This window comes from Kitasatospora sp. NPDC048540 (assembly GCF_040651175.1).
GTDB lineage: Bacteria > Actinomycetota > Actinomycetes > Streptomycetales > Streptomycetaceae > Kitasatospora.
The window spans coordinates 1-57671 of the sequence record NZ_JBEZIR010000018.1; the positions used below are offsets into that span (position 1 = coordinate 1).

The 57671-nt window shown below is 74.4% G+C and carries 45 protein-coding genes and 1 pseudogene (1 of these 46 running past the window's edge); 25 read left to right on the plus strand and 21 right to left on the minus strand.

The window, feature by feature from the left end; genetic code table 11:
• From AB0D08_RS10115 to AB0D08_RS10125, 3 genes and pseudogenes are all read left to right on the plus strand, one after another.
• Positions 1-399 (plus strand): annotated as a pseudogene (locus tag AB0D08_RS10115) (2-aminobenzoate-CoA ligase); the annotation flags it as partial.
• Between the two features lie 18 nt (positions 400-417).
• Positions 418-864: a thioesterase family protein gene (locus AB0D08_RS10120; RefSeq protein ID WP_051813248.1), complete on the plus strand. Its 447-nt coding sequence runs from the start codon at positions 418-420 to the stop codon at positions 862-864.
• Between the two features lie 101 nt (positions 865-965).
• Positions 966-1799 (plus strand): PaaX family transcriptional regulator C-terminal domain-containing protein, encoded by an 834-nt coding sequence (locus tag AB0D08_RS10125; protein WP_033822430.1) that lies wholly within the window; start codon positions 966-968, stop codon positions 1797-1799.
• Between the two features lie 93 nt (positions 1800-1892).
• Here AB0D08_RS10125 and AB0D08_RS10130 read toward each other — a convergent pair whose 3' ends face one another.
• The 4 genes from AB0D08_RS10130 to AB0D08_RS10145 all read right to left on the minus strand — a co-directional run bounded on the left by AB0D08_RS10130 (position 1893) and on the right by AB0D08_RS10145 (position 8416).
• A complete protein-coding gene (locus AB0D08_RS10130; RefSeq protein WP_082526800.1) occupies positions 1893-3731 on the minus strand; it encodes a M1 family aminopeptidase in 1839 nt (612 codons plus the stop codon).
• Between the two features lie 242 nt (positions 3732-3973).
• The gene (locus AB0D08_RS10135) at positions 3974-4906 is read right to left on the minus strand and encodes an amidohydrolase family protein (RefSeq protein ID WP_033822432.1); all 933 of its coding nucleotides are present in this window, start codon (positions 4904-4906) and stop codon (positions 3974-3976) included.
• Between the two features lie 95 nt (positions 4907-5001).
• Positions 5002-5511: a DUF664 domain-containing protein gene (locus AB0D08_RS10140; RefSeq protein ID WP_033822433.1), complete on the minus strand. Its 510-nt coding sequence runs from the start codon at positions 5509-5511 to the stop codon at positions 5002-5004.
• 148 nt (positions 5512-5659) lie between these two features.
• Positions 5660-8416: a SpoIIE family protein phosphatase gene (locus tag AB0D08_RS10145; RefSeq protein WP_359887516.1), complete on the minus strand. Its 2757-nt coding sequence runs from the start codon at positions 8414-8416 to the stop codon at positions 5660-5662.
• Positions 8417-8778: 362 nt separating this feature from the next.
• Here AB0D08_RS10145 and AB0D08_RS10150 point away from each other — a divergent pair, with 362 nt between their 5' ends.
• Positions 8779-9099 carry a hypothetical protein gene (locus AB0D08_RS10150; RefSeq protein ID WP_359887519.1) on the plus strand — a complete coding sequence of 107 codons (321 nt, stop codon included), beginning with the start codon at positions 8779-8781 and terminating at the stop codon, positions 9097-9099.
• 223 nt (positions 9100-9322) lie between these two features.
• On the opposite strand, the gene AB0D08_RS10155 is transcribed toward AB0D08_RS10150, so the two are convergent.
• The 7 genes from AB0D08_RS10155 to AB0D08_RS10185 all read right to left on the minus strand — a co-directional run bounded on the left by AB0D08_RS10155 (position 9323) and on the right by AB0D08_RS10185 (position 19534).
• The gene (locus tag AB0D08_RS10155) at positions 9323-10912 is read right to left on the minus strand and encodes an NAD(P)/FAD-dependent oxidoreductase (protein ID WP_359887522.1); all 1590 of its coding nucleotides are present in this window, start codon (positions 10910-10912) and stop codon (positions 9323-9325) included.
• Complete coding sequence (locus tag AB0D08_RS10160) at positions 10909-12393, minus strand: radical SAM protein (protein ID WP_359887525.1); 1485 nt, start codon at positions 12391-12393, stop codon at positions 10909-10911. Before AB0D08_RS10160 ends, AB0D08_RS10155 begins: the two co-directional genes overlap by 4 nt.
• A 106-nt stretch (positions 12394-12499) precedes the next feature.
• Positions 12500-13381 (minus strand): hypothetical protein, encoded by an 882-nt coding sequence (locus AB0D08_RS10165; protein WP_359887528.1) that lies wholly within the window; start codon positions 13379-13381, stop codon positions 12500-12502.
• A 99-nt stretch (positions 13382-13480) separates the two neighbouring features.
• Positions 13481-14869 carry a hypothetical protein gene (locus tag AB0D08_RS10170; protein WP_359887530.1) on the minus strand — a complete coding sequence of 463 codons (1389 nt, stop codon included), beginning with the start codon at positions 14867-14869 and terminating at the stop codon, positions 13481-13483.
• A gap of 120 nt (positions 14870-14989) precedes the next feature.
• A complete protein-coding gene (locus tag AB0D08_RS10175; protein ID WP_359887533.1) occupies positions 14990-16630 on the minus strand; it encodes a ferritin-like protein in 1641 nt (546 codons plus the stop codon).
• A gap of 251 nt (positions 16631-16881) precedes the next feature.
• Positions 16882-19023 carry a SpoIIE family protein phosphatase gene (locus tag AB0D08_RS10180; RefSeq protein WP_033821532.1) on the minus strand — a complete coding sequence of 714 codons (2142 nt, stop codon included), beginning with the start codon at positions 19021-19023 and terminating at the stop codon, positions 16882-16884.
• Positions 19024-19351: 328 nt separating this feature from the next.
• Positions 19352-19534, minus strand: coding sequence for a hypothetical protein (locus tag AB0D08_RS10185; RefSeq protein WP_033821531.1), 183 nt, complete (start codon positions 19532-19534; stop codon positions 19352-19354).
• A 298-nt stretch (positions 19535-19832) separates the two neighbouring features.
• On the opposite strand from AB0D08_RS10185, the gene AB0D08_RS10190 reads away from it, so the two are divergent.
• From AB0D08_RS10190 to AB0D08_RS10225, 8 genes are all read left to right on the plus strand, one after another.
• Positions 19833-20486, plus strand: coding sequence for a DUF6629 family protein (locus tag AB0D08_RS10190; protein ID WP_359887536.1), 654 nt, complete (start codon positions 19833-19835; stop codon positions 20484-20486).
• A gap of 1589 nt (positions 20487-22075) precedes the next feature.
• Positions 22076-23602 carry an ATP-binding protein gene (locus AB0D08_RS10195; protein WP_033821529.1) on the plus strand — a complete coding sequence of 509 codons (1527 nt, stop codon included), beginning with the start codon at positions 22076-22078 and terminating at the stop codon, positions 23600-23602.
• A complete protein-coding gene (locus tag AB0D08_RS10200) occupies positions 23599-24006 on the plus strand; it encodes a roadblock/LC7 domain-containing protein (RefSeq protein WP_033821528.1) in 408 nt (135 codons plus the stop codon). The genes AB0D08_RS10195 and AB0D08_RS10200 overlap by 4 nt, the downstream gene beginning before the upstream one ends.
• Entirely contained in the window at positions 24003-24362 is a 360-nt protein-coding gene (locus tag AB0D08_RS10205; protein WP_033821527.1) for a DUF742 domain-containing protein, read from the plus strand. Before AB0D08_RS10200 ends, AB0D08_RS10205 begins: the two co-directional genes overlap by 4 nt.
• Positions 24343-24978 carry an ATP/GTP-binding protein gene (locus AB0D08_RS10210; RefSeq protein WP_359887540.1) on the plus strand — a complete coding sequence of 212 codons (636 nt, stop codon included), beginning with the start codon at positions 24343-24345 and terminating at the stop codon, positions 24976-24978. The genes AB0D08_RS10205 and AB0D08_RS10210 overlap by 20 nt, the downstream gene beginning before the upstream one ends.
• A complete protein-coding gene (locus tag AB0D08_RS10215) occupies positions 24975-26450 on the plus strand; it encodes a cytochrome P450 (RefSeq protein ID WP_051812853.1) in 1476 nt (491 codons plus the stop codon). Before AB0D08_RS10210 ends, AB0D08_RS10215 begins: the two co-directional genes overlap by 4 nt.
• Before the next feature lie 211 nt (positions 26451-26661).
• Positions 26662-27798 (plus strand): selina-4(15),7(11)-diene synthase, encoded by a 1137-nt coding sequence (locus AB0D08_RS10220; protein ID WP_359887625.1) that lies wholly within the window; start codon positions 26662-26664, stop codon positions 27796-27798.
• 73 nt (positions 27799-27871) lie between these two features.
• Complete coding sequence (locus AB0D08_RS10225; protein ID WP_359887543.1) at positions 27872-29221, plus strand: cytochrome P450; 1350 nt, start codon at positions 27872-27874, stop codon at positions 29219-29221.
• A 67-nt stretch (positions 29222-29288) separates the two neighbouring features.
• Here AB0D08_RS10225 and AB0D08_RS10230 read toward each other — a convergent pair whose 3' ends face one another.
• Positions 29289-30950, minus strand: a complete 1662-nt coding sequence (locus AB0D08_RS10230) for a sigma-70 family RNA polymerase sigma factor (RefSeq protein ID WP_359887546.1) — start codon at positions 30948-30950, stop codon at positions 29289-29291.
• Between the two features lie 209 nt (positions 30951-31159).
• Between AB0D08_RS10230 and AB0D08_RS10235 the strand changes: the two genes are divergently transcribed.
• Positions 31160-31792, plus strand: coding sequence for a lysine transporter LysE (locus AB0D08_RS10235; RefSeq protein ID WP_359887549.1), 633 nt, complete (start codon positions 31160-31162; stop codon positions 31790-31792).
• Between the two features lie 118 nt (positions 31793-31910).
• Positions 31911-32570 (plus strand): class I SAM-dependent methyltransferase, encoded by a 660-nt coding sequence (locus AB0D08_RS10240; protein WP_033821538.1) that lies wholly within the window; start codon positions 31911-31913, stop codon positions 32568-32570.
• Here AB0D08_RS10240 and AB0D08_RS10245 read toward each other — a convergent pair.
• The 6 genes from AB0D08_RS10245 to AB0D08_RS10270 all read right to left on the minus strand — a co-directional run bounded on the left by AB0D08_RS10245 (position 32561) and on the right by AB0D08_RS10270 (position 37867).
• Complete coding sequence (locus tag AB0D08_RS10245; protein ID WP_359887552.1) at positions 32561-33130, minus strand: alpha/beta fold hydrolase; 570 nt, start codon at positions 33128-33130, stop codon at positions 32561-32563. The two genes, AB0D08_RS10240 and AB0D08_RS10245, sit on opposite strands and share 10 nt — an antisense overlap.
• Positions 33131-33239: 109 nt before the next feature.
• Positions 33240-33524: a hypothetical protein gene (locus AB0D08_RS10250; protein WP_359887555.1), complete on the minus strand. Its 285-nt coding sequence runs from the start codon at positions 33522-33524 to the stop codon at positions 33240-33242.
• Positions 33525-33707: 183 nt separating this feature from the next.
• Positions 33708-34166 carry a (2Fe-2S)-binding protein gene (locus tag AB0D08_RS10255; protein ID WP_359887558.1) on the minus strand — a complete coding sequence of 153 codons (459 nt, stop codon included), beginning with the start codon at positions 34164-34166 and terminating at the stop codon, positions 33708-33710.
• A gap of 13 nt (positions 34167-34179) precedes the next feature.
• Positions 34180-36288: a molybdopterin cofactor-binding domain-containing protein gene (locus tag AB0D08_RS10260; protein WP_359887560.1), complete on the minus strand. Its 2109-nt coding sequence runs from the start codon at positions 36286-36288 to the stop codon at positions 34180-34182.
• A 158-nt stretch (positions 36289-36446) separates the two neighbouring features.
• On the minus strand, positions 36447-36830 hold the full coding sequence (locus AB0D08_RS10265; RefSeq protein ID WP_359887562.1) for a hypothetical protein: 384 nt from the start codon (positions 36828-36830) through the stop codon (positions 36447-36449).
• A gap of 86 nt (positions 36831-36916) precedes the next feature.
• Entirely contained in the window at positions 36917-37867 is a 951-nt protein-coding gene (locus tag AB0D08_RS10270) for a polysaccharide deacetylase family protein (RefSeq protein WP_359887564.1), read from the minus strand.
• Between the two features lie 237 nt (positions 37868-38104).
• Between AB0D08_RS10270 and AB0D08_RS10275 the strand changes: the two genes are divergently transcribed.
• The 3 genes from AB0D08_RS10275 to AB0D08_RS10285 all read left to right on the plus strand — a co-directional run bounded on the left by AB0D08_RS10275 (position 38105) and on the right by AB0D08_RS10285 (position 42973).
• On the plus strand, positions 38105-40573 hold the full coding sequence (locus AB0D08_RS10275) for a SpoIIE family protein phosphatase (protein ID WP_051812848.1): 2469 nt from the start codon (positions 38105-38107) through the stop codon (positions 40571-40573).
• Between the two features lie 84 nt (positions 40574-40657).
• Positions 40658-42292: a histidine kinase gene (locus AB0D08_RS10280; protein ID WP_051812846.1), complete on the plus strand. Its 1635-nt coding sequence runs from the start codon at positions 40658-40660 to the stop codon at positions 42290-42292.
• 33 nt (positions 42293-42325) lie between these two features.
• Positions 42326-42973 carry a response regulator transcription factor gene (locus AB0D08_RS10285; protein WP_359887567.1) on the plus strand — a complete coding sequence of 216 codons (648 nt, stop codon included), beginning with the start codon at positions 42326-42328 and terminating at the stop codon, positions 42971-42973.
• A 64-nt stretch (positions 42974-43037) separates the two neighbouring features.
• On the opposite strand, the gene AB0D08_RS10290 is transcribed toward AB0D08_RS10285, so the two are convergent.
• Positions 43038-43799, minus strand: a complete 762-nt coding sequence (locus AB0D08_RS10290; RefSeq protein ID WP_359887570.1) for a hypothetical protein — start codon at positions 43797-43799, stop codon at positions 43038-43040.
• Positions 43800-43993: 194 nt separating this feature from the next.
• Between AB0D08_RS10290 and AB0D08_RS10295 the strand changes: the two genes are divergently transcribed.
• Complete coding sequence (locus tag AB0D08_RS10295; protein WP_359887573.1) at positions 43994-45832, plus strand: FAD-dependent oxidoreductase; 1839 nt, start codon at positions 43994-43996, stop codon at positions 45830-45832.
• A gap of 7 nt (positions 45833-45839) precedes the next feature.
• Here AB0D08_RS10295 and AB0D08_RS10300 read toward each other — a convergent pair whose 3' ends face one another.
• Positions 45840-46403 (minus strand): AAA family ATPase, encoded by a 564-nt coding sequence (locus AB0D08_RS10300; protein WP_359887628.1) that lies wholly within the window; start codon positions 46401-46403, stop codon positions 45840-45842.
• A 444-nt stretch (positions 46404-46847) separates the two neighbouring features.
• On the opposite strand from AB0D08_RS10300, the gene AB0D08_RS10305 reads away from it, so the two are divergent.
• From AB0D08_RS10305 to AB0D08_RS10335, 7 genes are all read left to right on the plus strand, one after another.
• Positions 46848-47726 (plus strand): hypothetical protein, encoded by an 879-nt coding sequence (locus AB0D08_RS10305; RefSeq protein WP_359887575.1) that lies wholly within the window; start codon positions 46848-46850, stop codon positions 47724-47726.
• On the plus strand, positions 47723-48556 hold the full coding sequence (locus AB0D08_RS10310; protein WP_359887578.1) for an alpha-L-glutamate ligase: 834 nt from the start codon (positions 47723-47725) through the stop codon (positions 48554-48556). The genes AB0D08_RS10305 and AB0D08_RS10310 overlap by 4 nt, the downstream gene beginning before the upstream one ends.
• A 125-nt stretch (positions 48557-48681) precedes the next feature.
• Positions 48682-49728, plus strand: a complete 1047-nt coding sequence (locus AB0D08_RS10315) for a DUF2278 family protein (RefSeq protein ID WP_359887580.1) — start codon at positions 48682-48684, stop codon at positions 49726-49728.
• 158 nt (positions 49729-49886) lie between these two features.
• Positions 49887-51842 carry a cellulase family glycosylhydrolase gene (locus AB0D08_RS10320; protein WP_359887582.1) on the plus strand — a complete coding sequence of 652 codons (1956 nt, stop codon included), beginning with the start codon at positions 49887-49889 and terminating at the stop codon, positions 51840-51842.
• Positions 51843-52117: 275 nt separating this feature from the next.
• Positions 52118-53611, plus strand: coding sequence for a glutamate synthase subunit beta (locus AB0D08_RS10325; RefSeq protein WP_359887584.1), 1494 nt, complete (start codon positions 52118-52120; stop codon positions 53609-53611).
• Positions 53612-53833: 222 nt separating this feature from the next.
• Positions 53834-55762 carry an FUSC family protein gene (locus AB0D08_RS10330; RefSeq protein ID WP_359887586.1) on the plus strand — a complete coding sequence of 643 codons (1929 nt, stop codon included), beginning with the start codon at positions 53834-53836 and terminating at the stop codon, positions 55760-55762.
• 207 nt (positions 55763-55969) lie between these two features.
• Positions 55970-57160 (plus strand): MFS transporter, encoded by a 1191-nt coding sequence (locus AB0D08_RS10335; protein WP_359887588.1) that lies wholly within the window; start codon positions 55970-55972, stop codon positions 57158-57160.
• 89 nt (positions 57161-57249) lie between these two features.
• Here AB0D08_RS10335 and AB0D08_RS10340 read toward each other — a convergent pair whose 3' ends face one another.
• Positions 57250-57671, minus strand: the 3' portion of a protein-coding gene (locus AB0D08_RS10340) for a CBS domain-containing protein (protein ID WP_033820525.1). The gene runs 13 nt beyond the window's last position; only the last 422 of its 435 coding nucleotides appear in the window; its start codon lies off the right edge, out of view; it ends in the stop codon at positions 57250-57252.

Genomic DNA, 57671 nt, shown 5'->3' on the forward strand with positions numbered 1-57671 from the left:
GACGGCTGGAACATCACCGGCGACACCTACATCCGCGACACCGACGGCTACTTCTGGTTCCAGGCCCGCAGCGACGACATGATCGTCTCGGCCGGGTACAACATCGCCGGCCCCGAGGTCGAACAGGCCCTGGCCGCCCACCCCGACGTCGCCGACTGCGCCGTCGTCGCCGCGCCCGACCACCACCGCGGCACCATCGCCAAGGCCTACGTGGTGCTGCGCCCGGGCGCCGCCGCCGGCCCGGCCACCGCCGCCGCGCTGCAGGACTTCGTCAAGCGGACCATCGCCCCGTACAAGTACCCGCGCGCGGTCGAGTTCGTCACCGAACTGCCGCGCAACTCCAGCGGCAAGCTCCAGCGCGCCGAACTCCGCCGCCGGGCCCGCGGCGCCACCGGCTGACCGACGAAAGGCACCACCATGGACCACCCCACCGCCCCCGCGCCTGCCGCCGCCCTCCCGTCGGTCACCGTCGAGCGCCGGGTCGAATGGTCGGACACCGATGCGGCCGGGCACCACCACTTCTCGGCCGTGCTGCGCTGGGCCGAGGCGGCGGAGGCGGCCCTGCTGCGCGGGCTCGGCCTCGACGGGCTGTTCGGGAGCATCCCCCGGGTGCACTTCGAGGCGGACTACCTGACCCGGCTGTGGTTCGGCGACACCGTCCGGGTCGAGCTGCGGGTGGACCGGGTGGGTACCAGCTCGCTGCACTACGCCTTCGACGTGCACGGCCCGGAGGGCCGCGCCGCGGCGGGCCGGATGTCGGTGGTGCACTCGGCGGCGACCGCAAAGGGGGCCGCGCCCTGGCCGGAGGAGGCCAGGAGACTGCTCACCGGGACTGGGCCGCAGCATCCGCAGACGCTGCTGTGAGATGCGGTCCGGGCCCGGCGGCCGGACCCGGCCCCGGGCTGCCCGGAGCGTCGGTCCCCGCTCGGTATGATCACCTGACCATCAGCGGAGGAAGGGTGCCCATGTCGGAGTCGACGGCCCGGCCCAGTGCCCTGATCAGCACGGTCTACGGGGAGTTCGTCCGCCGGCTGGGCGGCTGGATCTCGATCGCCGACCTGATCGGCCTGATGGCCGAGCTGGACGTCGACGGCCCCTCCGTACGTTCCGCGATCTCCCGCCTGAAGAAGGCCGGCACCCTGGTCCAGGAGCGCCGGGACGGCACCGGCTACCGGCTCGGCCCCGAGATGGCACCGGTCTTCGACGAGGGCGACCGGCGGATCTTCGGCAGCCTGGAGCCGGCCCGGCTGGCGGACGGCTGGGTGCTCGCCGTCTTCTCGGTGCCCGAGTCCGAACGCGCCCACCGCCACCAGCTGCGCTCCCGGCTCACCTGGCTCGGCTTCGGCAACGCCTCGCCGGGCGTCTGGCTCGCCCCCGCCCGCCTGCTGCCGGACGCCCGGCGGATGCTGGAACGCCTCGGGCTGAGCGAGTACGTCCACCTCTTCACCTCCGACTACGCCGGGTTCGCGGAGCTGGAGCAGGCGGTCAGCTCCTGGTGGGACTTCCCCGCCATCGAGGCCCAGTACGCGGCCTTCACCGGCACCTACCGGCCGGTCGCCGAGGAGCTCGGGCAGTACCCGCGGATCGACGAGGTCGAGGCGTTCCGCGAGTACGTGCCGATGCTCAACGACTGGCGCCGCCTGCCCTACCTCGACCCCGGCCTGCCGACCGAGCTGCTGCCCGCCGACTGGAACGCCGTCGAGGCCCGCCGGGTCTTCACCGACCTGCACCGCAGGCTCGCCGAACCGAGCCTGCGGCACGTGGTCAAGGTGACCGGCCTGGAGCCGGCCGCCGGCTGACGCCCCGGCGGGTGCCGGGGCGTCAGCCGGTCGTACCGGTCGTACCGGTCGTACCGGTCGTACCGGTCGGGTCGCCGGACGCGGGTCCGCCGGTCAGCCGTCGATCCGGTGCTGGGTCCAGAAGGAGGTCAGGTCGGTCGTGGTGGCGGCCTGCGCCGCGGCCTTGAACTCGGCCGTGGTGGAGACGCCGTACCAGTGCGACTGGGCGTAGTCGTGGAGCAGCTTGGTCATCGCGGTGTCGCCGAGCACCCGGCGCAGGTCGTGCAGGGCGCACTTGCCGTAGTTGTAGACCACGGTGGAGTAGCGGGAGGAGTGCGCGTCCCAGTACGCCATCGAGTTGGTGATCTTCTCGGCGGAGGAGGCCCAGGAGGTGCTGCTCCAGCAGTTGGTCCCGGTCTTGCCGAGCGCCAGGTCGGTGGCGTAGTCGGTGAACGCCTCGTCCAGCCACGGGCTGTTGTACTCGTCGTCGCCGACGATGCCGTAGAAGTACTGGTGGCCCAGCTCGTGGGTGAGAGCGGTGGTGCTGACCAGGTCGAGGACGAAGCCGGGGTACTCCATGCCGCCGAACCAGAAGTTGTTGTCCAGCACCACGTCCGCCTCGCCGTACGGGTAGGCGCCGAACCGCTGGGCGTGCGCGTCGATCGCCGAGATCGAGGTGGACAGCATGGACTGCTCGTCGGCGGTGCTGATCCCGCTGACGCCGTAGACGTTGATCTTCACGCCGGCCGGCGAGGTGCCGGAGACCTTGGTGAACGCTCCGGCGCCCCAGGCGAAGTCACGGACCTTGCTCGCGGTCGCCTTGGTGACGGTCCGTCCGGAGGTCCCCGGGGTGTCCACCGAGGTGCCGGTGGCCGGGACGAGCAGACTCGTCGGGTGGTCGAGGGTGACGGTGAAGTCCGAGGCCAGCGAGTAGAAGGACTCGCCGTTGTTGGTGTACGGGTCGAGGTGCCAGCCGGAGCCGTCCCGGACCGCGAGGACCGGCAGGGCGTTGCCGATGAAGGCGAACGCGCCGTCCCGGCCGAACCGGTCGGCGCCGCTGGGCACCGCGATGCCGAGGTCGAAGCCGACCGAGCCGCTCTGGCCCTGGGCCAGCGGTGCGGGCAGGGTCACCTTGAGGGCGGTGCAGTTGACGGACAGTGCGGAGGCGGTGCCGCCGGTCACGTTGGTCACGGTGATCGGGGTGCTCGGGCAGCTGCCGTGGTAGTTGTCCCACAGCCGCAGGTAGACCTCGGTGAGCGCGGTGGGGGAGGCGTTGGTGAAGTTGACGCTCTCGTGGCCGGTCCAGGTGGCGCCGCTCGCGTCGCTGGTCAGGTTCACCGTGTACGCCGGGGCCGCCGGGGTGCGGGTCGGGTCGGTGGTGGGCGGGGTGGTGCCGCCGCCGGAGGCGTCGAGGGTCACGTCGTCCAGCACGAAGCTGGTCTGCAGGCTGCTGTCCTCGGTGCCGGTGAAGGCGAGGGCCACCGTCTGTCCCGCGAACGAGGACACGTCGATCGACTTCTGCACGTACCCGGCCTTGGCGTCCAGGTTGGAGTAGGTCGCCACGGTGGTGCTGCCGATCTTGGCGGTCAGCTTGTCGTAGGCGGTCGAGGTGGTGGTCTCGGCCGTGTCGATGTGCAGCCAGAAGCTCAGGGTCGCCTTGGTGCAGCCGGCCGGCAGGGTGACGGTCTGCGAGAGGTTCGAGGTGTGGGTCGAGCCGTAGCCGTTCAGCCAGGCGAAGGCGGTGCCGGTGTGGGCGCTCTGGCCGCTGCGGGAGGTGATCACGCCGCTCGACGAGGTCCAGGGCGAAGTGCCCGCCTCGAAACCGCTGTTGGCAACGGTCTGGGTAGCGGTGCAGTCGGCCGCGACGGCGGTTTGGGGCGCCGTCACCGTGGCCGCGCCGGCCGCCGCGACAAGCACGGAGCCGGCGATGAGGGATATCAGCCTGCTTCTCATCGGATCCTCTCGGGTGTGGGGGTCGCCCGTCGGACCGAAGGGATGATGGACCGTCACCTGTCGGCCGGACGGAACATCAGGAAGCGTGGCAGCAAACCCCGGCTATTGATAGGGGCATGCCAGACAATCCCGCCAGCCTTTGCCCGGCCTTGACCGTGGCCGTGATCGGCCGGTCCGGGGCGGGCCGGGCCGGGTCGGGCTGGGGGAGTGGGGGAGATTGCGCGAGCAGTGGCGGGAGACGGTCAGCGGAACAGCGTGGCCGCGCGCGACAGGGCCGCCTCGGCCTCCGCCGGAGGCAGCGCCGTCCGGACCGAGACCACGGCGCGGACCAGCTGGTCACCGCTCTGGTACGGGAAGTCGGTGCCGAGCAGCAGCCGGTCCGCGCCGAGGGCGCGCGCCGCCAGCCGGATCGCCGGGACGTTGCCGTGCGCGACGGTGTCGTAGAGCAGTCGCCGAGCGGACGAGGTGGGCGGCTCAGCGACCTCCGGGGCCTCCCAGCGCAGGTGCTCGTCGGCCCGTGGCAGCAGCATCGGGAGCGCTCCGCCCAGGTGCGACACCACGATCCGCAGCCGCGGGAAGCGTGCCGGGTAGCCGTTCAGCAGCAGGTCCATCGCCGCCACGGTGTCCTCCACCGGTGCGCCGACCATCCAGCGCATCCGGCCGTCCGCGATCAGCGGCGAGCCGGCCGCCTGCCCCGACGGATGCAGGTACAGCACGCTGCCGCGCCGGTCCAGCTCCTCGAAGAGCGGGACGAAACCGGGATCCGTCAGCGCCCGCCCCAGCACGTCGGTGGTGAGCGTGACACCCGCCATGTCCAGGCCGTCCAGTGCCCGGGTCAGCTCCTCCAGCGCGGCGTCCAGGTGGGGCATGGGCAGGGCGGCGAAGGCCGCGAAGCGGTCCGGGTGCTGCGAGGTCACCGTCGCGTACAGGTTGTTGGCGTGCCGGGCGGCGCTCACCGCGTGGTTGCGGTCGGCGAAATGCGGCACCTGCGGCGCGACGGACAGGATCTGGCACCCGATCCCCGCCGCGTCGTTGCGCGCGAACCGCTCCGCCAGCTCCCGCTCCCCGTCACCCGCCCCGAGCCCCCGCTGACCGCCGGTGTCGGTCCGGCCGTAGGTCTCCAGCCGATCCAGGTAGGCGTCGCTCCACAGATGAGCGTGCACATCCGTGTACATGCCGCCTCCACCCGCCGTTCCTCACCGCCACCGGTCGCCGCACGTCACCGCTGCCCGCGATCGCCGCCGGTCACCGCTTCCCTTCACGCCGCCGGTCACCGCCGTTCGACCACGCCGCGGACGAACGCGGCCTGCCCGGCGTGCTGGAGATCGTCCGAGACGACGCTCACCAGCCGGACACCCAGGGTCACCGGTGGGTCCCACCGCTCGTCCACCACCCGGTCGAGGTCCGCATCGGTGAGCTCCCGCAGGTAGCGGAGCGTGGATGCGGACACCGCGTCGTGGTAACCGGTCAGCAGGTCCGGGGAGTCGACCCGGACCGCGGCCACCTGGTCGCGGGAGTGCCCGTAACCGGTCGAGCCGACGGCGAGGGGGAGCGAGAACCGGTCCGCCCAGCCCCCGGCGACCCAGATCTGCTCGCTACCGGCCACCTCCGCGACATGGTCGTCCTGAATCCGGGTCAGGTGCCAGACCAGCCAGGCGATCGAGTTGGCGTCCGGGTCCAGCCGCCGGGCCAGCTCCGCGGTGCTCAGGCCGTCGACCGCGCCGTGCACGGTCTCCCGGATCCGGCCGAACGCGTCGGCCAGCACGTCCGTGCTCCTCATGGCGCCTCCTCGACCCCGACCGCAGGACCCGCCCTGGACGAGCCCGGCGGACCTCACCGTTCCAGTGTGCGCGCCGGGCGGGCGGACGGCATCGGAGGCCGCCGCGGGCCCGGCCGGGCCCGCGACGGGGCGGCCGGGGGCGGTTGGGTCAGGGCAGCTGCTGCTCGGCCCAGATCACCTTGCCCTCGGCGGTGTACCGGGTACCCCAGCGCTCGGCGAACTGGGCGACCAGGAACAGCCCGCGCCCGCCCTCGTCGGTGCTGGCCGCGTACTTCAGGTGCGGCGAGGTGCTGCTGCCGTCGGAGACCTCGCAGATCAGCGTGCGGTCGTGGATCAGCCGGACCCGGATCGGCGGCAGGCCGTAGCGGATCGCGTTGGTGATCAGCTCGCTGAGGATCAGCTCGGTGGTGAAGGCCAGGTCGTCCAGGTCCCAGTCGCTCAGCTTGCGCGCCACCACCGCGCGGATCTCGCGGACGGCGGCCGGGTCGGCGGGTACGTCCCACTCGGCCACCCGGTCCTCGGGCAGGGCGAGGGTCCGGGCCACCAGCAGGGCGATGTCGTCGGTGGGGTTGGCGGGGAGCAGCTGGGCGAGGACATCCGCACAGGTCTGCTCCGGGGTGCGGTCGGTGCCTGCCAGTGTGACCCGCAGCAGGTCGAGGCCGACGTCGATGTCCCGGTCGCGGTCCTCCACCAGGCCGTCGGTGTAGAGCACCAGCTTGCTGCCCTCCGCGAGTTCCAGCTCCGCCGTCTCGAACGGCAGCCCGACCAGCCCGAGCGGCGGCCCGGCCGGGACCTCGGGGAAGTCCACCGTGCCGTCCGGCCGGACCACGGCCGGCGAGAGGTGGCCGGCCCGGGCGACCGTGCAGCGCAGTGACACCGGGTCGTAGATCGCGTACAGACAGGTGGCGCCGGTGATCGGGGCCTCCTCGCCGGCGCCCTGCTCCTGGTCGATCCGGTTCACCAGGTCGTCCATCAGACCGAGCAGTTCGTCCGGCGGGAGGTCGAGCGAGGCGAAGTTGTGCACCGCGGTGCGCAGCCGGCCCATGGTGGCCGCCGCGTGCACACCGTGACCGACCACGTCGCCGACCACCAGCGCCACCCGGGCCCCGGGCAGCGGGATGACGTCGAACCAGTCGCCGCCGACCCCGGCCTGCGCGGGCAGGTACCGGTAGGCCACGTCCAGCGCGCTCTGCTCGGGCACGCCCCCCGGCAGCAGACTGTGCTGCAGGGTGACCGCCATGGTGTGCTCGCGGGTGAACCGGCGGGCGTTGTCGATGGAGACGGCCGCCCGGTTCACCAGCTCCTCGCCCAGCCAGACGTCGTCCTCGTGGAACGGCTCACGGCGCTGCGAACGCCAGAACGTGGCGATCCCCAGGACCACCCCGCGCGCCCGCAGCGGTACCGCGAGCAGCGCGTGCACGCCCTCGGTGCGCACCTTGCCGACCCGGTCCGCATCGTGCTCCAGCCAGGCGTTCAGGGCCTCGTCGAGGTTGTCCTCGGTGACCGGCTGGCCGCGCTCGAGGGCGAGTGCCCGCGGGGTCCCGGGCACCAGCGGGACGTCCTCGCCGACCGGGTAGAACGGCGCGTCCGGGAGGATGCTGCCCAGCCCGGCGCGGTACATCCGGGTCAGCGGCCCGGGTTCCTCGCCGCGCAGCACCGGTTCGGCGAGGTCGACCGTCACATGGTCGGCGAAGCCCGGAACGGTGGCGTCGGCCAGTTCCTGGGCGGTGCGGGCGACGTCCAGCGTGGTGCCGATCGTCATGCCCGCCTCGTACAGCAGCCGCAGCCGGCCCCGGGCCACGTCGGCCTTGCCGGAGAGCGCGCGCAGCTCGGTCGAGTCGCGCAGCGTCGCGACCAGGCCGGGCGGTCCGCCGTTGCGGTCGGTCGGCCGGACGTTCACGGCCAGCAACAGGTCGCCCGCGGCGATCACCTCGTCGGTGACGGGCCGGGCCGAGACCAGCAGCTCGGTCATCCGGCGCTCCAGACCGAGGTCGGTGACCTGCCGTCCCTCGGCGTCGGGCGGCAGCCCCAGCAGCCGGCCCGCCTCGTCGTTGGCGAGCAGCAGCCGGCCGTCCCCGTCGATGATCAACACGCCCTCGCGGACGGCGTGCAGGACCGCGTCGTGGTGCTCGTACATCCTGGTCATCGCGGACGGGCCGAGTCCGCGGGTCTGCCGTCTGAGCCGGCGGCTGACCAGCGCGGCACCGCCGGTGGCCAGGAGCAGAGCGGCGGCGGCGCTGCCGATCAGGATCGGCAGCTGACGTTCGGCGCTGTCGCTGACCCGGCTGGTCCTGATCCCGGCCGAGACCATCCCGACCACCGTGCCGTCGGTGTCGGTCACCGGCACCACCGCCTGCACCAGGTGCCCGATGGTGCCGTCGACCTCCTCGGTGATGGACTGGCCGGCGAGCGCGGGGGCGGTGTTCCCGACGAACTTCTTGCCGATCCGGTCCGGCATCGGGTGGGTGTACCGGATGCTGTCGGTGTTCAGCACCACGATGAAGTCCACGCCCGCCTTCATCCGGGCCTTCTCCGCGCTCGGCTGAAGGATGGCGGTCGGGTCCGGTGAACGCAGCGCCGCCACGATGCCCGGGGAACTGGCATAGGTCTCGGCCACCGCCAGCGAACGGTTGCGCGCCTCCGTCGCGGTGTCGTTGCGGGCCTGCAGGACCGTTTCGACACCCACCGCGAGCACCAGCAGCAGCACGATCACCACCTGCAGCACGAACACCTGACCGGCGACACTGCGGGTGCCCAGCGCGGACCACGGACGCCGTCTCGGCCGCGGCTGCCCGTGCCGGCCGTGTCGGCGTCCCGGTTCGGGACGCTCACGCCGGTCCTGCGGGCGTCGGCCGGTGGATTCGGGGGCGGACGGAACCCGGGACCGACCCGGAATTCGGGCCATATGCCCATGTGTACCCCTCCTGGTCCCTGGAGGCCAAGACTTCGCGCCGTGCGTCGGCCGCCTTACGGAGGGCTTACGGCGGGCTTTCGGGCCGCTTGCGGGGGACTTGAGGGGACGCGGGGGAGGCTCAGGGGGACTTGGGGGGACTTGGGGGGACTTGGGGGGAAGGAGGGAGGATCATGGGAGGGGCGTGCGGCGGACCTGCGGAGCCTGGCGCGGAACACGGTGGGGCGTGGGGCGTGGGGCGTGGGGGCGGCCGGGGCCGGGTGGGCGCGGGCGGTGGGGCGGCCGGATTGTCAGTGCCCCCAACTAAAATTAAGAACTGTCAGCGAGTGCTCCACCAACGCACCGGGAGGTCGCCGATGTCCGTCGCCGCGCTCACGCAGCAGGCCCCGAAGAACCGCGCGCCGAAGTCCACCACCCGCCCGTCCCGCCGCAGCCGATGCTCCGGCCCGCCGGCAGTCCGCCCGCTCCCGGCCGGCCTGCCCCGGGCCTGGTACATCGAGCACAACCGCCGCCTCAAGGCCATGCGCCTGGCGGTCGTCCTGCTCGACTCCGGTGTCTACGGCCCTCAGCAGGCCACCAACCGCCGGATCCGCTCGCTCGCCGTCCGGCTGGACATCCACCGGCCGTCCGCGGCCACCTGCCGGATGGTGAGGTCGTTCCTCCACCAGGACCACTGACGGCTGGCCCGGCCCGACGAGCGCACGGAGAACCGCACGGAGAACCGCACCGAGGATCCGGCGGAGCGACCGAGGGCCTGACCTGCGGCCGGGCAGCGACACTGACAGCTCGCCAGCGGGGTGCCGTGCCGAGCCACGGTATGCGGCGCGTAGGCCGAGCGGTCGCATAGCCAGTGGGACGGTCGGGTTCGTCGCAGGGACTTGAACGGGAGTCGACACAGCATCACCTCGGCCGGTGGGCCGGCAGTACGCCGGCCGAGGTGAGCTTGCTCGCCGTCGGGCGCCCGAGGGGCCGCGGGTCGGGGGGCCGGCCGTCCTGGGTGGGCTGGTCGTCGGGTGGGCGGTCGTCGGGTGGGTGGTCGATGGTGAGGGCGCCCTGGCGGTGAAGCCAATCGGCCAGCTCCGAGGCCCGCCTCGTAGGCAGTTCCTTGCCCCAGGACACGAGCAGGTCATCGAGCCGCCGCCCGCTGCCGATCGCGTCGAGTAGTGGGGCGAGTGCCACGCCGTCGACGAAGGCAACCGGGCGGGGCAGGCCGGGATGGCTCAGCGCCCGGCGGAGCTCCACCCGGTCACCGACGGCACACGGGGTGTCGACCAGAGCGGCCGTCGGCGCGAGCCGGACCCAGGGGTCGGGGACTGTGGGGCCGGGGGGCACCGGGTCCGGGGCCGACGCCCCGCCCTTCGACGCCCTGCCCTTCGCCGGCGTGGACTCCTGCCGCAGTGGGCCGCGGTGCAGCCAGAACGGCCGGTCGCGGTGGATCCGGTGCTCGGCATAGTGTCCGGCCGCCCACTGTGCGTGCTGCTCCACCGACCGGCGCTGGCTGTCCCGGTAGAAGTCCATCGCCGCCTGCCGGTCATGCCCGGCGGCGAGCAGCGTGTGAACGGTCACGCTCGCGGCCATCGCGGTCTGCATCGCCTTGTCCACACCCGAGGAGGAGAGCGGGTCGAGCGCGAAGGCCGCCTCCCCGATCTTGATGCTGTCCTCGCCGACCGGTTCCGGATCGGCGAACGCGGTCGCGTCGCAGACCGAGACCGGCCCGGCCTGTCTGGCGTCCGCCAAGCCGTCCAGCAGAGCGGAACCGTGCAGCAACCCGCGGTAGCAGCCATCGAGCCCCGCCCGGCCGACCCCGAACCGGCGCAGCATCCGCGGATCCATGAACACCATCGCCCGGAACGACCCGTCCGGCCGCAGGGTGCCCCAGAACCAGGCATCCCGTTCGGCCAGTACCCGCGTCGGGGGACCCGGCCGCCGGGCACCGTGCCAGAGGCCGTGCAGCGCGATAGTGCGGGGCGCGGTGGGTTCCTTCCGTCCACCGAGGGCGAAGCCGCGCCCGCTCGCGTCCACCAGGAAGCGGGCCCGCACCGTGGCGTCCCCGCCCGCCGAACGCAGCGGCACCTCCCAGCCAGCCGACGTACGGCGGGCGCGGCGGGCGGTGGCGGGCTGGAGCACCCGCGCTCCCGCTGACACCGCCGCGTCGAGCAGGATCCGGTCGAACCGGCCCCGGTCCACGGTGAGACCGGCCACCCCTGCTGGCAGCCGGACCACCTCCGCACGCTCGTCCCGCCACCGCACGAGGGATTCGGTGGCCGGACGGAACCCGGCCGCCTGCACGGCGGGGCGCACTCCGAGCACCTCGAGGAGCGGCCAGCAGGCCGGAGTCAGTGCCTCACCCACGTGCGGACGCGGGAAGCAGTAGCGCTCGACCACGAGGACCTGGTGCCCGAGCTCGGCGAGCCGCTTGGCACAGACCGCCCCGGCCGGACCCGCGCCGATCACGCAGACCTCCGTCTCGACCGTGGACCGCGGGCTCACGGCTGCGCCCGGGAGGTGAGGGAGGAAAGGGGCACGGTGGACCGTGGTGGGGTGCCGGTGTGGGGGTTGCCGGTGCGTGGCGGGTCGGTGCGTGGCGGGTCGGTGCGCGGCGGGTCGGTCGCGCCGAAGTAGTCGGGCCGCTGGGTGAGTAGTCGCTGGTAGGCGCCGAGGCAGTAGTGCAGCCACCCGCGGATGTAGTCGCAGGCGGGCCGGCCCCGCCTGATGACCTCGTGGTGGCATCCGCCGCCGCACAGATAGCGGGCCCAGCAGCTGCGGCAGGGCTCTTGCCGGTGCACATGGCGGTCCGTCAGCCATCGCAGACGACGTGCCGGGTCGATACCCCGGGTCAGATCGCCCATCGCACCCTCCGGGTCTCCGACGAAGCGGTGACAGGCCGCCAGCTCGCCTTCGGCCGACACCCCCAGGTACCCGGCGCCGGCACCGCACGGATACGGTCGGTGGGTGCCCCGGTGGATCTCCCGCAGCGCGTTGACCAGGTTGGCGAACGGGTAGCGGTGGCCGGCAGTCACCTGGCGCTCGAACTCGGCTCCGCAGGCCGTCAGCTCGTCGAGCATCACCTCCAGTTCGGTGTGGCCCATCTCGCCGCGGCCGGTCGGCGAGTTGAGCAGCGGCGAGAACCCGACGCTGTGGAAGCCCAGCGCGAGGAACGAGTCCAGGGTCCGCCGCAACTCGAGGTTGCCCGGCGTGACCGTCACCCGGGCGGAGACCTGCATCCGGCGCTGGGCGGCGAGCAATGGGGTCACCTTGGCCAGGACCGTGTCGAAGCTGCCACGGCCACCGCGGTACGGGCGCAGCAGGTCGTGTTCTCGCCGCCCGCCGTCCAGGCTGACCGTCACCGCGAAGCCGTGCTCCTCGAAGAACTCGCCGTCCTCGGGGACCAGCACGGTGCCGTTGGTGGTCAGCGAGAAAGTGACCCTGGCACCGCTCTCCTCGGCCAGCCGGGCAGCTCGCTCGGTTGCCGCTCTGACCACCGGGCGGTTCAGCAGCGGCTCGCCGCCGAGGAAGGCGAGGTTCACCCGGTCGCCGGGAACGGTGTCGCGCAGCAGGAGATCCACCGAGGAGAGCGCGGTGTCCAACGGCATGCTCGTGTCGGGACCGCCGAAGCTGCCCTGCTTGGCATAGCAGTAGGTGCAGCCGAGATTGCATTTCTGCGCGACCGACAGTGACAGGGCCCGTACCGGGGGAGGCGATGGCGGGGCATTCTCCACCAGCTCGGGCACGGTCAGGCCGAGCTGCGTGAGCAGCGCTGTGGCGTCGGCCGGGTCCGCGCCGCGCCGGGCTCGGTCGAGCGCACGGTAGGCGGCCTTGTCGAGGGAGTACACACGGCTGCCATTGACGGCCAGCAGCGCGTGGCCGCGTTCGGTACGGACCAGGTGGAGGTCCGGGTGGACCGGCGCGGACAGCTCGAACAACTCCCGGGCCCGGTCGGGCACGGTGCACCCGGTGAGCGGCTGGTTCATGGTGGGCCCCTTGCTCTTCGGCGGGGAACGGATGACGACGGGGGGTGGGGTGGCGGGGTGCGGGGTGGCGGGGTGCGGGGTGTGGGGTGTGGCGGGGCCGGGATCCTCAGTCGTGCCGGCGGCCGTGGTCGCGGCCGTGGTCCTGACCGTCGCCGGGCACGTGGTCCTGGCCGTCCACGATGAAGCGCAGGTGCCGCTGCCAGTCCTGGAAGAGGTCCTCGTACGAGAGCAGGCGGGAGTCCTCCCGGTCGTCCAGGACGTACTCCTTGGGCTCGCGGTCGACGGCGAGCCAGCTGTTCCCCACCGTGGTGCCGGCGGCGTCCACCTCGGTGTTGACGAAGTCGGGCCGGCTGGCCGCCCAGTAGTAACAGGCACATTCGCGGTAGTCGTTCTGCCAGGGGGAGCAGAGACCCCGGGTCAGCTCCCCGGGCTGCACCATCTCCCGGTCGATCACCGGGAGGGGGCCGCCCGCCACCGCGCTGAACGCGAACAACGGCCGGACCACCAGATCCACCACCTCCAACCGGTCGGCCTCGTCCTCCTTCGCAGGGAGCCCGACCGGGAGCGGCGCCTCGGCCTTGGTGAACTCGCACTTCACCGCACGGCCGGCGTACTCCTTCAGCACCGCCGCCAGGGAGTTGGACCACTCCATGGTCACGACCCCGTCCGGGTTGCCGGCCGAGGTGAGGCGTCCGGGCGGATCCTCGTGCGGCCGCTGGGGGCCGCTGACGGGCACCACCGTCGGCTCGCCGGCCACCCGGAGCAGCCGACGGCCTTTCAGACGGGCGTGCTCGCCGGAAGCGGCCACCACGTAGTTGTCCGCCTCGTGGAGCTCGATGCCCTCGAACAGCCGACGCCAGACGTTGCGGAAGTCGAACTCCAGCCCGGGGAAGGCATTGGAGATCGCCGACTCCGGGAGCGAACTCGGTGGGTTGCCGTCCGGCCGGTAGTGCAACTGGGCGGTCAGGTTGGTGGGGTCGATCCTCATGGTCCGCGGTGCTCCTGTCCTGTCCTGTCCGTGTCCGGTACGGCCTTCTGGTCCGGAGTGCTGCCGCCGTGACTGTCCCTTCCGATCGCGTGCCGCAGGTCAGGGGCCGGAGGACTCGGCGGCGAAGACGTCCCGTCTGGCCACCTTCCGGATGAGGTCCACCTGGCGGCGGGTCAGGGCGAGTGCCCTGCCGTCCGCGCCGCGCATCAGGGCGGGCATCTTGCGCCGGCCCTTTGCGGAGAGGTCGCCGATCTCGTTGTGATTGCGCAGGACATCCGCGAACCAGGGCGCGGTGCCGCTGCGCAGTCCGGTGAGGATCGACCGGTGGAGGTGGAGCAGGGCGGCGTTGTCGACCAGCGAAGGCGCCATGACGGGCTCGAACCGCCGCCCGGTGTCGGCAGTGTCCTGCCGGACCATGGTGCTCGCGACATCGGTTCGGCCGTTCACCGTGTTGCCGTTCATGACCGCCGTGTTCATCAGCCGGACCGACTCCAGGGCCCGGCGGATGATCTCCTCGGCCTGCGCCCGGCCCTCCAGCCCCGCCTCGATGTCCGTGGCCTCCGGTCCGAACATCGCCTGGTCCAGCTCGTCCGCGACGGTGCGAACCGGGAAGCTGTCCGGTGCGTACGCCGGGGGGCCGGCGCCGATCCGTGCGTAGGCGCGCAGTGGGTCGGCTCGGCCGGCGAGGCGGAGCTCGACGTGGACCAGGCCGTCGCACTCGTCGTCCAGATAGCCACTGCTGCGCCACCTGCCGTCGTCGTCCCAGCCCCGGTAGATGTTGGCGGGGACGGTCAGCGACGGGTCGCCCTCGCGGTCGAAGTGGCCCAGCCAGCCGCCCAGGTTGGCGTTGTAGAGAATGCCCGCGAGGTTCGGGTCGGGGGCCTCTTGGGGCAACTGCGGATCCTGGGCGCTGGAGCCGTACACCAGGCCCGCGGCCGGGGTGAAGCGCAGCCGGATCCCCGGGAACCCCTCGGTCGGCCTGAGGTAGCGGACGGTACCGAGCGGGAGCGTCCGACCTGCCCAGAAGTTGGGGCAGGTGCCCTCGAGCCGGTGGACGTCGTGGTCGGAGAAGGCGGGCACCACCGCGTCGATCCTGTCGCGCTCCTCCCCGGTACGGCGGTGGATCTTGTGGTTGGCCACCTCGACACTCCACCGGACGTCCCGAGGGGTCAGACCGTGCTCGGCGAGCAGGGCGGTGGTGAGCGGCTCCAGCATCCCCTCGGTGTCGGTGAGCGCCCAGACCTCCAGGAAGGGGGCGACCGGCCGGACCTTGCCGCCGACGGTGAAACGCACCGCCGATGGCACCGCGTCCGAGCTGATCCCGCCGGTGTCCGGGTCCACGACGAAGGTCCTGGCCGGTCGGATCCGGCGGGCCGCGAGCGGCTGCTCCGGGTCCACCGTGACCTCGTAGTTGTCCATCGGTTCGGTGGCGGCGCCGAGCCGGCCGACCGCGAGCGGCGGGAGGATCCGCAGTTCCAGGATGGTCATGCTTGCTCCAGGTCACTGGTCCGTCGGGGTCGTGGGTGCCCGCCGCGGCCGGTCGGCGGGATGGGCGTGGATGGCGTGGACAGCGAGGTCGGCAAGGTCGGCAAGGTCGGCGTATCGGTCTCACTCATTGCACGGTCCCCTTCCGGCCAGCACGCGCTCGATCAGCTCCAACGCGCGCCGGTCGGTGTCCGCGACGGCCACCAGGTAGGGGACCCCGCTGTCGGCGGCGGGGAGCACGTCCCGCAGGTCGCGGACGGCGAGTTGGGACGCCTTGACCAGGTCGCGCTGGAGCAGCCAGCGGTTGCGGTCGGGCTCCGGCAGGTCGAGGGTGTACGGCATCTCGAACGGTGGCCCGGCGCGCAGGCTCCCCGATTGGCCCTGACCCGATGGGCCCTGACCTGATGGGCCCTGATCGGACACCGGGAGGCGGACCAAGGCCCCGGCGATGGCCCGGAGGTTGTACATCTCCCCGAAGGCGCGGTGGATCAGGATGCCGCGGGCGGTCAGCGCACCGGCGTGGTCGAGCGGGCCGGACAGCCGGAATGCATGCGCGATGGAGACCAGCAGCATGCGGTAGCGCAGGTTGAACAGGTGGCCCCAGCGCAGGGCGGCCGGGTCGGTGATCTCGCGGCTGATGTGCTTCCGGTGTGCGGTGAGGTCCGTTCCGGTGTGGGCCGTCCCGGCGACGGCCGGCGTCGCGAACCGTGCGGCGTCGTCCCTGAGCCGGTGCGAGGTCCGCGGATTGTCCGCCAGCCTCCGCGAGATCTTGTCCCGGTCGTCCTCGGGCTCGGCGATCATCTCCTGGTAGATCGTCAGGAAGCGGCGGAAGTGCGAGGTCTCGTCCTGGCCGTCGTCCTTGAGGTCGTCCAGCGCCTCGCCCTGCTCGCCGATCTGCCGCAGGGCCGAGAGGGCGGAGTCCCGCGAATGCACGCCGAGGATGAGGAGTTCGGGCGCCTCGAGTTCGGGCACGTTCCCCGAGTCCCGCCCGCGCTCGCCCCGGGTGTAGCCGCGGCCCCACTCGTCCCAGTCCGCCTGGAAGGGCAGGGTGGCCGCCTGGAAGTCGGAGTCCGGGACGAGCTCGCGGTCGCCGAGCACGGCCACCAGCCGACGGTACAGCGCACCGACCTGGTTGACCTCCTGCCCGGCCTCGACCCCCGCCAGCCGCCTGATCGCCGTGGCTTCGTCACCTGACCACCCCGGTGGGCTCTCGGCGCAGATGTACGTGGCGAGCGAGGCCGGGGTGAGGCGGCGGAGCGTGAACGGGAACGGGTAGAACTCCGTCCCCCAGGGGTAGTCCTCGCGGTCGAGGTTGATCGGCGCGCCGAGGGCGGTGAGCAGGTTCTGCACCGTCAGGAAGTGGCCCATCTCCTCCTTGGCGATGCCGAGGATGATCTCCTGCCAGCGTCGGACCTGCGCGCGCAGCCGGTCGGGGACGTCCGGGCCGCCCAGCGAGTACGCGGCGAAGAGGTACTGCACCATCAGCGAGTGCTCGATCTCCGCGGCGATGTGCAGGAGCATCACGGTGTAGTCCCGCCAGTTGAACTCCGGCGGCAGCACCGGGACCCGGTCGGCCGTGCCGTCGCTCCCGGCTTCCGTCGTACCGACGCCCGTGGTGCCGGCGTCGGGGCCGGGGTCGGTCGGGATCGGGGTCAGGGTGCCCGGGGTGGCGGGTCCGCCGAGGATTCCTCCCGGCGCCGTGGGCGGGACGGTGAGCAGCTCCGGGAGCACGGAGCCCAGGTGTCTGGTGATCCTCGAGCGCATGGGAACCCTCCGGCTGATCCAATGGACCGTCACCCGTGGTGACCTCGCGGAGCAACCCTGACCGGGCGGTTCGTTCACTGTCTAGTCGCGCCACCTGTTCGGCGGGGTGCGCGAATCCCGGCGGGGGAGTGCGGAGTGCGCCCGTTCGCGCCCCTGTTCGTTCGTGCCCCAGTTCGACACCGGCTCAGCTGTGCCATCGGACGCCCGCAGGCGGGAGGCGGGAGGCGGGAGACGGAAAGGCTGGCGGACCGTCAGGACTTGTGGGTGTCCCGGGGCAGGTGGAACTCGCACCACACGCTCTTTCCGGTTCCGCGCGGTTCGACTCCCCAGCTCGCAGCCAGCGCCTCGACCAGCATCAGCCCGCGGCCCGAGGTGGCCGTCTCGCCCGGGGCCCGCCGGTGCGGCAGCTCGCTGGAACGGTCCTGGATCTCCAGGCGGATACGTCGGGCCGGCCGGGTGAGCAGTTCGACGGTGAGGATCGCGCCGCCGTCCGTGTGCACCAAGGCGTTGGTGAGCAGTTCACCGGCGGCGAGTTCGATGTCGGGGCCCAGCCCGGCAGCGCCCCAGGCGGCGAGGGCCTGCCGGAGCATGGTCCGGGTCTCCGTCAGTCCCTCCGGGTCGGCCTGGTGGACGTGCTGGATCATCTGCCGCTCAGCGTGCGCCCCCGGCACGGCGGCCCGGCACAGCAGGAGCAGCGCCATGTCGTCGTCCTGGCCGGTCCGGGCGAGCAGTTCGGTGCAGAGGTGATCGGCGAGCTTCTCCAGGTCGGGCGGCCCGGAGTGGACCGCGGCCGCGAGCGCCTGGAGGCCTTCGGAGATGTCCTGGCCGCGGTGCTCGACCAGGCCGTCCGTGCACATCAGCAGGGTGTCCGAGGGGTTGAGGTCGAGCCGGGTCTCCGGGTACTCGTCGTGGCCGAGCACCGTGGCCACCCCGAGTGGTAGCCCGCCACGGACCGCCGGCCAGCTGGTCCGCCCGCTGGCGTGCCGGATCAGGGGTTCGAGGTGACCGGCGCGGACCAGCCGAAGGGTGCCGGTCTCGAGGTCGGCCTCGGCGTAGATGCAGGTGGCGGACCGCTCGGTGTCGAGATCCGCGAGGAACCGGGAGACCCGCGAGATCACCGTCGCGGGGGCGTGACCCTCGGCAGCGTAGGCGCGCAGCGCGATCCGCAGCTGGCCCATGATCGCGGCGGCGTGGCTGTCGTGGCCCTCGACGTCACCGACCACCACCGCGACCCGGCGGCGGGGCAGCGGCACCAGGTCGTACCAGTCGCCGCCGACCTCGCGCCCGGTCCGCCCGGCCCGGTAGCGGGCGGCGACCGAGCCGCCGCCGATCTTCGGCAGCCGGCGCGGCAGCATGGTGTTCTGCAGCGTGGTGGCGAACTCGCGCTCCTGGTCGAACAGCATGGCCCGCTGGAGGGACTGGGCGACGGCACTGCCCAGGGCGATGCAGATGTTGCGGTCCTCGGTGCTGAAGCGGCGCCGGTCCCCGTAGTACAGCCCGAGCGCGCCGATCGTCCTGGCCTGGGCGGCGAGCGGGAGGAAGGCGGCGGCGCGGATGCCCATCTGTTCGACGTACGGCAGCAGCCGCGGGTACCGGTCGACCAGCTCCTGCTCCGAACCGATGAACACCGGCCGCCTGCTACGGGCGGCCTCGGCCAGCCCGAGCCGGTCCTCCACCCGCGTCACGGAGAGGTCGTCCAGTGCCCTGAGCTCGGGGGAGGGCTGCTTGGTGACCGCGACCAGCCGCAGGACATCGCCGTCGAGCAGTCCCAGGGCCAGGCCGTCCGCGCCGAACCGCCGCAGGCCCTCGCTGTCGGTGAGCACGCTGGTGACGTCCCGGACGGTCAGCGCCCGGGCGAGCGCCTCGGTGGTGTTGCGCACCGAGTCGGTCTGGCGGCGGCGGTCCGCCGCCAGGGTGCGCATCGCCGCGGCGTGCGCCAGCTCCTCCTCGGCGTCGCGGACGATGCCGACGATCCGGTACGCGTGGCCCTGCTCGTCGCGCAGGATCCGGCCCTGGGTGTGCGCCCAGCCCGGGGTGCCGTCCCGGCGGAGCAGTCGGAAGTAGGTGGCGAAGGTGAGGTCGCCCTGGCGCAGCGCGCGGGAGACGGCCTCGTCCAGCCGGGCACCGTCCTCGGCCGGCACCCGCGCGACGAGTGTGGCGGGCTTGCCGTCGAACTCCTGCGGGGTCAGGTCGAACAGCCGCAGGCCGATCTCGTCCAGGTGGTACACACCGGTGTCGAGGTCCCAGTCGAAGCTGCCCATGCCGTTGAGGGCGAGCCGGTCCGTCGCCGCGGTGGGTGCCCCCTCCGCGGGGGAGGTCACGGCGGTGGCGGGTGACGGGCGCGAGGCACGGGGGTCGTAGCCGTCCCTGGAGGACGCGGCAGGTTCCGCCATGGCGGCTCCCCGGGGGAGTGGTGGTGCGGGGACCGTTCCGCGGGTCGTGGCGGATAGGGCCGGGCCCACCGCCGCACGGCCCTTGCGTGAGGCCGGTCCTGATCGCCGGGAAAATCCCGGCCAGTCTATCCAGCGGGAGTGGCCGCCGCATGGCTGTGCACGGCTGTGCGCGCGGCGTCGGATCGGCGCGGTCGAGCCCCGGACGTGCGATGGCGGGTGAGTAGGGGTGGCGGGGTGTGCCTCCGGTGGCGCGAAGGGCGCCCCCGCCGGTGGGGTCGTCGCTCGTCCGGGGTGGCCGCCGGCGTGGAGCGGTCGGTTGGTCGGCTACTCAGCCGGTCGGGCGCCAGCCCCAGTAGCCGGGGGAGTGGGGAGGCGGGTCGGTGGGACCCGCGTCCTGGCAGCAGGCCCGGTGGCAGTCGGGGGCGTCCGCCGCGCCCGGGTCCTCCTCGGGATCGGTCACATAGGTCGTGCTGGTGGCGATCCGCTGCGGCCTGGCTCGCTGTTCGTCCACGGATGATCCCGTCCCTGTTGATGGATCCCTCTGACTGGCAGGGGCTGACACTACCTACTGTAGCTGACCGTGTACATGGCGAAGTCTGGCTGCGGCTTTCTTGCCCCGGACACGCTGTGGCCCTCCGCCGGCCGCCGGACCACGGAGCGAAGCGGTGGCGCAGTGGGTCCTCGGCGCCGCCGCGCCGGAGCCGTCCCGGCCTGCGGCCGACCGGCGTGTGCGCGGCCTAACCTGGCGGGGAGCAGGACCGACCTGGAGGTGGCGCGGGTGGCGAGTCGCGGACTCCCGGATGTGCCGAATGTGCTGGAGCGCTGAAGCCGACGCCGTCGCTGGCACCGTGGTCGCGGCGCTCGGGGTCGCCTGCCTGGCCCGGGTCCGCGACCCCCGACAGCTGCCGCTGGCGGTGCTTCCGCTGCTGCTCGGCCTCCACCAGCTGATCGAGGCGGTGGTCTGGCTGGGCGCCGACGGCAGGATCGGGCAGTCCGCCGCAGCCGCGGCCCGCGTCGCCTGGACGGTGATCGCACTACCGCTGCTGCCGGTCCTGGTGTCCGCCGGCGTCCGGTGCGCGGCCCGCCCGCGGACCGCACTGCAGCTCCTCCTGGTCGGTGTCGGATGCGCCGTCTCGGTGGCATCGGCGATCGCCCTGGCCACCCGTCCGGTCACGGTACGGGTCGACGGGCATGTGCTCGCGTACGCGGTCGGGGTACCCGGCGCGGGCCTGCTGCTGGTGGGATACCTGGCGGCCACGGTGGGAGCGCTGCTGGCCTCGGGGGACCGGCTGCTGCGGCTACTGGGGGTGCTGGTCGGGGGCGGGGCCGTGGTGTGCGCGCTGGTGTGGCGGCTGGCGTTCGTGTCGACCTGGTGCGCGCTGGCGGCGGTGGCCGCGCTGGTGCTGCTGCGGTGGGTCCGCGACGCGCGGCCGGGTGCGGTGCCGGCTCGCGAACGGCCTTGAGCGGGGCCGAACGAGGCCAGGCCGCAGCCGGGGGACCGGGCCCCGAGCCGGTGGGCGCGCGACTGCGGCCTCGGTGCCGTCGAGCAGCGGCGGGATCGAGGCGCATCGCTGCCGGGTAGCCCCTCCTGCCGGTCCCGGTAGGCCGGCCATTCGCCCCGAGGCGCGCGCCCGCGTCAAACACGGAGCGCCTCGTTCTGGTAGCGGATGGGCCGTCAACTGGTCGCGGCGGGCCGCGTCAACGCGTCGGCGTCAGAATCCGGGCGACGCCCGCCGCCGCGATGGCTGGTGGCCCACGGCCGCTTCCCGGATCCCCCTCCCCGCAGCCCGCTCCGGCCGGACGTACGAGCCACCGAATCGAGTGGTGCGGGGCTCCTCGACCAAGGGGCGCACGTCAGGTGTGCGCCCCCGGCGCATGGCGGAGACGGGGCTTCACCTGGGACCGAACCGGTGTGTGAGACCCCGGAAACGACGGTAGGGATTGCGACGGTACGCAGACGATCCGGTGCTCCCGAACCGGGAGAGGACGGAGGACGATCGATGAGGAAGCTGGAAGATCCGGGCCGTGCCCACGCCGTCGGGAGGGGGTTCCTGTCACCGCAGACCGCACCGCAGGCCTCACCGGCCGCACCGAGCGGTCCCGACCAGGCGTCATCCCGCCATGGCGGAGGGAGACTTCGGGGCCCGGCCTCCATCGGTCCGCGGCCCGAAGGCCGGGCATCCGGTGAGGCGGCCGGCAGCCACGCGTGGCTCACCGGCAAGCGGCCCCCGGAGGAGGGGCCGGGCCGGACGCGCCGAGCGAGTCCCGGCCGGGCGGACGCGGACGCGGACGCGGGCGTGCAGGGCGACGAGCGGATGCGGATGCCGGTACGCCACGCGACCGTCCGTACGAAGGGGGCGCGGGCCAAGGGGAGGAGGTGGCCGTCCGCCGAGCGGGGCCGAACCGTCGGGGGCGTGCGGCCGCCAGCATCCGCCGGTCGCCGCGCACAACCCGCCCCTCGCGCATCCCGGGCAGGGCCCGGGTCGGTCGGCCGGTGATCGGTCCGGATCGGTCCGGAACGGCCGGGCCCGGGCGGCCAGAGTGAAGGCCCGGACGGACGGTGACCGCCCCGGTGGCGTTCTGCCGCGCGGATGCTCCGTGGGCTGACCGAGTCCTGGCCGTCCTCTGATCGGCCGTCATCATCGGCCCCACCGCCGGGTGCCGGGCGGAAAGGTCCCGCTAATGCCGTGCCAAGGCCGTGTGAAGGTTCCCCGCGAAAGCTGAAAGGAGGGCATGGTGGAACGCCGGTAGGACATAATGGTTTGCGGCGCTCGACGGGTCCATGACAGGCGATGCTCTGTCCACGACCCGCCGCATCTCCGCAGGTGAGTCCTCGGCACGACAAGACGGATAATTCCAGGCCTTGTTGAGGCAGTGTCAGGATGATCCGAAGAACCGGCTATGCTGCTCCCGGCCCAGCGTGCTGCACCAATGGCACCCGGTCGGCACGGTCGCACCCGGGACCCGGGTCGGGCGACACCTCCGTCGGCCGAGCTGCTGACGGCCCGTTTCGCTCGTCGTTCCATAACCTTTCGATCGTTTGAGGACGCTGATGCTTCGTGCTGGATCGTCACCCGGAGACCGGCGCCCAGCTCCGGTTCTCGGTTGGCTCCTTCCCACGGCGGTAGTGGTGGCGGCCGCGGCCGTCGCGACGTCGGTGGTCGACCCCGCGGCACGGACCGCCGTCGCCCTGTGCGGCGCGGTGGCCACCCTGGCGGTGGCCCTGGTGGCGGCCGAGGCGGCCCGGCGCGGCCGCGCACTGGCCGCGCTGCGCGACACCGGCCGGCGGCAGGAGACCGAGCTGCGTCAGCGGCTGGCCCAGCAGGAGGCGCAGACCGCCCAGTTGGCCGCCTCGCTGCTACCGCAGGCGGTGGCGCGGCTGCAGCAGGGCGAGTTCGTCGAGGACGTGCTCAGGGGCGCCGAGCTGTACGACGGCTCGGTCACTCCGGAGTTCCAGGCAGCCCGGCAGGCGGTGCTGCGCTCGGTGCTCGAGGCGGTCGACGCCGAGGAGGGCCTGCGCGAGTCCGCCCAGCGGGCGTTCGTGAACATCGCCCGCCGGGTGCAGGCCATCGTGCACCGTCAGGCACAGGACCTGCGCGAGATGGAGGACCGGCACGGCAACGACCCGGCGGTCTTCGAGGACCTGCTCCAACTCGACCACGGCAACGCGCTGGTGGGCCGCCTGGCGGACTCCATCGCGGTGCTCGGCGGCGCCCGTCCGGGCCGCCAGTGGAGCCGTCCGGTGCCGCTCTACAGCGTGCTGCGCGGCGCCGTCTCGCGGATCCTGGACTACCAGCGGGTCGACCTGCACCCGGTCTCCGAGGTCGCCGTGGTGGGCCCGGCCGTCGAGCCGCTGATCCACGCGCTGGCCGAGCTGCTCGACAACGCGACCCGCTACTCGCCGCCGCAGACCCGGGTGCACCTGACCGCGGTCGAGGTGCAGACCGGCATCGCCGTCGAGATCGAGGACGGCGGCCTGAGCCTGAGCGAGGAGGGCCGGGCCCGCGCCGAGCGGATGCTCAAGGAGGCGCAGGCCGGCATCGACCTGAACGACCTCGGTGAGACGCCCCGGCTGGGTCTCGCGGTGGTCGGCCGGCTCGCGCAGGCGTACGGCTTCCAGGTCTCGCTGCGGCCGTCGGCCTACGGCGGTGTGCGGGCGGTGCTGATCGTGCCGCAGGAGCTGATCACCACCGCGCCGGCGACCGGGCGGGCGCACGGTATCGGTGCCGCCTCCGGCCCCCGTCCGGCCGTGGCGGCCGCCGCCCCGGCACCTGCCAGGGTGGCCGGTCCCCGCCACGCCGCCGTTCCCGCACTGTCGGGCGAGGAGGAGACGTTCGAGGTGAGCGAGCGGACCGCCAACGGGCTGCCGCAGCGCCGCCGTCGCAGCGCCCCCGGTGCCGTCGTGGCCGGCCCCGCCCCGGTGGCCGTCGTCGCCCCGCGGGCCGCCGAGCCGGATGCCGGTGCGACGCAGCCCGGTATGTGGTTGGCCGCCTTCCAGAGCGGGGTGAACGGCCCGGGGTCGGACACCGTGCCGGTGGGCCGAGAAAGTGACCAGTCGTCAGGTAAGGGTGAGCAGTGATTCAGCAGCGGGCCAACATGGACTGGATGCTCAAGGATCTGGCGGACAGCGTCCCGCAGACGCGGCACGTGGTGGTGCTCTCCTCGGACGGCCTGCGGATGGCGCAGTACGGGACCGACACCGACACCGCCGACCGCCTGGCGGCGGCCTGCGCCGGTCTGCAGAGCCTGGCGGGCGCGGTCGCCACCGAGTTCCCGCACGGGGACGGCCGGATGCGGCTGGTGGTGATCGAGATGGGCGGCGGCTTCTTCTACCTGATGGCGGCGGGCGCCCGGGCCTACCTCGCGGTGCTGGCCGACGAGGGGGTCGACGCGGGCCTGATGGGCCAGCGGATGCGCGACCTGGTGGCCCGGATCGGCGGCCATCTGAGCACCCCGCCGCGCAACGGCGAGCAGGACGCATGAGTGACCCGGACCAGGAGTGGGACGAGGGTGACCCCGAGCGGCTGTACGTCATCACCAGGGGCCGCGGAGGCTTATCCCAGCGGGCGGCGCTCGACCTGGTCACCCTGATCGTCGCGCGTGCCGAGCCGCATCCGTCGATGCAGCCCGAGCACGCGGCGATCCTGCGGATGTGCCACTACCCGCTGTCCGTCGCGGAGGTCTCCGCGTACCTGAGGCTGCCGATGAGCGCGACCACCGTGCTGATCGCCGACCTGCTGGCGGACAAGCGGGTGGAGGCACGCGCCCCCGTTCCCAAGGCCCTTCTTCCCGACCGTGCCCTGATTGAGGCGGTGATGCATGGACTTCAAAAGCTCTGACACGGTCGTCGCCCCGGGCCCGTTCGCGGGGCCGCGGAGCGAGGACATACTCCCCGCCTCGGCCGCCACCGCCGTCAAGGTGGTCATCGTGGGCGGGTTCGGGGTCGGCAAGACGACCCTGGTCGGTGCCGTCAGCGAGATCCGTCCGCTGACCACCGAGGAGACGATGACGCAGGCCGGTGCCGACGTCGACGACAACGCGGGTGTCGAGCGGAAGACCGCGACCACGGTCGCGATGGACTTCGGCCGGATCAGCATCAACGACGAGCTGGTGCTGTACCTCTTCGGTACCCCTGGCCAGCAGCGGTTCTGGTTCCTGTGGAACGGCCTGTTCGAGGGCGCGCTCGGCGCCGTCGTGCTGGTCGACACCCGTCGCCTCGAGGTCAGCTTCGACGTGATCGGGCGGCTGGAGGAGCGCGGCGTGCCGTTCGTGGTGGCCGTCAACACCTTCTCGGAGTCGCCCTCCTACCCCGTCGAGGAGCTCCGCGCCGCACTGGACCTGCCGGCCGAGGTGCCGATAGTCGGGTGCGACGCCCGCAGACGTGAGTCCGGACGCGATGTCCTGATGTCACTTATGCGCTACCTCTACTCGCTCACCAATCCGGAGAGACCGTGACCTCCCCAGTCCCTGCCGACCACGCCCTCACCCCGCCCCCCGGGTGCCCGGCGCACGGCCTCGGCCCCGACGGCATACGCAGGCTGTACGGCCCCGAGGCCGAGGCCGACCCGTCCGGCCTGTACGAGAAGCTGCGGGCCGAGCACGGCCCGGTGGCGCCCGTCCTGCTCCACGGCGACCTGCCCGCGTGGCTGGTGCTGGGGCACCGGGAGAACCTGGACGTGGCCCGCACCCCGTCCCGGTTCTCCCGGGACTCCCGCCGCTGGACGGCGTTCCAGCACAACCAGGTGGCGCCGGACTCCCCGCTGCTGCCGATGGTCGGCTGGCAGCCGCTGTGCGTGTTCGCGGACGGTGCCGAGCACAAGCGGCTGCGCGGCGCGGTCACCGACAGCCTGGAGATGTTCGACCGGCGCGGGGTCCGCCGCCATGTCACCCGCTTCGCCGGCCAGTTGATCGACGGCTTCGCGGCGGCGGGGACGGCGGACCTGGTCAGCCAGTTCGCCGAGCACCTGCCGATGCTGGTGATGACCCAGCTGCTGGGGATGCCCGAGGAGTACGGTCCGCGCCTGGTGGAGGCGGCCCGGGACCTCATGAAGGGCACCGAGACCGCGGTCGCCAGCAACGAGTACGTGGTGGCGACGCTGCGTCAGCTGGTCCAGCGCAAGCACACCGCGCCCGGCGCCGACCTGCCGTCCTGGCTGCTGCACCACGAGGCCGGGCTGGACGACGAGGAGGTAATGGAGCACCTGCGGCTGATCCTGGTGGCCGCGAACGAGACCACGGTCAACCTGATCGCGGACACCCTGCGGATGGTGCTCACCGACCGTCGTTTCCGAGCCAATCTGTCGGGCGGTCACATGACCCTGCCGGACGCGCTGGACCAGGTGCTGTGGGACTCGCCGCCGCTGTCGGCCGTCCCCGGCCGCTGGGCCACCGGCGACACCGAGCTCGGCGGCCGCCGGATCCGGGCCGGCGACATGCTGCTGCTGGGCCTGGCGGCGGGCAATGTCGACCCGCAGATCCGGCCGGATCTCGACGAACCGCTGTACGGGAACCGCTCGCACCTGGCGTTCAGCAGCGGTCCGCACGAGTGCCCGGGCCAGGACGTCGGCCGGGCCATCGCCGAGGCCGGGATCGACACCCTGCTGGCCCGGCTGCCGGACCTGCGGCTGGCCGTGTCCGAGGACGAACTGCGCTGGAACTCGGCCTGGTTGTCGCGCCACCTGGCCGAACTGCCGGTCGAGTTCACCGCCCGCCGGCCGAAGGCTGCCACGGCGGCACCCCTCGTGGAGCCGGCCACCGTCCCGGCGCCGGGCGCACCGACGGGCCGGCGGCAGCCCGAGGGACGGCTCGAGGGGCAGTTCGAGGCGTCCTTCGAGGCACAGCCCATGACGGACGATCGGGCGACGGCCCCTCAGGAGCCGCGTCGGCACTGGTGGAGCGTGCTCACCGCCAGGCTGCGGGGCCGCTGACCGGACCGGCCCCCGTACCTGCTGGTAGCAGCGGGTGCGGGGGTCGTGATCCAGCCAGTCCATTGGCAGGTTCTGGTCAATTGGCGGGTCGCAGCCCTTGACGCGGGATGCCATGTGCCGGTGTTCTTACGTGATCCATTTCGGCCGGCCGTACGGGGGCGTGCCCGGCACCCGAGCGGACTGGGAGAGCCATAAGTTGACCGAGATTTCGATGGCGCGCGGGCTGACGGCGGTACCGCCGATCTACTCCCCCTACCGAGCAGCCATCCACCCCCGACACGAGGCCGTCGACCGGCACACCGCAGGCTGGGCAGGCAAGTTCGCGATAGGTTCGCCCGAACTGCGCAGCCATCTGGTGGACCACAATATTGGCACATTCGCCGCACGGATTCTTCCCGAAGGGCGGGAGGAGGTCGTCGAGATCCTCGCCGACTTCGTGATCTGGCTGTTCGGCGTCGACGACGGCTACTGCGAGGAGGGCGACCTCAGCAGACGACCGGGCGAACTCCTCGGCGCACTGTCCAGACTCCTGAGAGTGGCTCAGAACCCCGAAGCGCCCATGCTGCTGGACGACGCGCTCGCCTGCGGCCTGCGGGACCTGCGGGCCCGAATATCCGAGCACGGCACCGCCGGACAGGTGGCCCGCTGGGTGGACGCACTGCGCGAGTACTTCCTCTCGGTGGTCTGGGAGGCCGAGCACCGCAGCCAGGGCACCGTCCCCGACCTCAACGACTACACCCTGATGCGGATCTACGACGGCGCCACCTCGGTGGTCCTGCCGCTGCTGGAGATGGGCCACGGCTACGAGCTCCAGCCCCACGAACGCGACCGCACCAGCGTCCGGGCCGCCGCCGAGATGGCGTACTTCGTCATCTGCTGGGACAACGACCTGTTCTCGCACCACAAGGAGAGCCGCACCGGCGGCTACTACCTGAACGCCATCCGGGTGCTGGAGCACGCCCACGGCATCTCCACCGAGGAGGCCGTCGAGCGCGCCATCGCCCAACGGGACCGGGTGCTGTGCCTGTTCGTCCGCCTCTGCGCGGACCTGCGCCGCACCGGCAGCCCGCAGCTGCGCCGCTACCTCGCCAGCCTGGAGGCGTTCATCCGCGGCGCCCAGGACTGGGGCATCAGCTCCCGCCGGTACACCACCCCCGACGACCCGGCCGACCTGCCGGCGGTCTTCCGCGACACCCCCACCGACAGCAGCCCGGAGCCGCTGGACATCCCCGCCGTCGCCTGGTGGTGGGACCTGCTGCCCCGCGAGGACGCCCTGCCGGCGGCCGCCCCGGCCCGCCGTTCCCCGGTCTACGAGCTGCGCCCCACCGCGGCCCGCCGTACCGCCTGACCCGGCGCCGCCCGGGACGCCGCCGGCGCCCCGGGACATCCCCCACAGACATCATCCGGAAAGGAGTGCCGGGGTGGCAGCCGAACTGCAGTCGATCCCGCGCGCGCCCGGAGGGCTTCCGCTGCTCGGCCATGTCTGGCCGCTGTGGCGCGACCCGCTGGGGTTCGTGAAGTCACTGACCGGCGAGGGCGAGGTGGTCCGGGTCGACCTGGGCACCCTGCCCGTCGTCTTCGTCACCAGCGCCCGACTGGCGCACGCCGTGATGGTCACACACGGCACCAGCTTCGAGAAGGGCCGGCTGTTCGACCGGATGCGCCCGATGGTCGGCGACGGCCTGGCGACGGCGACCAACAAGGTCCACCTGCCGCACCGGCGGCTGATGCAGCCTTCGTTCCACCACCGGAGGATCGCCGGCTACTGCGAGACCATCAGCCGTCAGGCGCAGGAACTGGTGGCGGGCTGGGAACCGGACCGGCGGATCGCGGTCGAGCAGGTGATGGGCGAGTTCTCGGTGGCCACCCTGGCGGCGACCATGTTCTCCGCCGACATCGGCCGGCCCGCCATCGAGGCGGTCCGCCGCGACGTGCCGGTCATCCTGAAGAACATGCTGCTGCGGGCCGTCTCCCCGCAGTTCCTGGACCGCCTGCCGATCGCGCCGAACCGCCGCTTCGACGCCGCCGCGGCCCGGCTGCGCTCGGTCATCGACGAGGTGATCGCGGCCACCCGCAGGTCCGGCGGCGACCACGAGAGCCGGGCCGACCTGCTGTCGACCCTGCTGGCCGCCCGGGACGCCGACACCGGTGCCGCACTGAACGACGTCGAGGTCCGCGACGAACTGGTCACCATCCTGTTCGCCGGCACCGAGACCGTCGGCTCCACCCTGGCCTGGACGTTCCACGAGCTCGCCCAACACCCCGAGGCCGAGGCCCGGCTGCTGGAGGAGATCGACACCGTGGTCGGCGACCGGCCGGTCACCTTCGAGGACGTCGCCAAGCTCACCTACACCCGCCAGGTGCTGGACGAGGCGGTCCGGCTGCACGGGGTCACCCTGCTGATGCGGCGGGCGCTCGCGCCGGTGCGGCTCGGCGGGGCGACCGTTCCCGCGGGCACCGAGGTCGCGTTCAGCCTGTACGCGGTGCACCGGGATCCGGCCGTCTACGCCGACCCGGACCGCTTCGACCCGGACCGCTGGCTGCCGGAGCGACGGGCCGGCCTGCCGCGGGAAGCGTTCATCCCGTTCGGCGCCGGTTCCCGGCAGTGCATCGGCGACGCCTTCGCGAAGGCGGAGATGACCATCACCCTGGCCACCGTGCTGAGCCGCTGGCGGCTGCGGCCGGTGCCAGGCCACGTCACGGGCGAGGCGATGGCGGCGATGCCGCACCCGGACCACCTGCCGATGACGCTGGTCGCCCGGGCGGCCTGAGCGCCCGGCTCCCGGTGGCGGACCGGCCCCACGGCCGGGCCGCCACCGGGGCGGAGGGCACCGCCGGTCAGGCGGGCTTGCCGAAGTCCTGGGTCCACCAGGGCCCGCCGGTGCCGGTGTGCACCCCGACGCCGAGCTCGGTGAACGCGCAGTTGAGGATGTTGGCCCGGTGCCCCTCGCTGTGCATCCAGGCGTCCATCACGGCCGCGGCGTCGCGCTGGCCGCGGGCGATGTTCTCGCCCCAGGTGTTCCACTTGTACCCGGTCGCGTCGATCCGCTGCTGCGGCCCCGCGCCGTCCGGGTTGGTGTGGTCGAAGAACCCGCGGGCGGCCATGTCGTCAGAGTGCTTCTGGGCCGCCTCCTGCAGCTTGGTGCTGGCCTTGACGGGACCGCAGCCCGCCTTCGCGCGCTCCGCGTTCACCAGGTCGATCACCTGCTGGACGGTGTCCGCGCTCGGCGGGGAGGCGGGCGGCACCGCGGCTGTCGCGCTCGGCTTCGGCGCGGGGGTGGTCTTCACCGGCGCGGGCGACGGCGCGGCGCTGCTCGGCGCGGCAGAGGGGCTCGGGGAGGTGCTGGTCGGCGCCGACGCGGACGGCGAGGCCGGCTGGCTCCCCGACGGCTCCTGGCTCGGGGTGGCCTCGCCCGCCGTGTCGAGCCGGGTCGCGGCCGTGGGCTCCTGGGCGGCGTCGGTGTTCGGCGACGAGCCCGGCATCACACTCGCGGTCAGTCCGGCGACCGCCGCCGTCAGTACGGCCGCGCCGAGCACCTTCATCGGCGCGCCGCTCCTCGGCCTGGCCCGGCGCCGGCTCCCGGCCCGCCGGTGGGCACCCCGCCCGCCGGCCGAACCGGACCCGCCGGACCCGTGGCCGCCGTCGTACGGGCCGTGGCCGGCCCCGTGCCCGAGGTCGATCAGCGGCCCGAGCCCGAGCTGGTCGGCGTACCCGGCCGGCAGCGGCACCATGGCGAGACCGGCCAGCAGCCCCTCGGCCGGGACCAGTCCGTGCCGGGCCTGCGAGCAGTACCCGCACTCGCGGGCGTGCCGGGCGAACCGCTTGCGCCACAGCGCGCTCGGTATGCCGTCCCAGTGCATCGTCAGCTCGGCCAGCTGCCAGCACGGCTGCGGCGCGGCGAGCGCGCGGACCACCACCCGGGCGGTCTCCAACTGCTCCTTCACCCGCTGCACCCGCACGGCGGCGTGCTGGGGGGAGAGCTCCGCGGCGGCGGCCAGTTCGGCGCGGGTCAGCTCGCCCGCGGCCTCCAGCCACCACAGCGCCAGCAGCTCCCGCTCCTGCTCGTCCAGCCAGCGGGTGGCCTCGGCGACCTCGCGGCGCTGCTCGGACAGGCCCAGCCGGACGATGGTCAGCCCGACGAAGTCGGCGGCCGGATCCGGCACCTCGTACGCCTCGTACAGACCGTCCGCCCCCGCCGGGACGGCGTCGCGGTAGCGGCGGCGGATCTGGTTCATGGCGATGGCCACCAGCCAGGAGCGGAACCCGGCCGGGTCCCGCAGACCGGGCAGGCCGTCCACGGCCCGCAGCATGGTCTCCTGCACCACGTCGTCGGTGTCGGGGTGCCCGGCCAGCGCCCGCCCGACGATGTTGTAGACCAGCGGGAGGTGCGCGGCGAGCAGCTCGGCGGTCGCCTGCCGGTCGCCGCTCCTCGCCCGGCCGACCAGCGCCGCCGTGCGGCCGCCGTCCAGGTTGCGGTCGGTCTCCACTGCTCGGTTCACCTCTGTGCCAGCCTTCCCGGTGTTTCCCTCACGTATTGGGAGATCCGGCGGCCGCCCGCCGATAACAGAAATCGCTCCGAATCTTTCGGAACCGGTCCGTGCCGCCGGACGCGGCCTGGAGAGGGACCCTAGCCGACCGGCCGCCCGGCGGGGCAGGTCCGCGGGAAAAGCAGGTGCACCGGGCCCGGGGTGTGCGTCACCCTGGCGCGATGTTCGGATCCTTGATGACGACGGCCGCCGACGGCGCGGTGGCCGGTCTGGGCGTGGCGGTACCGGTCGGTGCGATCGGCGTGCTGCTGCTCCAGGAGGGCGGCCGGGGCTGGCGGCCGGCGGCGGGCGGCGCGCTCGCGGTGGCGCTGGTGGACGCGCTCTACGCGGCGGTCGCGGTGCTGCTCGGACCGCAGGTGGCCCGGCTGCTCGCGGGTGCCGGAGGCTGGGTGCGGCTGGTGTCGGCCGCCCTGCTCGCGGTGATCGCGGTCCGCGGGCTGCTGTCGCTGCGCGGCGCGGGCGCGGCCACCGCCGACGGGGCCGGGCCGGCCACGGGGGACGGTTCGGCGGCGCGCAGCTTCCTGCGGTTCGGGCTGCTCACCGTGGTCAACCCGGCCACCGCGTTGTACTTCACCGCGCTCACGGCCGCCCGGGGGAGCAGCCTGAGGGGCGGCGCGACGGGCGCGGTCTTCGTCGCGGGGGTGTTCGCCGCCTCGCTGCTGTGGCAGCAGCTGGTCGCGGCGGCGGGGGCGTTCGGCGTGGCCCGCCTGGGCGGGCGGGCCCGGCAGGCCACCTACGCGCTGGGCTACGGCCTGGTGGCCTTCCTCGCGGTCCGCCTCGCCTGGTCCGGCTGACCCGGCCCGCCGGTCGTGCGGTCGTCCGGTCGTCCGGTCGTGCGGTCGTGCGGCCGCTCGCCAAAGGCCTCCGACCCGGTGGGCATGGGCGGTCCGGGCAAGTCCTATCGTGATCGCCATGGCCATCCTGCACCCCGACGCCGACCTCGAACGCTCCCCGGTGGTCGCCAACCGGACCATGAACCGGGAGCGGACCCTCACCGGCGTCAACAGCTACGCCCGCGAACTTGGCTTCGACCCGGCCGCCTGGCTGCTCGCCAGGTCCGGCCCGGTGAGCTGGCTGGACCTGTGCAGCGGTGAGGCGCGGGCGCTGTTCGCGGCGGCCGGCCGGCTGCCCGAGGACGCCGTGCTGACCGGGGTGGACCTGGTCGGCCCGCTCGGGCAGGTCCCGGTCTCGCCCGCCGTCGACCTGGTCACCGCGAGCCTCGCCGACTGGACGCCGGCCCGCCGCTACGACCTGATCACCTGTGTGCACGGCCTGCACTACCTCGGCGACAAGCTCGGGCTGCTCGCCCGGGCGGCCGGCTGGCTGAACCCCGACGGCCTGTTCGCCGCCCAGTTCGACCCGGCCTCGGTGCGCCGGGCCGACGGCGGCAGCGCCGCCCGTCCGGTCCTGGCCGCGCTGCGGGCCGCCGGCTTCGCGTACCGCCCGCGCCGTCACCTGCTGACGCTGGACGGCCACCGGGAGCTCCGCTTCGCGTTCGAGTACCTGGGGGCGGACCCGGCGGCCGGGCCCAACTTCACCGGCCAGCCGGGCGTCGCCTCCTACTACGCCTGAACCGCCCGGCCCGGCTCCCCGAGGTCGGCCAGCAGGGCGCGCCCCGCGGGCCAGGACCCGAGCCCGGAGTCGGCGTTGATGTGCCCGTACGGGCCGAGGTCGACGAAGTGTGCGCCCCAGGCGGCGGCGAACGCGCGGGCCCGGTCCGGTGTGCACCAGGGGTCGTCGCTGCCGGAGACGACCGTGCTCGGGAAGGGCAGCGGACGCTGCGGGACGGGGCGGAAGTTGACCAGCTCCGGTACCTCGGCGGTGTCGATGTCGGCGGGTGCGACCAGCAGGGCGCCCGTCACCGAGGCCGCCGATGCGGGCGCGCCGCCCGCCCAGTGCGCCACCGTGACGCAGCCGAGGCTGTGGGCGACCAGCACCACCGGGCGTCCGGCGGCGGTGACCGCTGCGTCCAGGGCGGCCACCCAGTCGCCGACCAGCGGGTGGTCCCAGTCGGCCTGCTCGACCCGGTGGAAGCGGTCCGGCCGCTCCCGTTCCCACCGGGTCTGCCAGTGCCCGGGTCCGGAGCCCTGGTAGCCGGGAAGGACGAGGTACAGCGGAGCGGTCGCGGCCATGGCGCCAGCCCTCCTGCGGTCGGGGACGTCGCGGTGGATCCTATCCGCGGCGCTCGGGCCGGCGCGCTCGGACCGGCGTGCTCAGGCCACAGTGCTCAGGCCACAGGGCTCAGGCCGGGGTGCCGGCCGTCTGCCGGCCGGGCCACTCGGGGTCGGGGGCGATGGGCTGCACCACCTCGATCAGGACGCCCTCGGGGCCGAGGACGTTGAACCGGCGCTGCCCCCACGGCTCGTCACGCTGCGCGGCCTCCTCGACCAGGAAGGCCAGGCACAGGCCGCCGGTCGGCAGGCCGCGGAACGAGGCCGGCATCGCCTGGTTGCCGCGCTGCACCGGGTCGATGACGTAGCGCGGGTGCTCGGGGTGGTGCAGGCCGATGTACCAGCCGAGGTCCACCAGCGGGGTGAAGCCGAAGTGCTCGGTGTCGAAGGCGCTGCCGGCGGCCGGGTCGTCGCCGAGCAGTGCGGTGCCGATGGTGGCGAATCTGCTGGGGTCCCCGTTCCGTCCGCGGCGCCGTGCCGCGGACGGGGTCGTTTGTAGATCATCGCCGGTGCTCGCACAAGATCGCCTGACGGCCGGTCAGGCACCGTTGGCGGCGGCTTTCTTGATGGCTTCGCGGATCCGGACGTAGGTGCCGCAGCGGCAGACGTTCTCGATCCGGTCGATGTCCGCGTCGGTGGGGTGGGCGGTGCGGCGCAGCAGTGCGACGGCGGTCATGATCTGGCCGGGCTGGCAGAAGCCGCACTGCGCGACGTCGCAGTCCAGCCAGGCCTGTTGTACGGGGTGCAGGGTGTCGTCGTCCGCCAGGCCCTCGATGGTGGTGACCTCGCGGCCCGCGCAGTCGGCGACCGGGACCACGCACGGCTGGATCTCGGCGCCGTCCAGGTGGCTGGTGCAGGCGCGGCAGACGCCGACCCCGCAGCCGTACTTCGGCCCGGTGACGCCGAGCTTGTCGCGCAGCACCCAGAGCAGGGGCATGTCGGCGGGTGCCTCGACGGTGACGGGTGCGCCGTTCAGGACGAAGGTGTGGCTGGGCACGGGCGGGGACCCCTCAGAAGTTGATCGGGAAGCTGCGCGGCGAGGTCCCGGTGGCCCGGGCCCAGGCGTTGGCGACGGCGGCGGCCGCCGCGGGCACGCCGAGTTCGCCGGCGCCGCCCGGTTCGCCGTTCGGCGGCATCAGGTGGATCTGCAGGTCGGTGGGGCTGTGCCGCTGCCGGGCGTAGTGGAAGTCGGCGAAGCTGCCCTCGCGGACGGCGCCGGCGTCGATGTGCAGTCCGGCCTGCAGGGTCACCGAGATGCCGTCCATCACGGCGCCCATCAGCTGGGCCTCCAGGCCGCGCGGGTTGACGGGCAGTCCGACGTCGGCGACCATCACGGCCTTGGTGACCCGCGGGTTGGCCCGGTCGGTCGCGTCGAGCTCGACCAGGCAGGCGGCGGCGGAGCCGTGTTCGTCGTGGAAGGCGAGGCCCTGGGCGTGTCCGGGGGCCATCGCGCGGCCCCACTGCCCGGCCTCGGCGGCGCGGTCGAGGACGGCCCGCCCGCGGGCGCTGCCCAGCCGGGCGCGCCGGAAGGCGACCGGGTCCTGGCCGAGGGTGCGGGCCAGCTCGTCGACCATGATCTCGTCGGCGACCCGGACCAGCCCGGAGTAGACCGAGCGCCAGCTGCCGGTGTGCATCTCGAGCGGCACCTCGGCCAGCAGTTGGGTGGACACCCCCAGGTCGTAGGGGAGCTTCTCGGTGAGCAGGAAGAACGCCTGGGACAGGCTGAGTCCGCCGAGTTGCACCCCGAAGCCGGCCGCGGTGAGCGCCTCGCCGAGGCCGTGCCGGAAGTCGGTCTGCACGGTGGCGACCCGGTGCTCGTAGGTGAGGACCTGGCCGAGGGCGTGGGTGGCGCGGATTCGGTGGTGGCTGGCGGGGCGCATCCGGCCGTGCCGGGTGTCGTCGTTGCGGGTCCACATCAGCTTGACGGGCCGTCCGGCGGCTCGGGAGACCTGGGCGGCCTCCAGTGCGCAGTCGAAGAACAGCCGGCGCCCGAACGAGCCGCCGGCCCGGACCACGTTGACCGTCACGGCGTCCTGCGGGAGGCCGAGTTCGGCGGCGATGGTCTGCTGGGCGACGATCGGCGCCTGCACGGCGCACCAGAGTTCGGCCCGGTCGGGGCGGACGTCGGCGACCGCCGTGAGCACCTCCATCGGCGCGTGGCCGACGAACGCGAAGTCGAACTCGGCGTCTACCGTCAGGGTGAGCAACGGCGGTACCAGGAAGGGTGGTTGGGCGGCCTTCAGTTTGGCCCGGATGTCCCGGTCGGACAGCGCGGCTACCGGTCCGGGCCGCCAGTCGACGGTCAGTGCGGCCTTGGCCTTCAGCGCCTGGTCGAAGGTCTCGGCGAGCACCGCGATGCCGCTCGGCACCTGTACCGCGGCCAGCACCCCGGGCATCGCCAGGGCCGCGGCGGCGTCGTAGGAGCGGACCGTGCCGTTGATGGTCGGCGGCCGGGCGATCACGGTCGGCACCGCGCCGGGCACCTGGAGGTCGCCGGCGTACCTGGCCTTTCCGGTGACCAGGTCGCGGGCGTCGATCCGTCCGGTCGGGCGGCCGACCAGGGTCCGCCGCTCGGCGGGCTTCGGTGTGGTGGGCACCTCCGGCACCACCACCCCGGCCGCCGCGACGGTCAGCGAGCCGTACGAGGCGCTGCGTCCGTCCGGTGCGAGGACGGCGCCGTCCTGGGTGCGCAGGGTGGCGGCGGGCACGCCCCAGCGCCGGGCGGCGGCGGTGACCAGCCGGGCGCGGGCGGCCGCGGCGGCGGCGCGGACCGGGTCGTACAGCGAGCGCACCGAGTTGGAGGCGCCGGTCAGCTGGTTGAACAGCAGCTCGGGGCGGGCCTTGGAGAGCGGGACGTCGACGTCGGCGAGCCGGGCGTCGAGCTCGTCGGCGACCAGCATCGCGATCGCGGTGGTCAGGCCCTGGCCGACCTCGGCGCGCGGGAGTTCGAGCACCACCCGGCCGGCTTCGGTGACCTCCAGCACCAGCAGGTGCGCGGTGGGCAGCCCGGCCAGGATCAGCGCCTCGCCGAGGTCCAGCACGTCCGGGACGCCGGGCAGTGCGGCGGCCTGGTCGGGGTCGGCGAGGCGGGCGCCCACGGCGAGCGCGGGGGCGGCCACCAGATAGGTCAGCAGGCGGCGGCGGCTGACGGTCCATGGGGTGGTCGGGGCGCTGATCCGGGGATCCTTCCAGAGGCCGGCCGGGCCGGGGGACGACGGTGTCCCGCCGGGCGGCCCGAGGCGGGCGGCGGCCGGCGTGCGCCGAGCATAGGGAGGAGTTACCGGCCGGTCAACATCGCGTCGGGGGCGCTCCGCCGGGGGTCCGGCAGGACCTCCTCGACCGCGCTGGTGCCGCTGCCCCCGCGGGACTCCCAGCGCCAGGTCTCGTCCAGCCGCAGCCGGCCGTCGGGCAGCCGGCTCAGCAGGCTGACGCAGTGTCCGCCCGCGGTCTCGCCACCGCGGTTGAGCTGCACGTACCGGAACTCCAGGGTGTCCCCGGCGCGGGTGCCGACCAGCCGGCCGTGCACGATCTCGCCGCCGGCGTACGAGGCCCAGACCACGCCGTCCTGCTCGCGGTAGGCGAAGCGGGTCGAGCCGTCGACCTCGCCGTGCTCGGCGGGGCCGACCGGGGCGAACACCAGTCCGTCGACAGAGGGCAGCACGGGTGCCTCCTTCCGGGGGAAGAGGCACCAGTCGATCACGTCGGGCGGCCGCGGGGCGGTCGGTTCCGGATGCTGGACGCGACCGGCTACAGGTAGTCGTCCAGGCGGGCCAGCGCGAAGCCCTGCGCGGTGGCGGTGTCGATCACCCGGCGGAGCATCTGGGTCATGTCGCCGTTCCACAGCGAGGGGCCGCGGAAGTGGGTCAGGATGATGTCCCCGGCGTGCAGCCGCCGGTCGTCGTAGCGGTAGTCCATGTGGTCGGGGAATGCCTCCTCGTTCCACAGCGGGACGGCGGTGATCCCGCAGCCGGCCGCGGTCCGCAGGCTGACGTCGGTGTACTCGCCGTACGGCGGCCGGAACAGGGTGGGCCGGGTGCCGATCTCCTCCTCCAGCCGGTCCTGCTGCCCGCAGATCTCCTGCTGCTGCCGGTCGGCCGCCAGGGTGCGCAGGTCGGGGTGGTCGATGGTGTGGTTGTTGATGGTGACCCCCTGGGCGTGCAGCCGGCGGAAGTAGCCGTAGTCCGCGCGGGCCAGGTAGTCGGAGAGGAAGACGCTGACCGGGACCCGCAGGTCGGCCAGCATCCGCAGCAGTTCGGGGTCCTTCTCGGCGCCGTCGTCGATGGTCAGGAAGACCACGGGCCGGTCGGTGGGGACCCGGTAGACCACCGGCGGTGCGCCGTCCTGCACCTTGACGTGCGGCCCGGCGGTCAGCTCCGGCTTGGTGGGCGGGGGCGGCGGGGCGGCCAGTGGCAGCGCGGCCAGTCCCCAGCGCTGTGCGGTGGCCAGCGCCTCGCCGCGGGCCGACGCCTGGCGGGCCTCGGCGGCCTGGGCGCTGTCCTCCTCCTGGAGCGCCCGGCCGGGGAGGACGACCACGGGCCGGGCGGCCGGCGGCAGCGGGTCGCCGGAGTGTCGGCGCTCGGGCGCGGCGGCGGTGGTGCGGTCGTCGCCGTCGGGCAGCGCGGCGCAGGCGGTGGAGGCGAGCAGCAGGGCGGCGCAGCCGACCAGGGTGCGGCGACGAGCGGATGATCGGACCGTCATACCGGCGGATGATCCCCGGGTGAATCCCCGGTGAACCGGGCGCCGCTCCGGTGTGGCCCGGATGGCCGAGGCTCGAGGCCGCGGGACGGGACGGACGGCACGGAGCGGGGCGCGATGGCGGGTCCCGGTGGCGGTCGCGGAGGGTGGAGGGCGGCCCGTCCGCCGCGCCGTCCACCCCGGCCTGTCCAGCTTGCCCCGGTTTGACACCCCCCGTCCGTGCGGCGTACAGAGAAGAACATGCGACAGGGTGTGCCGGCGGACCAGCACGGCCCGCCGCCTTCCACCGACCGGACCGGAGCGAGCCGGGTGTCCGGCGCCCGGCCACCCTGGCGGGACGCCGTCGACCGGCTGCTCGCCGACTCCCTGCTGCGCGCCGTCCGGAGCACCTCCGCCTACGGCGGACTGGTCTACCTCCGCTCACCCGACCGCCGCTCGCTGATGATCAACACCGTGGTCGGCGTCCCGCTGCACCTGCTGGACGTGCTGCGCCGGATCCCGGTCGCCGCCCCGCTGCCCCCCGCCGAGGCCTACCGCACCGGCCGAACCATCCTGCTCGGCGACGCCGACGAGACCATGCGCAGGTTCCCCCGGCTGGCCGTCGGCCTGCCCTACTCCTACGCCAGCGCCTGGGTGCCGCTCGCCGCGGACGGCCAGAGCTTCGGCGCGCTCGCCCTGCTGTGGCCCGGCTCGGCCGGCGGACCCCCGCCCGGCACCAGACGCCCGCTGCGCACCGCCGCCAACCGCCTCGCCGCGGGCCTCGCCGCCCACGGCGACGAACTGGCGGCCGGCCGCGAACCGAAGGTCCTGCGCCCGCCGGCGCCCACCGACAGCGCGACCCTGATCGGCAGCCTGGACTGGGAACCGGCCACCGGCCGGCTGCGCGCCGACAGCGAACTGACCCGGATCCTCGGACTCGGCCCGGCCGAGTTCGACGGCCGCTGGGCCACCCTGGTCGCCCGGCTCGCCCCGGAGGACGTCCGGCCGCTGCGCACCGCCGCCCGGGCCGCCGTCCGCGGCGCGGGACCGTTCAGCCGCCAGGTCCAGGTCCGCGACCACAGCGGCGGCTACCGGACCCTGGAGCTGCGCGGCCGGGTCCCCGAAGGCTCCGCCCACCTGGTGGTCACCGTGCTCGACAGCACGGCCGGCTCGGCCGCCGCCGCGGCCGTCGAACGGCTGCGCGACGGGGTCTTCGCCCTCCACCCCGACGGCCGGGTCGCCTACGTCAACCGCAGCGCCGAGATGCACCTCGGCTCCCCCCGGGTCCAGCTGATCGGCCGCCTCCCCTGGGAGGCGCTGCCGTGGCTGACCGACCCGGTCTACGAGGACCGCTACCGCGCCGCCATGGTCTCCCAGCAGCCCACCGCCTTCCTCGCCCGCCGCCCGCCCGACCACTGGCTGGCGTTCTCGCTCTACCCCGACGCGTACGGCGTCACCGGCCGGGTCGTCCCGGCCGCCCCCAGCGGCCAGCACCTCGACGAACTGCCCGAGGCCCCGCCCGCCACCCCGCCCCGGCCCGGCGCCTTCTACCACCTGCTCCAGCTGGCCAGCGCACTCACCGAGGCCGTCACCGTGCGCGAGGTCTCGGCCTCCGTGATCGACCAGATCCTGCCCGGCTTCGGCGGCCAGGAACTCGCCCTCTACCTGGCCCGCAGCGGCCGGATGCACCTGGTCGCCCAGAGCGGCTACCCGACCGGGTTCCTGGACTCCTTCGAAGGCATACCGATCCGCTCCCGGCTGCCCGGCACCGAGGTGTTCAGCAGCGGCGCCCCGATCTTCTTCTCCTCGCCGGACGAACTGGTCGCCGCCTACCCCGGCATCCCCAGGGACGAGATGAAGGCCTGGGCCTTCCTCCCGCTGATCGCCTCCGGCCACCCCGTCGGCAGCTGCATCATCGGCTTCGACCACCAGCGGGTGTTCACCGCCGAGGAGCGGTCCGTGCTCACCGCGCTCGGCGGCCTGATCGCCCAGGCCCTGGAGCGGGCCCGCCTCTACGACGCCGAGTTCGCCCTCGCCCGCGGCCTCCAGCAGGCCCTGCTGCCGCACCGGCTGCCCACCGTGCCCGGCCTGACCACCGCCGCCCGCTACCTGCCCGGCACCCAGGGCATGGAGATCGGCGGCGACTGGTACGACGCCGTGACCACCCCGGAGGGCCTGTGCCTGGTGATCGGCGACGTCGAGGGCCACAACGTCGGCGCCGCCGCCACCATGGGACAGCTGCGCAGCGCCGTCCGCGCCTTCGTCAGCAGCGGCAGTGCCCCCGACGAGGTACTCACCCGCACCAACCAGCTGCTCCTCGACCTCGACGCGGGCCTGCTCGCGAGCTGCTGCCTGCTGCGGCTCGACCCCGCCGACGGACGCACCCAGGGCGTCCGCGCCGGGCACCTGCCCCCGCTGCTGCGCCACCCCGACGGACCGGCCGAGGTCCTGGAACTCGAGGGCGGCCCGCTGCTCGGCATCGACCGCTCGGTGCACTTCCCGGTCACCGAGTTCGTGCTGCCGCCCGGCGCCGTCCTCGCGCTCTACACCGACGGCCTGGTCGAGGAGCCCGGAGCCCCGATCGAGCAGGGCATCGACCGGCTGCGCACCGCGCTCGCCCACACCCGCGGCCTCACCCTGGAAGCCCTCGCCGACCGGCTGGTCGGCGACGCCCGCCACGCCTCCCACCGCGCCGACGACGTCGCCCTGCTGCTCGCCCGCCGGGACTGACCGGCAGCAGCGACTTTCGTCGCGGGCCGACCGCGACCAACCGCGGCAGCGCCCGCCGGACCGGCCCCGCTACCCTCGGTCCCCGTGACCCCGAGATCGATCACCCGTCCGGCCCTGGCACGCCTGCGCGCGCTCCCCGGCCCGCCGACGCCGCGCGCCCTGCTGGCGCGCGCCCTGCCCGGCCCGTGGACCCGCCGGCTGCTGGTCCGCGAAGGGGTCGCCGCGGCCGCGCTCGCCCTGCTCGCCGGCGGGCTGGAGAACCTGGACGGCACCCGGCCGCTGCACATGGCCGCCGTCGGGCTCGGCACCGCCGTGCTCTACCTGCTGCGCCGGGGCCTGCCCGGGACGGTGCTGGTCCTGGCGTCGGCCGCGGTCACCGGACCGGCCGGCTTCGTGCCCGCCCTGGTGTTCGCCGGCTGGTCGGCCGGACGGCGGATCCTGCGCCCCGCGCCGCTGACCGCGTTCTTCACCGCGGCACTGCTGATCCTCGGCGGCCTGTCGTACCGGCTGGACCCCGCCGGGCTGCCGGTGCTGGCCGAACTGGCCCTCGTGGTGGTCAGCTTCATGATGCTGGCCGTCCTGCCCGCCGTGATCAGCCGCTACCTGGCGCAGCGCCGCACCCTGCTCGGCGCGCTCCAGGAACGCAACCAGCAACTGCTGCGCGAGCGCCACATGGTGGCCCACCAGGCCCGGCTGCGCGAACGCCACCGGATCGCCCAGGACATGCACGACAGCCTCGGCCACCAACTCGCCCTGATAGCCGTGCACACCGGCGCCCTGGAGGTGGACCGCACCCTCACCGGAGGCCAGCGCGAGGCCGTCGGGGTGCTCCGGCAGGCCGCCACCGGCGCCATGCGGGAACTGCGCGAGGTGGTCGGCCTGCTGCGCGACGACTCACTGCCCGAGGCCGGCGGCATCGACACGGTCGAGCGGCTCACCGACGCCTCCCGCGCGGCCGGCGCCACCGTCACACTGCGCCGCGACGGCGAGCCGCGCCCGCTGGCCGCCGCCACCGGCCACGGCGCCTACCGGATCGTCCAGGAGGGCCTGACCAACGCTCACAAGCACGCGCCGGGCGCGCCGATCACGGTGACCCTGCGGTACGAGCCCGACACCCTGGTCGTCGAGGTGGCCAACGGGCCGGCCGCCGCCCCCTCGGGCGCCGTCAGCGGCGGCCAGGGCCTGACCGGCCTGCGCGAACGGGCCCGCCTGCTCGGCGGGATCGTCCACGCGGGCGCCGCCCCCGACGGCGGCTACCGGCTGGCCGGGCTGCTGCCGTACGACAGCGGCGGCCGGGCGCCCGCCGACCAGGGCGACCCCTGGCTGCCGCCGGCCGAGCCGCTGCCGTCCACGGGCCGCGGACCGGTGGTGGGCTGCGCGGTCACCGCGGCCGTGGTGCTGCTGGTCTCGGTGGCCGTGGTCGGCTGGGCCGGCGTCAAGTTCGCGGACTCGGTGCAGGACTCCACCGTCCCGGTCGCGCTGTACGACTCGATCCAGCCGCAGACCCCCGAGGACGAGGTGCTCGGGATGCTGCCGCCCGGCGCCGAGTGGCTCACCAACGGCTACCGGGACAGCGGCCCGCCGGTGCCGCCGGACGCCGACTGCCGGTGGTTCGGCACCGACGACGGCAACACCGACCTCGACACCCAGGACGTGGTCCGGTTCTGTTTCCGGGACGGCCTGCTGATCGACAAACAGCACTACCGTGCGAAGGTGTAGGGGTCCGCACCCCGGGTAGCACAGGAGACCGCCGTGATCAGGGTCCTCGTGGCCGACGACGAGCCGCTCATCCGGGCCGGCATCCGGCTCATCCTCGGCTCGGCCGAGGACATCGAGGTGGTGGCGGAGGCCGCCGACGGCCGCCAGGCTCTCGAACTCGCCCGGACCCACGCGGTCGACGTGGTGCTGCTGGACATCCAGATGCCGGTGCTCGACGGTCTGAGCGCGCTCGCCGAACTGCCCAGGGCCGCGCCCGGCGCCCGGGCGCTGATCCTCACCACCTTCGGCGAACGCGACAACGTGCTGCGCGCGATCAGCGGCGGCGGCGCCGGGTTCCTGCTCAAGGACACCGCCCCCGCCGAACTGATCCAGGCCGTCCGGGCCGCCGCCACCGGCCACGCCTTCCTGTCGCCCGCCGCCACCCGGCACATCGTCGACAGCCTGGCGGCCGGCTCGGCCGGCGCCCGCGGCGAGGCGGCCCGCAGCCGGCTCGCGGTCCTCACCGAGCGCGAGCGCCAGGTGGTCGACCTGCTCGGCGAGGGCCTGTCCAACGCGGACGCCGGCGCCCGGCTGCACATGAGCGAGGCCACCGTGAAGACCTACGTCAGCCGGATCCTGGCCAAACTCGGCTGCGACAACCGGGTGCAGGCCGCCCTGCTGGCCCGGGACGCGGGCCTGTGACGGCGGCCCGGACCACGGTGGCCGGGCCTCACCCCGGGCGTCACCCCGCGTGTCACCCCGGGCGTCAGGCCGGGGCCGCGGCGCGGTTCAGCCGGTCCTGGGTGCGGTCCAGGTCGGCGGTCAGCTCGGAGCGCAGCGCGGGCAGCAGTGCGAGGGCGGCGCGGGCAGCGTCCGGGGTCGGCGCGCCGTCGTCGCGGGCGGCGGTCACCGCGGCCCGCAGCGGCATGGTGGCCAGCGCGGTCTCCCAGGCCGTGCGGTGCACGCCGGTGGCGTAGCGGGCCGTCAGGTACTCCAGCGGGCCGAGCGCCAGTCCGTCGCGGTCCTGCGGGCCGGCCAGCCGGTCGTCCGGGAGCAGCCAGGCGACGCCGTCCCGGGCGACCAGCTCGAACGCCTTGTTCTCGTCCGGGTGGCTCCAGCGTCCGTGCCCGGCGGTGGCGGCCTGCAGCAGCCGCTCCAGCATCGCGGCCTCCCGCGGGCTGTCCGCCCGGTCCGGGAACGGCCGGTCGGCCAGCACCTGCTCCAGGTGGTAGCGCTGGCCCCAGCTGCCGACCCAGCGGTGCATCGCGCCGGCCCTGGTCTCCCGGATCGCGGCCAGGGCCAGTGCCCGGGTGGTCAGGTCACGGCGGACCAGCAGCTGCTCGGCCTCCGGCCCGTGCCGGCCGAGGGCGGCCCGGACCGCGGCCAGCGGCGGCCCGTCGTACCAGCGCAGCGTCCACCGGCGGCTGCCCGGGTCGTACTGCGGCTCGATCGGGATGCGGTACTGCGCGGTCAGACGGTCGGCGAGCCGACGCGCGCGCGGCCCGCGCAGGGGGTGGGGGGTGGGCATGGGCGACACAGTAGCGAGCCGCGGCGGGCCCGCCGGGCGGCGCGCGGCCGGCTCACCCTGTCCGCCGCGCCCGGTCGGGTGACAGGCGCCGGGATCACCCACCGGGAGGGTGAAAACCACCGGCCGGGCGTGCCCGGAACGGACTGCTCCAGTTGGCCCGGGTGTTGCCGGACCACATGACTGACGGAGTATCCATGGAACAGTCCACCACCCAGCCGCCCGACGGAACCGAGCCCGGCCGCACCGGACCCCGGCTCGGCCGCCGCGCGGTCATCGGCTCCGCCGCCGCAGCGGCGGCAGTGGCCGGCGCCGCCGGCTTCGCGGGCCGCACCGCCCTCGAAGCGCCGCGCACGGCCGCCGCCACCGGCGGCGCGGACCCGGCGACCGCCCGCGACCTCGCCCGCAAGATGCTGATGGTCGGCGACGACGAGAAGACCGACCTGACCCTCGAGTACCTGAAGATCCTGATCGACGGCAGGCTGCCGGCCCGCGCACCGCAGAAGAAGGTCCTGGTCGTGGGCGCCGGCATCGCCGGCCTGACCGCGGCGACCCTGCTCAGGCAGGCCGGGCACCAGGTGGTGGTGATCGAAGCCAACGGCAGCCGGGTCGGCGGCCGGGTGAAGACCTTCCGCGGCATGTTCACCGACCCGAAGCTGCACGCCGAGGCCGGCGCGATGCGCCTGCCGGACTTCCACCCGCTGGTGCTCGCCCTCGCCGACAAGCTCGGGCTCCGGCGCCGGCTGTTCTACAACGCCGACATCACCCCCGGCGAGCAGCCGGCCGGCCGCACGCCCGCGGTGGTGCACCGCTCGTTCACCGGCGAGACCTGGACCAACGGCCCCGCCGACGACGGCTTCAAGGCGCCGGCCGCCACCTTCCGGACCAGGATCGCGGTCAACGGCGAGCACTCCACCCGGGCCGACTACGCCCGCAGCCCCGGCGCGGTGAACCGCTCGTTCAGCACCGAGCTGGACACCACCGCCTCCGCCGCCGTCGACCGCGCCTTCGCGAAGGTCAGCGTGCCCGCCGACGCCTCCGTCCAGGAGAAGCTGGCCGCCTGGACCGAGATCTTCCGCCGCTACGACGGCTACTCCACCCACCGCTACCTGGTCGAGGAGGCCGGCTGGGACCAGAACCGGATCCAGGCCGCCGGCACCCTGGAGAACCTCACCTCCCGGCTGCACTACTCGATCGTCCCGACCCTGATCGACCACGCCGTGATCAGGCCCGACAACCGCTACTGGGAGCTGGAGGGCGGCACCGACGTCCTCACCGAGGCGCTTGCCGCCCCGCTCCGCAACGACCTGCGGATGGGCCGCCGGATGACCCGGCTGGTGCAGAGCGACACCGGGGTGCGGATCGAGACCTGCGCCGAGACCGGCGACGAGGAGTCCTGCGACGGCGCGCCGACCGCCCCGACCGAGGTGTTCGAGGGCGACTACGCCATCGTCACCATCCCGTTCAGCGCCCTGCGGTTCTGCACCGTCGAGCCGCTGATGTCGTACCCGAAGCGGCGGGCGGTCGGCGAACTGCACTACGACTCGGCCACCAAGGTGCTGCTGGAGTTCAGGACCCGGTTCTGGGAGGAGGGGCCGACCGGCTTCACCGGCGGAGGCTGCGTCTCCGACAGCGCCAGCCGCTTCACCTACTTCCCCTCGCACGCCCCCGAGGGCTCGGCGGGCGGGGTGGTGCTGGCCTCCTACACCTGGTCCGACGATGCGATGCGCTGGGACTCGCTGACCCCCGGCGAGCGCTACGCCTTCGCCCTCGACGACCTCGAGCGGCTGTTCGGGCCCAAGGTGCGCAGCGAGTTCACCGGCGTCGGCGTCACCCAGTCCTGGGCCCGGGCCCGCTACGCGCTCGGCGAGGCGGTCATGTTCACCCCCGGCCAGCTCCACGAGCTGCACCCCGCGGCCCGCACCCCCGAGGGCCGGGTGCACTTCGCGGGCGAGCACACCAGCCTGAAGCCCGCCTGGATCGAGGGGGCGCTGGAGTCGGCCGTGCGCACCTTCCTCGAGGTGCACGGCCGCTGAGCGGGGCTCAGCCCGCGAAGTCGATGTCCTGGAGGTCCAGCGCCCCGGCCCGGTCCAGTACCACCGCTGAGGCGCAGCCGGCCGGCGGCCCGCCCGCCCCGGCCAGCCGCTCCCGCAGCCGGCCGGTGGCGTGGCGGTGCCGGGCGAAGGCGTACGCCGACACCCCGCGGCCGCGCTCGCGCTGACCGGCGGCCGCCTCGGCGGGGCTGGCGTCCAGCAGCACCAGGTGCAGCCGGCGGCCCTGCCGGGCGGCGCTGCGGGCCAGCCAGCCGCGGACCCACGGCAGCGTCCCGCAGTCGTGCACCAGCAGCGGGCCGCCGGCGCGCAGCGCCCGGCGCAGCCGCAGGTAGTGGCTGACCCGCACCAGCGGCCGGTACAGCGCGTACGGCACCGCCCGGGGCAGCCGCGCCCGGTACCGCTCGCGGACGTGCTGGGAGTCGATCACCGGGCCGCGCGCGCAGCGCCGCAGCAGGGTGCTCTTGCCGCTGCCGGGCAGGCCGGAGACCACCACCAGGTCGTCCGGCGGGTAGTGCAGGGCCACCGGCACCGGCCCCTCGCGCAGGTCGTGCAGCCCGCGCGGGCGCAGCGCCCCACGCGGACCGGGCCGGCCGCCGGTGCGGCCGGGCGCCGGAGCGGGCCTGACGGATTCGCGCACCGCCCCTCCTTCGGTACCCGGGTCCCCTCCCCGCGGGAAAGGCTTTCCCAAGAGAGGGTAATGGCCGGGGACCGCGGCGTTGCGGCCCGTGACAGGGCTGTGGCCTGCGCCGACGGTTTCCGGACGGTTCCGTGACCGGCCGCGGCGGCCGCCGCGCCGCCTTCGTGCACGCAGCACCCCCGCTCCCGAGCCCGCGGCGCGGGGGCGCGGCCGGAGCCGCCGCGCGCGCCGGAGCCGCCGCGCTGTGACCCGGCTGTGGCCGTTCCGGGACGTACCGGGCGATCTTGCCGGGCCGATCCGTGGCATCCTGAGGCGCTACACCGGAGCCGCGGAATCGCGGGGGGACAGGAGTTGTACGGGATGAGGTTCTGCTTCCTGGTCGAGGAGCACTACCGGAACGACGGCATGCCGCTCGACGTGGTGCGCCGGCTGACCGAGTGGGGCCACCGGGTCGACGTCCTGCGGCCGGGCGGCTCGCTGCTCGACCTCGGCGCCCTGGTGCGGTCCGGACAGCACGACGCCTGGGTGCTCAAGACGGTCTCCGGCGGCCCCGGGCTCGGCCTGCTGGAGGCCGCCGCCGGGCTCGGCCTGACCACCGTCAACGACGCCCGCGCGATCCGACCGGTCCGGGACAAGGCCCAGGCCGCCGTGATCGCCGCCCACCACGGCCTGCCCGTGCCGCAGACCTGGGCGGCGGCCGACCCCGCCGAGTTCGCGCTGGTACCGCAGCAGCACTACCCGCTGGTGGTCAAGCCCGCCGACGGCAGCTCCGGGCGCGCCGTCCACCTGGTCGAACGCCCCGACCAACTGCCCGCACTCGCCGCCGACCTGGCGGGGGAGGGGCTGCTGATCGCGCAGCCGTACATCGCCAACCCCGGCCTCGACCTCAAGGTCTACTGCGCCGGCGGCGAGCTGTTCGCCACCGAACGGACCTCCCCGCTGCACCCGCACCACCCGCACCGGGAACGGCCGGTGGCGCTCAGCGCCGAGGTCGCCGCGGTGGCCGCGCAGGTCGGCGAGGTGTTCGGCCTCGACCTGTACGGCGTCGATGTGCTGCTCGGCCCCGACGGACCGGTGGTGGTCGACGTCAACGACTTCCCGAGCTTCCGGCAGGTGCCCGACGCCGTCGACACCGTGGCCGGCGCGGTGGTCCGGCTGGCCCGCAGCGGCTCCGCCTGGCCCTCCGTCCCCGGCGCCCGGCTGGTGCCCTCCTCCGCCGCGCTCGGCGGCGGCCGGTGAGGATCGGCCTGATCACCCCGGCCCCCGACCACCCGCTGCTCACCGCCACCACCGCCCTGCTGCACGCGGCCGGCCACACGGTGGAGGTGACGGCGCCCGACGCGGACCGCCCCGCCGACCCGGCCGACGTCTACCTGCTCAAGGCCCGCACCCCCGCCGCACTGGCCCTCGCGGCGGCCCTGGAACAGCTCGGCGTGCCCGTCCTCAACTCCTCGGCCGCCACCGCCTTCTGCCAGGACCGGCTGGCGATGGCCGACCAGGCCGGGCGGGCCGGACTGCCGTTCGCGCCGACCCGCACCGCCACCCTCGCCGTCCTCGCCGCCGACTGGCCGGCCCACGGCGGGCCGCTGGTGGTCAAGAGCCGCCACAGCCGCCGCGGCGACCTGGTCGCCCGGGTCACCACCGGCGCCGAGGCCGCCCGGCTGGCCGCCCGGTGGCCGCAGGAGCCGGTGGTGGTCCAGGACCTGGCACCCGGCGACGGCTGGGACCACAAGCTCTGGGTGGTCGACGGCGAGCCCTTCGCCGAGCTGCGCCGCTCCGAGCTGGCGGACGGCGGCCCGCTGCCGCACCGCCGGGTGGAGCGGCTGCCCGCCGGGTACGCCGACCTGGCACTGGCGGTCGGCCGGACCTTCGGGCTCGACGTCTACGGCGTGGACGTGCTGGACGTGGCGGGCGGACCGCTGATCGTCGACGTCAACGCCTTCCCCGGCATCCGCGGGCAGCGGGGCGCCCCGGCGGCGCTGGCCGCGCTGGCCACCGAGGTCGCGGCCGGGCGCCGGCACCCGGCGCCCGGGCCGCGGGTCCCGGCGGGGCGTCAACCGGGGGCGTGAACCGGGGCGCAGAAGGTTCACCCGAACGTTGAGCCTCGGCAAGGTGCCGGGCGCGCCCAGCGGGGAAGGGCTCCTGACGACCCGCCGGGCGCAGCGCCCGGACGCCCCCGGACCGAGGACGACAGATGCCCCTGCAGCACTACGGTGTCCTGGCAGCCACCCTTGTCGCGAGACGCCGCGAAGGCGCCACCGACACCCCCCACTACCAGCTGCACCTGCGCGACGCCGGGGGCACCGACTACCGGGCCGCCGTCAACGTGCTCTCCGACCAGGCCCCGTCCGAGCTGCTCTTCGTGGTCGACGAGGACTTCCGGCACCCGCTCCTGGCGCAGCTCCCGGCGCCCGCGTCCGGCTGGCGCGAGCTGTCCGCGCAGGACGGCGGCGGGGGCCTGGACTTCGTCCGCGGTGGCCTGTTCGACCGCGCCGCGCTGCGGGTCCTGCCGCCGGAGCTGCCCGGCGACGACAACGACCTCGCCGACCTGCTCGACCGCCACGTGCTGCGGGCGCTCGCCGACACCGCCGCCACGGTGTACGTCTTCGGGCAGCGCTGGCCCACCGAGGCGCACCTGCCGGACAAGGTCTTCGGCTTCCTGCCGGGCAACGGCGTGCACGACATCCACATGAACCAGGGCAACGACCCGGGCCACCGCCGGGACGACGGCGTCCGCCAGGACGGCGCGCTGCTGCTGCACATCCCGGCCGAGTCGCGCTGGGTCGCGGTCTTCCTCGCCTTCCAGTCCCAGTCCTGGCACACCGACGACACCACCGGCCACGCCCTGCCGGGCGTCCCCGACCCGCGCCCCGGCGACCCCGGACCGGCCGACCCCGGACCGGGCGCGCCCGGGCAGGCGCTGCGGATCCTGGCCGCGCTGGTCAACCCGGCGGGCCCGGACGGCCGGGCGGAGACGGTCACCGTGGTCAACGACTCCCCGGCCGCCGTCGACCTGGCGCACTGGCAGCTCGCCGACGCCCAGCACCGCCGGGTCGGCCTGCCGGCCCAGCGGCTCGAACCGGGTGCCACCCTCACCGTCCCCACCGGTGACGGCCTGCAGCTCGGCAACAAGGGCGGCCGGATCACCCTGCTCGACCCGGCCGGACACACCGTCCACGACGTCACCTACACCGCCCAGCAGGCCGCCCGGGAGGGCGCCGCGATCACCTTCCGGAGCTGATGCCGGCCCTGACCCCGGGTCGGTGGAGCGCGGCTTGCTGACGTTACGTCAACACCCTAGGCGCGGCGGGCCGGCGTGTGGATAATCGTCGCGTTACCTGCGGGTAGCCGAACGGAGATCATCACATTCCATCGTCACCCACCATCCCGGGGTCGGCCATGCTGAAACTCCTCACCCGTACGCTCGCCGTCCTCGCGGCGCTTGCCACCCTGATCGCCCTCCCCGGCGGCGCCGTGGGTGCCGCCGGGCCGGTGGGCGGGGCGGCGGCCGCCGACCGGTCGGTGCCGCTCACCGGTGCCGCCCTGGCGGCCTCCTGGACCGGCCCGCTCAGCACCAGCGGCCGGTACGTCGTCGACGCGACGGGCAGCCGCTTCAAGCTCCGCTCCGGCAACTGGGAGGGTGCCCAAGGCAGTTGGACCGGCAGCGGGGACATCGCCGACCCGGCCTCGCACGAGCACGGCGAGCCGTCGAACAGCATGCCGCTCGGCCTGGACCGCGCGCCGGTCGCCCGGATCCTCGCCGACTTCCACGCCCTGGGGATCAACAGCATCCGGCTGCCGTTCTCCAACGCCCTGATCCACGACACCACGCCGGTGCCCGACACCGCCGTCGCCGCCAACCCGCAGCTGCGCGGCAAGACCCCGCTGCAGGTCTTCGACGCGGTCGTCGCGGCACTCACCGCGGACGGCTTCGCGGTCATCCTCAACGACCACACCACCACCGCCCGCTGGTGCTGCGGCCTGGACGGCAACGAACGCTGGAACAGCGGCCAGTCCACCGAACAGTGGATCGCCGACTGGGTGTTCATGGCCGAGCGCTACCGCGCCGACAAGCGGGTGGTCGGCGCCGACCTGCGCAACGAGGTCCGCCGCGACACCTGGGACGACCCCAACTGGGGCTGGGGCGACGCCCACGACGAGTACGCCGCCTTCGAAGCCGCCGGAAACCGGATCCTGCAGACCGACCCCGATCTGCTGATCGTGATGGAGGGCATCAACTGGCAGGGCATCCCGCTCGACGGCCTGCCGCACGGCCGGCCGATGCTCACCCCGGTGCAGAACCTCTCCAACACCCTGATCCGCTCCGACAAGCTGGTCTACGCGGCGCACTTCTACGCCTACACCGGCCCCAACCACAGCGGTGCCACCGGCCTCGGCGAGACCCACGACCCGCGCTACCAGGACCTCACCCCCGCCCAGCTCGCCCAGGTGGTCGACCAGGAGGCCCTGTTCGTCACCCGCACCGGGCAGCACTTCACCGCACCCGTGTGGATCAGCGAGTTCGGCGCGGGCGGGCGCGGCTCCACCGACCCCAAGGAACAGGCCTGGTTCCACACCTTCACCGACATCCTGCTGGCCGCCGACGCCGACTTCGCGATCTGGCCGCTGGTCGGCTGGACCCGCGACGGCGCACCGCTGGACAGCTGGGCGCTGCTCTCGTACGACCCGAACGGCGCCAGGCTCGGCATCGACGATCCCGGGGACTGGCGGGCCGCCGACTGGCACCGGCTGGTCGGCACCCCCGGCCGCAGCGGGCCGGTGGCGCCCACCCCGCGCTGGAACATGCTCGACCTCGACCACGCCGACCAGGACACCTCGGCCCGGATGCTGGCCCTCCCCGACTGGGACCGCGGCGCCCGCAAGGGCAGCTGCCCCGACACCCAGCGGCTGACCGGCCTCGGCCGCAGCGACGGCCGCGGCCTGTGCACCGACGCCGGCGGCCCCGCCCGCACCGGCTCGGCGTACCAGGTGGTCTCCGACGAGCGGTACGTGACCGGCGGTGACTGGGCGCCCGGCTACAACAAGCTGCAGTGCCCCGACGGCACCTTCGCCACCGGGTACAGCGTGCGCGGCAGCGCGATGGGCTCGCTGCTGTGCGCCACCGCCGCGTCCGCACTGCCCACCGGCGGCCGGCTCGTCTGGTTCGACCACGGAGACAACCGGCCCGCCACCGGCGGCTCCACCGGCAGCGACTGGGCACCCGGCTACTACAAGGGGCAGTGCGCCGACGACGAGTACCTGGCCGGCGTCGCCTATACCTGGCGCTGGGTCCACGGCGGCGTCCCGGACGTGCTGCTCTGCCGCCCGCTCGCGGCCGGCGCCCGCAGCCGCTGACCGCGCCGTCACCGGCCCGTCACCGGCCCCGCCGACCGGCAGCCGCCGGCCCCGCGCGGGGCCGGCGGCCGAGCCCTCGAAGAGCCACCCGAACGGACGTATGGTGGCTGGACACGCCGCGTACGACCCGACCGTCTGCCCGGCGCAGCTTGGGACCGGCCTGACGCGCCCCTCATCCCGTCCGGCCACAGCGCGGACCACGTCCGGCCGGGGCGCAGCCCCCGCCCGGGCGAGGGCGCAGGACACGGGATCAGCGCGGACGACGGAGGCGGCCGATGGCCGATCCGAAGGCATTCCTCACCACCCCGCGCACTCTGCGCGAACGCCGCGCACCGCGGGAGCGGGTCCAGGACTGGGCCGAGGTGAACGCCGAACGGGGACTGCTGCCGATCGTCGGCGGCCAGGCCGACCGCTGCATGGACTGCGGCATCCCGTTCTGCCACCGGGCCTGCCCGCTCGGCAACCTCATCCCGGACTGGAACGTCCTGGTGTCGCACGCCGACTGGGAGAGCGCCGCCAACCGCCTGCACGCCACCAACAACTTCCCCGAGTTCACCGGCCGGCTCTGCCCCGCCCCCTGCGAGAGCGCCTGCGTGCTCGCCGTCGCCGGCGGCGACGCGGTCACCATCAAGAACGTCGAGGCCGCCATCGCCGACCAGGCCTGGGCCCTCGGCCTGGCCGCCCCACGCCCGCCCGAGTACCTCTCCGGGCGCACCGTCGCCGTGATCGGCTCCGGCCCGGCCGGCCTGGCCGCCGCCCAGCAGCTCACCCGGGCCGGCCACCAGACCACCGTCTACGAGCGGGCCGACCGGCTCGGCGGACTGCTGCGCTACGGCATCCCCTCCTTCCGGCTGGAGAAGCACCACCTGGACCGGCGGATCGACCAGCTGCGCGCCGAGGGCACCCTGTTCCGCACCGGCGTCGAGATCGGCACCGACCTGACCGCCGCCGACCTGCGGGCCCGCCACGACGCGGTGGTGGTCGCGGTCGGTGCGACCGCCTGGCGCGAGCTGCCGGTCCCGGGCCGGGAGCTGGCGGGCGTCCACCAGGCCATGGAGTACCTGCCGCTGGCCAACCGGGTGGTCGAGGGCGACCTCGCCGACTCACCGCTGTCCGCGGCCGGCCGGCAGGTGGTGATCGTCGGCGGCGGCGACACTGCCGCCGACTGCCTCGGCACGGCACTGCGCCAGCACGCCGCCCGGGTCACCCAGCTCGACATCAACCCGCAGCCCGGCGACGCCCGCTCCGCCGCCCAGCCCTGGCCGGTCCACCCCAAGGTCCACCGGCTGACCGCCTCGCACGAGGAGGCGGTGGCCCTGTCCGGCGACCCGCGCATCTACTCCGCCGTCACCGTCAGCTTCGAGAGCGACCGGCTCGGCCGGGTCCGCGCCCTGCGGCTGGCCGAGGCCGAACCGGCCGACCGCCGCCCCCGCCCCGGCACCGGCCGGACCCTCCCGGCCGAGCTGGTGCTGCTCGCCCTGGGCTTCCGCGGCCCGCAGCCCGACAGCCCGCTGATCGGCCAGCTCGGCCTCACCCTCGACGCGGACGGCCGGCTGGCCAGGGACCGCGGCTACGCCGCCGGGCCGGACGGGGTCTTCGTGGCAGGCGACGCGGGCCGAGGCCAGTCGCTGATCGTCTGGGCCATCGCCGAGGGCCGCTCGGTCGCCGCCGCCGTTGACCGCTACCTCACCGGCTCCACCGCCCTCCCGGACCCGGTGGCCGCCACCGACCGCCCGATCGCCGCCACCGACACCCTGCCCGACCGCTGACGCCCGCGGCGCCGGGAGCGGGTGCCGTGCGGGCCGTGCCCGGGGTGCGTGGCCCTGGTGGGTGACCCGCCCCCTGGCGGGCCCGCGCGGCCGCTGACGGCCGCCGCGGAGCGGTCCCGCGCGGACCAGTCCGGGCCGTCATGCGCGCGTAACCGGCTCGCATCAGCGGCGACAACCGGCCCAGTTAGGCTCGAGCGGCAGCACCCGGACGCGAGGAGGACCGTGCCCCGAGCAGAGCGCCGCCGCACACCCGACTGGCTGGCCCACCCGCTGCGCTGGCAGCGCGGCCCCGTCCCGTGGAGCGCGATGGCCCGCGGCGCCCTCGGCATGGGACCGCTGCTCGGTGCCGGACTGGCCGCCGGCCGTCCCGAGGTGGGACTGCTCGCCGGACTCGGTGCGCTCTTCGCCGGGATCAACGACCGGTCCGGTACCCGACGGGTGGCCGCCGTCCAGGCCGGCGTACCCGCCCTCGGCGGCGCGCTCGGCCTGCTGCTCGGCTTCGCGACCGGCTGGTGGGCGCTGCCGCTGCTGCTGACGGTCGGACTGCTCTGTGGCGCCGCCAGCGTCGCCGGTCCGGTCTGCTCGGCGGCCGCCCTGCAACTGCTGGTCCTCACCGCGGTCGGCAGCGGCATGTCGATCGCGCTGCCCGGCTGGACCAGAGCGGCCTGGTTCCTCGCGGGAGCCGGCTGGCTGATGCTGCTGCGCCTGCTCTCCACCGTGCGCCCCGGGCGCCCGGCGGCCGGCGAACGCCTCGCGGTGGCCGCCGTCTTCGACGCCCTCGCCGACGCGCTGGACGCAGTCGGCACCCCCGCCGCCGAACCCGCCCGCCGCCGCCTGACGGCCGCCCTCGACCGGGCCGACCAGGCCCTGCGGCTGCGCCGCGTGCTCCCGCTGCCGGCCCGGGCCGCCACCCGTACCGAGGTGGCCACGCTGGCCGCCCGGCTGGCCGCCGCGGCCGCCCTGTGCGAGGCGAGCGTCGCCCTGCTCTGGGAAGGCGAGCGGCTGCCGGAGCGGATCCCCACCGGCCCCCGCCGCCTGGCCGCCGCCGTCCGCGCGGGCAGGAACCCCGGTGTCCTGCCCGCCCCGAACTCCGACACCCCGGCCCGGACCGCCTTCGACCGGGCCGTGCTGCAGGCCGGTCTGGTCTTCGCCGGCACACCCGCTCCCGACCGCCCGACCCCGCGCCGGGGACCGCGCGGCATCCACCCGGCGAGCCCGGCAGGCCGCGAGTACGGCGCCCGGGTGGCCGTCTGCGTCACCGCCAGTACGGCCGCCGCCCTGCTGCTCCACACCGAGCACTGGTTCTGGCTGCCGGCCACCGCCGCGTTCCTGGTCAAACCCGACTTCGGGCCGCTGTTCTCGCGGGTCGTCAACCGCTTCGCCGGCACCGCGCTCGGGGTGGTGCTGTTCGCCGCGCTGACCGCCGCCAGCGACCGGCCCTGGCTGCCCGTGGCGACCGTCGCCGTGGCCGGAGCCCTGCTGCCGCTCGCCGCCCGGCACTTCGCCCTGCAGACCGCCGCGGTGACCGTCACCGTCCTGGCCTTCGTCTCCGCCGCCGGTGACCGCCAGGCCGCCGTCTCCCGGCTCGCCGACACGGCACTGGCCTGCGCCATCGTCCTGCTCGCCGGCCATCTGCCGAGGCTCACCGACACCCGGGCCCGGGTCGGCCACCGCTCGGCGCAGGCCCTGCGCCGCACCCGCAGCTACCTCGACCACGTCCTGACCGACGCCCCCGGTCCGCAGACCCGCACCGAGCTGCGCCGCTCCGCCTACCACGCGCTCGCGGAGGCCAGGACCGCGGCCGAGGGCGCCGCCGCGGAGCTCACCGCCGGGCCCGCTCTCGACTGGCTGAAGGTCACCGAGGGCGCCGAGCGGATCGCCGACGCCGCCACGGCCTGCGCCGTCCGGATCGAACACGGCTCCCCGCGGCCGGCCGGCCCGGCGGCCCGTCAGGTCACCGCGGCCCTCGACGCGATGGCCGACGCCCTGGAGAATGGCGCCCGGCACCCCACCTCCGCCCCCGACGCCGCCGCCCCCGACGCCGCAGCCCCCGGAGCCCACGGCCCGGCCCTCACCGGACCGGACTGCCGCACCCTGGACGACATCCTCACCGAGCTCCACCGCATCCGGACCCTCGCCACCGCGGCCTGACCACCACCCCCGCCCCCGGACGGACGCCCTCCCCACGCCCTCCCCACTCGCTCCGTTCACCGACCGCCCGTCGCCCGCCGGGTAGACTGCCCGGCGGCGTCGCACCGGCCGACCACCCCTCAGACCGGCCGTACGCCCTCACCGGTGGTCACCGACGATCGCCCGTCACCTCGCACCGCCCACCGGGCGACCACTCGGAGCCCCCTCATGCCTCTGGCGCTCGTCGCCCTCGCCATCACCGCCTTCGCCATCGGCACCACCGAGTTCGCGGCCATGGGCCTGCTGCCCCAGGTCGCCGACGACCTGCGGGTGAGCATTCCGCAGGCCGGCTGGCTGATCTCGCTGTACGCGGTCGGGGTGGTGATCGGGGCGCCGCTGCTCACCGCGGCCTGCGCCCGGCTGCCCCGCAAGGCCGTACTGACCGGGCTGGCCGGGCTGTTCACGGTCGGGAACCTGCTCTGCGCCCTCGCGCCGAACTTCCCGCTGCTGGCCGCCGCCCGGCTGGTCACCGGCCTGCCGCACGGCGCGTTCTTCGGCGCCGGCGCGGTCGCCGCCGCCGAGCTGGCCGCGCCGCACCTGCGCGCCCGCGCCGTCTCGGTGATGTTCTCCGGCCTCACCGTCGCCAACATCCTCGGCGTCCCGGCCGCCACCCTGCTAGGCCAGCACCTGGGCTGGCGGGCCGCGATGCTGGTGGTCGTCGCGATCGGTGCGCTCGGGGTCGCGGCCACCGCCCGGCTGGTCCCGCAGCTGCCCGCCCACCCGCAGGCCGGGCTGCGCACCGAACTGTCGACCTTCCGCAGCGGCCAGCTGTGGGCGGCCCTGGCCACGGTGGTGTTCGGCTGCGCCGGGCTGTTCGCCTGCTACACCTACATCACGCCGACCCTCACCGAGGTGGCCTGCTTCGGCGAGGGCTCGGTGACCCTGGTGCTCGCACTGTTCGGCGTCGGCATGACCCTGGGCAACGCCGTCGGCGGGTACGCGGCGGACCGGGCGCTGCGGCCGAGCATCTGCGCGGCCTTCCTGCTGATGGCCGCCTCGCTCGCGCTGTTCGCCGTCACCTCGCACGCCCGCTGGTCGGCGGCGGTGACGGTGGTGCTGATCGGGATGTTCGGCTTCGCGACCGTGCCCACGGTGCAGACCCTGGTGCTGCTCAAGGCCCGCCGGGCGCCGACGCTGGCCTCCGCCACCGTCCAGGGCGCCTTCAACCTGGCCAACGCGCAGGGCGCCTACCTCGGCGGGGTCGCGCTCGGCGCCGGCCTCGGCTGGACCTCGCCCACCCTGGTCGGCGCCGCCCTGGCCGCGCTCGGCTGCGTCATCGCCCTGGTCTCCTGGGCCGCGGACCGCCGCAGCCCGCGGCCGGCCGGGCCGGTCCCCGCCCCGGTTCCGGCCCGGGTCTGAGGCCGGGCGCCCGACGCACGCGGACGGCGTGGGAGCGGGGCTCCCACGCCGTCCGGTACCGCCGGTGACGTGCGGTCAGCGGGCCACGGTCAGTGGCTCAGGTAGATGCTGTCCATGAACTCGATGATCTGCCGGTCGGTCAGCAGGTTGCCGTCACGGTGACCGCTGGCCAGGTCGGACTCGCTGATCATGCCGATCAGCTTGCCGTCGTCGATCACCGGGATCCGGCGGATCTGGTGCTGCTCCATCTTCTTCAGCACGGCCTCGATGTCGTCCTCGGCCCGTACGCAGTGCAGGTGCCCGGCCAGGTCCATGGCCTTCATCATCATCGGGTCCTTGCCCTCGGCGAGACATCGGACCACGATGTCGCGGTCGGTGATGATGCCTTTGAGCATCTTGTCCGGGCCGCAGATGGGCAGGGCGCCGACGCCCATGTCGCGCATCATCTTGGCCGCGTCCATGAGGGTCTGGTCGGCGTCGATGCACTGGGCGCCGCGGTGCATGATGTCAC

What these genes read in the sequence shown, in the direction of transcription:
- AB0D08_RS10120 (WP_051813248.1), top strand. Translation starts at nt 418, where the DNA reads ATGGACCACCCCACCGCCCCCGCGCCTGCCGCCGCCCTCCCGTCGGTC.
- AB0D08_RS10125 (WP_033822430.1), top strand. Translation starts at nt 966, where the DNA reads ATGTCGGAGTCGACGGCCCGGCCCAGTGCCCTGATCAGCACGGTCTAC.
- AB0D08_RS10130 (WP_082526800.1), bottom strand. Translation starts at nt 3,731, where the DNA reads ATGAGAAGCAGGCTGATATCCCTCATCGCCGGCTCCGTGCTTGTCGCG.
- AB0D08_RS10135 (WP_033822432.1), bottom strand. Translation starts at nt 4,906, where the DNA reads ATGTACACGGATGTGCACGCTCATCTGTGGAGCGACGCCTACCTGGAT.
- AB0D08_RS10140 (WP_033822433.1), bottom strand. Translation starts at nt 5,511, where the DNA reads ATGAGGAGCACGGACGTGCTGGCCGACGCGTTCGGCCGGATCCGGGAG.
- AB0D08_RS10145 (WP_359887516.1), bottom strand. Translation starts at nt 8,416, where the DNA reads ATGGCCCGAATTCCGGGTCGGTCCCGGGTTCCGTCCGCCCCCGAATCC.
- AB0D08_RS10150 (WP_359887519.1), top strand. Translation starts at nt 8,779, where the DNA reads ATGTCCGTCGCCGCGCTCACGCAGCAGGCCCCGAAGAACCGCGCGCCG.
- AB0D08_RS10160 (WP_359887525.1), bottom strand. Translation starts at nt 12,393, where the DNA reads ATGAACCAGCCGCTCACCGGGTGCACCGTGCCCGACCGGGCCCGGGAG.
- AB0D08_RS10165 (WP_359887528.1), bottom strand. Translation starts at nt 13,381, where the DNA reads ATGAGGATCGACCCCACCAACCTGACCGCCCAGTTGCACTACCGGCCG.
- AB0D08_RS10170 (WP_359887530.1), bottom strand. Translation starts at nt 14,869, where the DNA reads ATGACCATCCTGGAACTGCGGATCCTCCCGCCGCTCGCGGTCGGCCGG.
- AB0D08_RS10175 (WP_359887533.1), bottom strand. Translation starts at nt 16,630, where the DNA reads ATGCGCTCGAGGATCACCAGACACCTGGGCTCCGTGCTCCCGGAGCTG.
- AB0D08_RS10180 (WP_033821532.1), bottom strand. Translation starts at nt 19,023, where the DNA reads ATGGCGGAACCTGCCGCGTCCTCCAGGGACGGCTACGACCCCCGTGCC.
- AB0D08_RS10190 (WP_359887536.1), top strand. Translation starts at nt 19,833, where the DNA reads ATGTGCTGGAGCGCTGAAGCCGACGCCGTCGCTGGCACCGTGGTCGCG.
- AB0D08_RS10195 (WP_033821529.1), top strand. Translation starts at nt 22,076, where the DNA reads ATGCTTCGTGCTGGATCGTCACCCGGAGACCGGCGCCCAGCTCCGGTT.
- AB0D08_RS10205 (WP_033821527.1), top strand. Translation starts at nt 24,003, where the DNA reads ATGAGTGACCCGGACCAGGAGTGGGACGAGGGTGACCCCGAGCGGCTG.
- AB0D08_RS10210 (WP_359887540.1), top strand. Translation starts at nt 24,343, where the DNA reads ATGGACTTCAAAAGCTCTGACACGGTCGTCGCCCCGGGCCCGTTCGCG.
- AB0D08_RS10220 (WP_359887625.1), top strand. Translation starts at nt 26,662, where the DNA reads ATGGCGCGCGGGCTGACGGCGGTACCGCCGATCTACTCCCCCTACCGA.
- AB0D08_RS10235 (WP_359887549.1), top strand. Translation starts at nt 31,160, where the DNA reads ATGTTCGGATCCTTGATGACGACGGCCGCCGACGGCGCGGTGGCCGGT.
- AB0D08_RS10240 (WP_033821538.1), top strand. Translation starts at nt 31,911, where the DNA reads ATGGCCATCCTGCACCCCGACGCCGACCTCGAACGCTCCCCGGTGGTC.
- AB0D08_RS10245 (WP_359887552.1), bottom strand. Translation starts at nt 33,130, where the DNA reads ATGGCCGCGACCGCTCCGCTGTACCTCGTCCTTCCCGGCTACCAGGGC.
- AB0D08_RS10270 (WP_359887564.1), bottom strand. Translation starts at nt 37,867, where the DNA reads ATGACGGTCCGATCATCCGCTCGTCGCCGCACCCTGGTCGGCTGCGCC.
- AB0D08_RS10275 (WP_051812848.1), top strand. Translation starts at nt 38,105, where the DNA reads ATGCGACAGGGTGTGCCGGCGGACCAGCACGGCCCGCCGCCTTCCACC.
- AB0D08_RS10290 (WP_359887570.1), bottom strand. Translation starts at nt 43,799, where the DNA reads ATGCCCACCCCCCACCCCCTGCGCGGGCCGCGCGCGCGTCGGCTCGCC.
- AB0D08_RS10295 (WP_359887573.1), top strand. Translation starts at nt 43,994, where the DNA reads ATGGAACAGTCCACCACCCAGCCGCCCGACGGAACCGAGCCCGGCCGC.
- AB0D08_RS10305 (WP_359887575.1), top strand. Translation starts at nt 46,848, where the DNA reads ATGAGGTTCTGCTTCCTGGTCGAGGAGCACTACCGGAACGACGGCATG.
- AB0D08_RS10315 (WP_359887580.1), top strand. Translation starts at nt 48,682, where the DNA reads ATGCCCCTGCAGCACTACGGTGTCCTGGCAGCCACCCTTGTCGCGAGA.
- AB0D08_RS10320 (WP_359887582.1), top strand. Translation starts at nt 49,887, where the DNA reads ATGCTGAAACTCCTCACCCGTACGCTCGCCGTCCTCGCGGCGCTTGCC.
- AB0D08_RS10325 (WP_359887584.1), top strand. Translation starts at nt 52,118, where the DNA reads ATGGCCGATCCGAAGGCATTCCTCACCACCCCGCGCACTCTGCGCGAA.
- AB0D08_RS10335 (WP_359887588.1), top strand. Translation starts at nt 55,970, where the DNA reads ATGCCTCTGGCGCTCGTCGCCCTCGCCATCACCGCCTTCGCCATCGGC.